At 59.5% G+C, this 57039-nt stretch carries 50 protein-coding genes (2 of these 50 only partly in view); 33 read left to right on the forward strand and 17 right to left on the reverse strand.

Annotated elements, in window-relative coordinates; all coding sequences use genetic code 11:
- The 5 genes in view from ACIY1O_RS00545 to ACIY1O_RS00565 are tightly spaced (at most 30 nt apart) and all read left to right on the forward strand, a layout consistent with a single transcriptional unit that may run on beyond the window.
- Positions 1-122, forward strand: partial view of a branched-chain amino acid ABC transporter permease gene (locus tag ACIY1O_RS00545; RefSeq protein ID WP_397473107.1) — the 3' portion only. 733 nt of this gene lie to the left of the window's left edge; the window shows 122 of its 855 coding nt (coding positions 734-855); its start codon lies beyond the left edge, outside the window; the stop codon is at positions 120-122.
- A gap of 2 nt (positions 123-124) precedes the next feature.
- Positions 125-1048: a branched-chain amino acid ABC transporter permease gene (locus tag ACIY1O_RS00550; protein ID WP_397473108.1), complete on the forward strand. Its 924-nt coding sequence runs from the start codon at positions 125-127 to the stop codon at positions 1046-1048.
- Between the two features lie 30 nt (positions 1049-1078).
- Positions 1079-2338 carry an ABC transporter substrate-binding protein gene (locus ACIY1O_RS00555; protein WP_397473109.1) on the forward strand — a complete coding sequence of 420 codons (1260 nt, stop codon included), beginning with the start codon at positions 1079-1081 and terminating at the stop codon, positions 2336-2338.
- Between the two features lie 11 nt (positions 2339-2349).
- Entirely contained in the window at positions 2350-3111 is a 762-nt protein-coding gene (locus tag ACIY1O_RS00560; protein ID WP_397473110.1) for an ABC transporter ATP-binding protein, read from the forward strand.
- Entirely contained in the window at positions 3104-3814 is a 711-nt protein-coding gene (locus ACIY1O_RS00565) for an ABC transporter ATP-binding protein (protein ID WP_397473111.1), read from the forward strand. Before ACIY1O_RS00560 ends, ACIY1O_RS00565 begins: the two co-directional genes overlap by 8 nt.
- Before the next feature lie 102 nt (positions 3815-3916).
- On the opposite strand, the gene ACIY1O_RS00570 is transcribed toward ACIY1O_RS00565, so the two are convergent.
- Complete coding sequence (locus ACIY1O_RS00570; RefSeq protein WP_397473112.1) at positions 3917-4729, reverse strand: outer membrane protein; 813 nt, start codon at positions 4727-4729, stop codon at positions 3917-3919.
- Positions 4730-4914: 185 nt separating this feature from the next.
- Between ACIY1O_RS00570 and ACIY1O_RS00575 the strand changes: the two genes are divergently transcribed.
- A complete protein-coding gene (locus ACIY1O_RS00575) occupies positions 4915-6321 on the forward strand; it encodes a GntP family permease (protein ID WP_397473113.1) in 1407 nt (468 codons plus the stop codon).
- 39 nt (positions 6322-6360) lie between these two features.
- Here ACIY1O_RS00575 and ACIY1O_RS00580 read toward each other — a convergent pair whose 3' ends face one another.
- The 5 genes from ACIY1O_RS00580 to ACIY1O_RS00600 form a co-directional block, all read right to left on the reverse strand.
- Positions 6361-7653, reverse strand: a complete 1293-nt coding sequence (locus ACIY1O_RS00580; RefSeq protein WP_397473114.1) for a TRAP transporter large permease — start codon at positions 7651-7653, stop codon at positions 6361-6363.
- Complete coding sequence (locus ACIY1O_RS00585; RefSeq protein WP_397473115.1) at positions 7650-8153, reverse strand: TRAP transporter small permease; 504 nt, start codon at positions 8151-8153, stop codon at positions 7650-7652. Before ACIY1O_RS00585 ends, ACIY1O_RS00580 begins: the two co-directional genes overlap by 4 nt.
- A gap of 17 nt (positions 8154-8170) precedes the next feature.
- Positions 8171-9190 (reverse strand): TRAP transporter substrate-binding protein DctP, encoded by a 1020-nt coding sequence (gene dctP, locus ACIY1O_RS00590; RefSeq protein ID WP_397473116.1) that lies wholly within the window; start codon positions 9188-9190, stop codon positions 8171-8173.
- 91 nt (positions 9191-9281) lie between these two features.
- Positions 9282-9779 carry a cupin domain-containing protein gene (locus tag ACIY1O_RS00595; RefSeq protein ID WP_397473117.1) on the reverse strand — a complete coding sequence of 166 codons (498 nt, stop codon included), beginning with the start codon at positions 9777-9779 and terminating at the stop codon, positions 9282-9284.
- On the reverse strand, positions 9772-11481 hold the full coding sequence (locus ACIY1O_RS00600; RefSeq protein WP_397473118.1) for an alkaline phosphatase family protein: 1710 nt from the start codon (positions 11479-11481) through the stop codon (positions 9772-9774). The genes ACIY1O_RS00595 and ACIY1O_RS00600 overlap by 8 nt, the downstream gene beginning before the upstream one ends.
- A gap of 127 nt (positions 11482-11608) precedes the next feature.
- On the opposite strand from ACIY1O_RS00600, the gene ACIY1O_RS00605 reads away from it, so the two are divergent.
- From ACIY1O_RS00605 to ACIY1O_RS00615, 3 genes are all read left to right on the forward strand, one after another.
- A complete protein-coding gene (locus tag ACIY1O_RS00605; RefSeq protein WP_397473119.1) occupies positions 11609-12538 on the forward strand; it encodes a LysR family transcriptional regulator in 930 nt (309 codons plus the stop codon).
- Between the two features lie 138 nt (positions 12539-12676).
- Complete coding sequence (locus tag ACIY1O_RS00610; RefSeq protein ID WP_397473120.1) at positions 12677-13582, forward strand: alpha/beta fold hydrolase; 906 nt, start codon at positions 12677-12679, stop codon at positions 13580-13582.
- 112 nt (positions 13583-13694) lie between these two features.
- Positions 13695-13994, forward strand: a complete 300-nt coding sequence (locus tag ACIY1O_RS00615) for an I78 family peptidase inhibitor (RefSeq protein ID WP_397473121.1) — start codon at positions 13695-13697, stop codon at positions 13992-13994.
- Positions 13995-14000: 6 nt separating this feature from the next.
- Here ACIY1O_RS00615 and ACIY1O_RS00620 read toward each other — a convergent pair whose 3' ends face one another.
- Positions 14001-15191, reverse strand: coding sequence for an MFS transporter (locus ACIY1O_RS00620; protein ID WP_397473122.1), 1191 nt, complete (start codon positions 15189-15191; stop codon positions 14001-14003).
- A 140-nt stretch (positions 15192-15331) separates the two neighbouring features.
- Here ACIY1O_RS00620 and ACIY1O_RS00625 point away from each other — a divergent pair, with 140 nt between their 5' ends.
- Positions 15332-15814, forward strand: coding sequence for a YajQ family cyclic di-GMP-binding protein (locus ACIY1O_RS00625; RefSeq protein WP_397473123.1), 483 nt, complete (start codon positions 15332-15334; stop codon positions 15812-15814).
- A 72-nt stretch (positions 15815-15886) separates the two neighbouring features.
- On the opposite strand, the gene ACIY1O_RS00630 is transcribed toward ACIY1O_RS00625, so the two are convergent.
- Entirely contained in the window at positions 15887-16648 is a 762-nt protein-coding gene (locus ACIY1O_RS00630; protein WP_397473124.1) for an ABC transporter permease, read from the reverse strand.
- On the reverse strand, positions 16645-17571 hold the full coding sequence (locus tag ACIY1O_RS00635; protein ID WP_397473125.1) for an ABC transporter ATP-binding protein: 927 nt from the start codon (positions 17569-17571) through the stop codon (positions 16645-16647). Before ACIY1O_RS00635 ends, ACIY1O_RS00630 begins: the two co-directional genes overlap by 4 nt.
- Positions 17572-17656: 85 nt before the next feature.
- Here ACIY1O_RS00635 and ACIY1O_RS00640 point away from each other — a divergent pair, with 85 nt between their 5' ends.
- The 7 genes from ACIY1O_RS00640 (at position 17657) to ACIY1O_RS00670 (ending at position 26441) form a co-directional block, all read left to right on the forward strand.
- Positions 17657-19171, forward strand: a complete 1515-nt coding sequence (locus ACIY1O_RS00640; RefSeq protein ID WP_397473126.1) for an NAD(P)H-hydrate dehydratase — start codon at positions 17657-17659, stop codon at positions 19169-19171.
- A gap of 39 nt (positions 19172-19210) precedes the next feature.
- Positions 19211-20059, forward strand: coding sequence for an HAD family hydrolase (locus ACIY1O_RS00645; protein ID WP_397473127.1), 849 nt, complete (start codon positions 19211-19213; stop codon positions 20057-20059).
- A 76-nt stretch (positions 20060-20135) separates the two neighbouring features.
- Positions 20136-20645, forward strand: coding sequence for a tRNA adenosine(34) deaminase TadA (gene tadA, locus ACIY1O_RS00650; protein ID WP_397473250.1), 510 nt, complete (start codon positions 20136-20138; stop codon positions 20643-20645).
- A gap of 54 nt (positions 20646-20699) precedes the next feature.
- Positions 20700-21611 (forward strand): LD-carboxypeptidase, encoded by a 912-nt coding sequence (locus ACIY1O_RS00655; RefSeq protein WP_397473128.1) that lies wholly within the window; start codon positions 20700-20702, stop codon positions 21609-21611.
- 173 nt (positions 21612-21784) lie between these two features.
- The gene (locus ACIY1O_RS00660) at positions 21785-24070 is read left to right on the forward strand and encodes a prolyl oligopeptidase family serine peptidase (protein WP_397473129.1); all 2286 of its coding nucleotides are present in this window, start codon (positions 21785-21787) and stop codon (positions 24068-24070) included.
- 143 nt (positions 24071-24213) lie between these two features.
- Positions 24214-25815: an ABC-F family ATPase gene (locus tag ACIY1O_RS00665; protein WP_397473130.1), complete on the forward strand. Its 1602-nt coding sequence runs from the start codon at positions 24214-24216 to the stop codon at positions 25813-25815.
- Between the two features lie 23 nt (positions 25816-25838).
- A complete protein-coding gene (locus ACIY1O_RS00670) occupies positions 25839-26441 on the forward strand; it encodes an IMPACT family protein (protein WP_397473131.1) in 603 nt (200 codons plus the stop codon).
- 78 nt (positions 26442-26519) lie between these two features.
- On the opposite strand, the gene trxA is transcribed toward ACIY1O_RS00670, so the two are convergent.
- Positions 26520-26900: a thioredoxin gene (gene trxA, locus ACIY1O_RS00675; protein WP_397473132.1), complete on the reverse strand. Its 381-nt coding sequence runs from the start codon at positions 26898-26900 to the stop codon at positions 26520-26522.
- A 158-nt stretch (positions 26901-27058) separates the two neighbouring features.
- Positions 27059-28357 (reverse strand): NCS2 family permease, encoded by a 1299-nt coding sequence (locus ACIY1O_RS00680; RefSeq protein WP_397473133.1) that lies wholly within the window; start codon positions 28355-28357, stop codon positions 27059-27061.
- A 103-nt stretch (positions 28358-28460) separates the two neighbouring features.
- Between ACIY1O_RS00680 and tsaD the strand changes: the two genes are divergently transcribed.
- Positions 28461-29510 carry a tRNA (adenosine(37)-N6)-threonylcarbamoyltransferase complex transferase subunit TsaD gene (tsaD, locus tag ACIY1O_RS00685; protein ID WP_397473134.1) on the forward strand — a complete coding sequence of 350 codons (1050 nt, stop codon included), beginning with the start codon at positions 28461-28463 and terminating at the stop codon, positions 29508-29510.
- 21 nt (positions 29511-29531) lie between these two features.
- Here the strand turns inward: tsaD and plsY are convergent, their stop codons facing one another.
- Positions 29532-30218, reverse strand: a complete 687-nt coding sequence (gene plsY, locus ACIY1O_RS00690; protein ID WP_397473135.1) for a glycerol-3-phosphate 1-O-acyltransferase PlsY — start codon at positions 30216-30218, stop codon at positions 29532-29534.
- Between the two features lie 141 nt (positions 30219-30359).
- Between plsY and surE the strand changes: the two genes are divergently transcribed.
- The 6 genes from surE to rlmD all read left to right on the forward strand — a co-directional run bounded on the left by surE (position 30360) and on the right by rlmD (position 35857).
- A complete protein-coding gene (gene surE / locus ACIY1O_RS00695; protein ID WP_397473136.1) occupies positions 30360-31106 on the forward strand; it encodes a 5'/3'-nucleotidase SurE in 747 nt (248 codons plus the stop codon).
- A complete protein-coding gene (locus tag ACIY1O_RS00700; RefSeq protein WP_397473251.1) occupies positions 31103-31924 on the forward strand; it encodes a protein-L-isoaspartate(D-aspartate) O-methyltransferase in 822 nt (273 codons plus the stop codon). The genes surE and ACIY1O_RS00700 overlap by 4 nt, the downstream gene beginning before the upstream one ends.
- A gap of 24 nt (positions 31925-31948) precedes the next feature.
- Positions 31949-32737, forward strand: a complete 789-nt coding sequence (locus ACIY1O_RS00705; RefSeq protein WP_397473137.1) for a peptidoglycan DD-metalloendopeptidase family protein — start codon at positions 31949-31951, stop codon at positions 32735-32737.
- Positions 32734-33510, forward strand: a complete 777-nt coding sequence (locus tag ACIY1O_RS00710; RefSeq protein WP_397473138.1) for a 3'-5' exonuclease — start codon at positions 32734-32736, stop codon at positions 33508-33510. Before ACIY1O_RS00705 ends, ACIY1O_RS00710 begins: the two co-directional genes overlap by 4 nt.
- 90 nt (positions 33511-33600) lie before the next feature.
- A complete protein-coding gene (locus tag ACIY1O_RS00715) occupies positions 33601-34233 on the forward strand; it encodes a Spy/CpxP family protein refolding chaperone (RefSeq protein ID WP_397473139.1) in 633 nt (210 codons plus the stop codon).
- 277 nt (positions 34234-34510) lie between these two features.
- Positions 34511-35857 (forward strand): 23S rRNA (uracil(1939)-C(5))-methyltransferase RlmD, encoded by a 1347-nt coding sequence (gene rlmD / locus ACIY1O_RS00720; protein ID WP_397473140.1) that lies wholly within the window; start codon positions 34511-34513, stop codon positions 35855-35857.
- On the opposite strand, the gene ACIY1O_RS00725 is transcribed toward rlmD, so the two are convergent.
- Positions 35799-39431: an AfsR/SARP family transcriptional regulator gene (locus ACIY1O_RS00725; protein ID WP_397473141.1), complete on the reverse strand. Its 3633-nt coding sequence runs from the start codon at positions 39429-39431 to the stop codon at positions 35799-35801. The two genes, rlmD and ACIY1O_RS00725, sit on opposite strands and share 59 nt — an antisense overlap.
- Before the next feature lie 163 nt (positions 39432-39594).
- Between ACIY1O_RS00725 and ACIY1O_RS00730 the strand changes: the two genes are divergently transcribed.
- The 3 genes from ACIY1O_RS00730 to ACIY1O_RS00740 all read left to right on the forward strand — a co-directional run bounded on the left by ACIY1O_RS00730 (position 39595) and on the right by ACIY1O_RS00740 (position 45879).
- Positions 39595-39801, forward strand: a complete 207-nt coding sequence (locus tag ACIY1O_RS00730) for a hypothetical protein (protein WP_397473142.1) — start codon at positions 39595-39597, stop codon at positions 39799-39801.
- A 260-nt stretch (positions 39802-40061) separates the two neighbouring features.
- On the forward strand, positions 40062-44159 hold the full coding sequence (locus tag ACIY1O_RS00735; RefSeq protein ID WP_397473143.1) for a two-partner secretion domain-containing protein: 4098 nt from the start codon (positions 40062-40064) through the stop codon (positions 44157-44159).
- Position 44160: 1 nt separating this feature from the next.
- Positions 44161-45879 carry a ShlB/FhaC/HecB family hemolysin secretion/activation protein gene (locus tag ACIY1O_RS00740; protein ID WP_397473144.1) on the forward strand — a complete coding sequence of 573 codons (1719 nt, stop codon included), beginning with the start codon at positions 44161-44163 and terminating at the stop codon, positions 45877-45879.
- Here the strand turns inward: ACIY1O_RS00740 and argH are convergent.
- Positions 45876-47294: an argininosuccinate lyase gene (argH, locus tag ACIY1O_RS00745; RefSeq protein ID WP_397473145.1), complete on the reverse strand. Its 1419-nt coding sequence runs from the start codon at positions 47292-47294 to the stop codon at positions 45876-45878. The genes ACIY1O_RS00740 and argH overlap by 4 nt on opposite strands.
- Positions 47295-47438: 144 nt before the next feature.
- On the opposite strand from argH, the gene ACIY1O_RS00750 reads away from it, so the two are divergent.
- The 5 genes from ACIY1O_RS00750 to ACIY1O_RS00770 all read left to right on the forward strand — a co-directional run bounded on the left by ACIY1O_RS00750 (position 47439) and on the right by ACIY1O_RS00770 (position 52977).
- Entirely contained in the window at positions 47439-48734 is a 1296-nt protein-coding gene (locus tag ACIY1O_RS00750) for a mechanosensitive ion channel family protein (RefSeq protein WP_397473146.1), read from the forward strand.
- Between the two features lie 495 nt (positions 48735-49229).
- Positions 49230-50879 (forward strand): NAD+ synthase, encoded by a 1650-nt coding sequence (locus tag ACIY1O_RS00755; protein WP_397473147.1) that lies wholly within the window; start codon positions 49230-49232, stop codon positions 50877-50879.
- Between the two features lie 76 nt (positions 50880-50955).
- Positions 50956-51294: a P-II family nitrogen regulator gene (locus ACIY1O_RS00760; RefSeq protein ID WP_397473148.1), complete on the forward strand. Its 339-nt coding sequence runs from the start codon at positions 50956-50958 to the stop codon at positions 51292-51294.
- A 33-nt stretch (positions 51295-51327) separates the two neighbouring features.
- Positions 51328-52221 carry an amino acid ABC transporter substrate-binding protein gene (locus ACIY1O_RS00765; protein WP_397473149.1) on the forward strand — a complete coding sequence of 298 codons (894 nt, stop codon included), beginning with the start codon at positions 51328-51330 and terminating at the stop codon, positions 52219-52221.
- A 21-nt stretch (positions 52222-52242) separates the two neighbouring features.
- The gene (locus ACIY1O_RS00770; protein ID WP_397473150.1) at positions 52243-52977 is read left to right on the forward strand and encodes a pseudouridine synthase; all 735 of its coding nucleotides are present in this window, start codon (positions 52243-52245) and stop codon (positions 52975-52977) included.
- A gap of 91 nt (positions 52978-53068) precedes the next feature.
- Here ACIY1O_RS00770 and ACIY1O_RS00775 read toward each other — a convergent pair whose 3' ends face one another.
- Both ACIY1O_RS00775 and ugpQ read right to left on the reverse strand, forming a co-directional pair.
- A complete protein-coding gene (locus tag ACIY1O_RS00775) occupies positions 53069-53920 on the reverse strand; it encodes a 23S rRNA (adenine(2030)-N(6))-methyltransferase RlmJ (protein WP_397473151.1) in 852 nt (283 codons plus the stop codon).
- Positions 53921-53928: 8 nt separating this feature from the next.
- Entirely contained in the window at positions 53929-54672 is a 744-nt protein-coding gene (ugpQ, locus tag ACIY1O_RS00780; RefSeq protein ID WP_397473152.1) for a glycerophosphodiester phosphodiesterase, read from the reverse strand.
- A 152-nt stretch (positions 54673-54824) separates the two neighbouring features.
- Here ugpQ and ACIY1O_RS00785 point away from each other — a divergent pair, with 152 nt between their 5' ends.
- Positions 54825-56792: a SurA N-terminal domain-containing protein gene (locus ACIY1O_RS00785; protein ID WP_397473153.1), complete on the forward strand. Its 1968-nt coding sequence runs from the start codon at positions 54825-54827 to the stop codon at positions 56790-56792.
- A 48-nt stretch (positions 56793-56840) separates the two neighbouring features.
- Here ACIY1O_RS00785 and ACIY1O_RS00790 read toward each other — a convergent pair whose 3' ends face one another.
- A protein-coding gene (locus ACIY1O_RS00790) for an arylesterase (RefSeq protein ID WP_397473154.1) crosses the window boundary here: on the reverse strand, positions 56841-57039 show its end. Its footprint extends 440 nt past the window's final position; 199 of the gene's 639 nt are visible here — the last part of the coding sequence; its start codon lies beyond the right edge, outside the window — the gene reads right to left on this strand; its stop codon occupies positions 56841-56843.

A 57039-nucleotide genomic window follows, 5' to 3' on the forward strand; every position in this document is an offset into this window, starting at 1 on the left:
TTGTGGGTTTTCTGGCTACGTTCGGCCAAGTGTGGTTTCCCGAACTTGCTTACTTCATCATCTTCGGGCCTATGGCCTTGTTGCTGGCGTTTCGGCCATATGGCCTTTTTGGAAGGGCTTGACCATGCATGCAAACTTGAGAATCGGGCTTTGGCTGGTCATGGCAATCGTGCTTATCGTTGCTCCCTTGCTGCTGCCCACTTATCCGAAAATACTGCTCACCGAAATTCTGATTTACGGGCTGTTCGCCGCCTCGATCGACTTGCTCGCCGGCATGGTTGGCCGCACATCGCTCGGTCACGGTGCGATTTTCGGAATGGCGGCCTATGTGGTGGCTTGGTGCCAGCTTAGCGCGGGCATGGATATTTGGCTGGCCTCGGCGGCCGGCGTGGTGGGCGCCAGCCTGTTGGCTTTGCTGTTCGGCGTGTTGGCCGTGCGCACGACTGGGGTGTATTTTTTGTTGCTGACTCTGGCGTTGGGCATGGTCGTGTGGGGGGTTGCCTATCGCTGGGTCTCCGTCACCGGCGCCGAAAGCGGGTTGCGCGGCATCGCCAGGCCGGAAATTCTTGTCGACCACAACATGTTCTATTGGTTCGTGCTGGTGGTGGTCGGGGTAGTGTTCTGGATGTTGCGCCTGATGGTGCATTCCCAGTTCGGGCTTGCCTTGCGGGCTATTCGTGAAAGTCCGCATCGCATGGCGACCTTGGGCTACAAGGTGCCCCATGCCCTGACGCTGGTTTTTCTTGTGTCGGGCTTTGCCGCAGGCGTGGCGGGCGTGCTGGGCGTGTTGCTTAATAGTTTCGTCAGTCCCACCAGCGTGGCACTGACTCAATCTGTGAAAGGCTTGCTGATGGCTATTCTGGGTGGCATCGGCACGCTTTGGGGAGGCTTCGTCGGGGCCGCCGTCATTATCACTCTCGAGAACGTGGTCAGCTTCTATACCGAGCGATGGGCATCCGTACTGGGCGCTCTATTCGTGCTCACCATGCTTTTTGCACCCAACGGCATCATAGGCCTGTGGAGCAGAGGCAAGAAAACCCGTGGGTAGCAATACCCCGTATAAAACCAGGAGACAACAATGAATCGTAGAAACTTCGTGATTCGCAGTGCACAAATGGGGGCTTTATTGGCCGTTCCCGGCCTGACCATGCGTGCGTTCGCCAACGACGGTCCCATCAAGATCGGTTTCATGTCGCCACTTACCGGAACCGCGGCTGCGCCGGGCCGTGAAATGCTCGATGGCTGGAACCTGTTCTGGCAACAGCACGGGCTTACCATTGCAGGGCGGCCAGTCGAAATTTTCGTCGAAGACGACGGTTCCAACCCCGACACCTCGCTGCAAAAAGCGCGCCGCCTGGTCCAGCAGCAAGGCGTTCATCTGCTGGTGGGCAATATTCTTGCCAACACGGGCTTGGCTGTGGCCGAACTGGCCAAGACAACCGGCGTGCCTTACCTGATGCCCGCCGTGGCGGCCGACGAACTCACGCAGCGCAGCCGCATCCCCAACGTATTGCGCACGGGCGGCTTTTCCGCCAGCCAGATCACGCGTCCCCTGGCCGACTGGGCGGTGAAGCAGGGCTATAAGAAGGTGGCTACGCTTGGCCAGGATTACGCTTTCGGCCATGAACAAGTCGGGGGGTTCGTGCAAACCTTTACCGAAGGCGGCGGCACGGTGGCGGGTCAGTTCTGGCATCCCCTGGGCACGGCCGATCTCAGCCCCTATCTGGGACAGATCCAGGCCTTGCAACCCGACGTGGTGTTCTCGGTGCAGACCGGGGCCGACTCCGCGCGGATGCTCCAGCAATGGTGGAACTTCGGCTTCAAAGACCAGATTCCCCTGCTGTCGTCGCAAAACGTCACCGATCAATCCGTCATCCGCCATCTTGAAGCTGAAGAGTGTGAAGGCATTATGTCCAGCTCTCACTTCGCCGAGGGCCTCGACAACCAAAAGACGCGCGATTTCGTCGAAACCTATAAAGCAGCCTACAAGCTGCTTCCGGGCATCTTCGCGGCCGAAGGCTTTACCGGAGGCCTTTGGCTGGCCGACGCACTTGAAAAGATACAAGGCAAGGCACAAGACACAGACGCCCTGATAGAAACCTTGATCTCTGAAAAGGTTTCCGGCAGTCCTTTGGGCGAAACCTTGTCCCTCGATAGCTACGGCAATCCTATCTTCGATGTGTATGTGCGCAAGGTGGTCAAGCAGGCAGACGGCACCCTCGTCAACGAGGTCGTCGAAACCTATCCGCAGGTATCGCAATTCTGGACGTACGACCCTGAAGAGTTCATGAAGTCGCCGCCGTACAGCCGCGATTATCAAGGCATTAAGAAATCATAAGGATGCTGGGTTTGGAAACTGAAAACGCTCTTGAGTTGACCGGGATCAGCAAGAACTTTGGTGGCCTGAAAGCGGTCGACAATGTGTCGATGGCCGTCAGGAAGGGCACTACCCATGTCGTTATCGGCCCCAACGGGGCCGGCAAGACCACCTTGTTTGCGCTGATATCCGGTGAGCTCGAAGCCAGCACGGGGCGGGTCAAGCTGTTCGGCCACGACGTAACGTCGTGGTCGGCAACGCGCCGGGCGCGCCACGGCATGAGCCGCACCTACCAAATTACCAATATTTTCGCCGATCTTACGGTCGAGCAAAATATCTTGCTGGCCATACGTGGCCGGCATAAAGGGCGTCTTAGCTTGCTTAAGAAAGACCGGCCTTCGGCCGATATGGACGACACAATAGACGAACTGCTTTTTCGTTGCGGCTTGAAAACCCGCCGCCATTCACGGGCCGGTGACATGTCGTACGGAGAGCAGCGCTTGCTGGAGCTTGCCATTGCCATCGGCAACGATCCGCGGGTTTTGCTGCTGGACGAGCCGGCGGCAGGTCTTTCACCCGCCGAGCGCGGTCCCATGGCGGACACCATCCGGCGGCTATCCGAGAGTCTTACCGTGGTGCTGATAGAGCACGACATGGAACTGGCGCTTGGGTTGGCCGACCGTGTTACGTGCTTGCATTACGGCGCCTTGCTGGCCGAAGGCACGCCCGCCGAAATCCGGGCCAACGAGAAGGTGCAAGCGGTGTATTTCGGGGGAGCCGGCGGTAATGCTTGAAGTCAAATCCATATCCAGTGGCTATAAAGACGCCCAAGTCCTCAGAGACGTAAGCCTGGTCGTGCCCGAAGGCAAGATCGTCGGGTTGCTCGGGCGAAACGGAATGGGCAAGACCACGCTCATCCGTTCGATCATGCAGGTTACTCCGCCAAACGTTATCTCGGGTTCAGCGCTGTGGCGAGGCGTCGAACTGATGGGCATGCCCATCGACGAGGTCGCAATGCTTGGAATTGGCTTCGTGCCCCAAGGACGACGGCTCTTTCCATCGCTAACCGTGCAAGAGCATCTCGATATCGTGCCCACCCGCCAGCCTGACGCCGGCCACGTCAACTGGACTGCGGCTCGTATTTACGAGCTTTTCCCGCGCCTGGCTGAACGTAAAAAGCACAGGGGCAACCAGTTGTCCGGCGGTGAACGGCAAATGCTGGCCATAGCGCGTGCGCTTAGGCTTAACCCCAGCCTGTTGTTGATGGACGAGCCTACAGAAGGCCTGGCCCCGGTCATGGTCCAGCATGTCGAGCGTGCGGTGCTCGAACTGAAAAAAGACGGCATCACCACGTTGCTGGTAGAACAGAACCTGCGCAGTGCGCTTACGGTTACCGACGATGTCTATATATTGGAAACCGGCCAGGTGGTTCATCAGTGTTCTGCGAAAGAACTGGCGGGTGATACCGCGACCCTGCACCGTTACCTGGGGGTGTAGGGCCGGCCGGCGCCGACAGACGGAAACGATATTCGGCGTCGGCGTTTTAAGTTGCGGGCTGCTCGCACAGAGCGCGGTGCATGCTTCGGGAATGCGCTTGCTTCAGAACTTGTATTGCAGGCCCGCGACGAACAAGTTGTAATTTTGGCGGCCCATATCCACCTTCCAGGTATGGGTTGGCAAGTGCACGCCGGGATAATCGGTGGCGCCGAACTTATAGCTGGTGGCGTTGATGGAAAGGCGCCTGTATTCGGCGAACAGGGTCAGGTTTCTTGAGATTTCGCCCTTGAGACCGGCCTTGATCTGCATGGCGAAGGCTGAGTCCGACGCATTGGGGCCGGAATTGAAATGGTTGATGCCCGGTTCGCTGGGGTTGGCCGAGTCGGCCCCTTTGATGGAAACGAAAGCCATGCCGGCGCCCACGCCCAGATAGGGAAGTATCCGTTTCGAGTACGGGGTTTCGAACGTAAAGATGGCGTTGGCCAGAAACACGCCGGCAGTGGTGGGAACTGTAACGTACTGCATGCCCAGGAAACGCGGCATCACGGGCATTTCGCCGGTGGGCGAGTGCTTGCCGATATAGATGCCCTCGATCTCGGCGGCGGGCCGCAGGCCCCAGTTCGGCCCCAGCTTCAGGCGGTTCCATTCGTAGCCCAGGTGGGCGCCTCCCAGGGCAACGTTGGTGCTGCTGGAAGTCGACCCCTGGGCGTTGATGGGTAGTAATGGTATGGGCGAGTCGGGCGGCAGGATGACCGCACCGCGCTGCTGCAAGCTGGTCGCCGTTGCGGCGCCAAGCCCGCCGAATATGCCTATATACATGCCTTGGTTGTCGGGGGCTTGCTGGGCGAAAGCGCCGGCGGGGGCCATTGCCGCCAAAGCCAAGGCAGCGGCTGAAAGTGAAGGGATACGAACCATGAGGTCTCCTACCGGGCGGATATGTTTTTTATTGAATGGTCATACATAGTTGCCTCGTTATGGTAGACGTTTCACGGAAGCGGCGCCATAAGGCGGTACCATCTAGGCGATCCCACCTAGGCGACCCTACCTAGGCGGCCCCACCCCTCGTCATATACACCCCTGTCATATACAAGGCTTGATGCATGACCAGTACGCTTGCAATCGTCGTTTCGCTTCTTTTGCTGATGTTTCTTGCCTATCGGGGCATTACCGTGCTGTTGCTGGCCCCCTTGATGGCCGCATTGGCGGTGATGCTGTCGGGTGAGATTTCGTATTTCCTGCCGATCTATACTGAAACCTTCATGACGGCGCTCAGCGGTTATGTGCTGCAGTTCCTGCCCATTTTTCTGCTTGGCGCGCTGTTCGGACAGCTCATGGCCGACTCCGGCGCGGCCAATACCATTTCGCGATGGATTGTCGAGCGCCTGGGCCACAAGCACGCGATTCTGACCGTGGTGCTGGCCTGCGCCGTACTCACCTATGGCGGAGTGTCGTTGTTCGTGGTGGCATTTGCGATCTATCCCATCGCGCGTAGCCTGTTTCGCGCCGCGAATATTCCGAAGCGGCTGATTCCGGCTTCCATCGCCCTGGGCTCGTTCACTTTTACCATGACGGCCATGCCTGGAACGCCGGCCATCCAGAACGCCATTCCCATTCCATACTACGGCACCAACGTATTCGCGGCGCCGGGCCTGGGCATCATAGGCAGCATCATCATGCTGGCGGGCGGAATGTGGTGGCTGCTGACGCGTCAGGCCAAGGCGCAGCTGAAAAATGAAGGCTACGGTGAGCATTCCGATGACGACGTCGGTGCGGACATTCAAGAAGCAGAGCGGGGTCCCATGTCGCGCATGCCGCTCACACTTGCAATACTGCCATTGCTTCTGGTGGTGGGCGTCAATGCTTTGTTCACCTATGTGGTGTTCCCCAACATGGACATGAGTTTCGTCACGGAACGCTTTCCGGACGTGGCGCCGGACAAGATGACGGGCCTGTGGGCCCTGATCGTGGCGCTGGTAGCCGCCTGCGCAACCTTGGTTGTCGTGCGGCTGGGCCGATGGATCGATTTGCGCGAAACCGTCAACAAAGGCGTCTTCGGCTTCATGCTGCCGTTGTTCAACACTGCTTCTGAAGTGGGCTATGGCGCTGTCATTGCCGGCTTGGCGGGTTTTGCCATTATTCGCGATGCGGTGCTTAATGTGGCGCCGGGCAACCCGCTGGTTTCCGAGGCCGTCGCCATGAACGTGCTGGCGGGCATCACCGGCTCGTCTTCAGGGGGCCTTAGCATCGCCTTGCAGACCCTGGGCGCCGACTACCTGCGCATGGCCAACGCGGCCGGGATCAGCCCTGAACTTCTGCACAGGGTCGCGGTGATGGCGGCCGGAGGGTTCGACACCTTGCCCCATTGCGGCGCCATCATCACCTTGCTGTCCATTTGCAAGCTTACCCACCGGCAGTCGTACCTGAATATTGCCGCTGTCACGATGGGCGCGCCGTTTATCGCCCTGGTTACCGTTATTGTGCTTGGCACTGCTTTTGGAAGCTTCTGAGCCGCGAGCGGTGCATCGCGGCCCGGCCCGGCCGCCGCGCTAAAGCCATCTTAGCGGGTACAGAGCGAGCATGGGGAACGCGATCAACAAGGCTACAGCGATGACGTTCGCTATGACGAAGGGTAGGCTTCCCGCAAAAATAACCCGGATGGGAACATCTTGATTCATCGACTTGACTGTGAACACGTTGATTCCGACGGGCGGAGTCAACATGCCTATTTCGATCAGCATCACGACGAAGACACCGAACCATATTGGGTGGATGCCTATCGACGTTGCAATCGCGTGGAAAATGGGCGCGGTCAGAATCATCAGGCTCAGGCTTTCCATCATCGCGCCCAGCACCAGGTAGATCGCCACCATGGTCAGCAATACGCTGAGAGTGCCCGTGCCTTGCTGTCTGAGCAATTCGATTAGTGCGCCCGTAAGACCGGACAATGTAATGAAGTTTGCGAACACAAAGGCGCCGAAAACGATGGTGAAGATCATCGCGGTGGTCTTGGCTGTGTCGATCAGGCATTCAAGAAAAATGGCCCACGACATTTTTTTTCGCAGTATGCCGATCAGCAATGCGCCCGAAGCGCCGATACCCGCTGATTCAGTGGCGGTAAATATGCCTGCGTAGAGTCCGCCGATAATGCCGATGAATAGCAATAGCACGATCCAGACGTTCTTCAACGACGCGAAGCGTGCCCGCCATTGCGTGCGTTCTCCGGTGGGCCCCCACGCCGGACGTACGACGATGATCGTAAAAACAGCAATGATGAATAGCACGGCCAGAAGCAAGCCGGGTACGATCGTGGCGATGAACAACTGGCGGATATCTGTATTGGTGAGTAGCCCGTATATGACCAAAGGTACCGATGGGGGTATAAGCACGCCCAGCACGCCGGCGGAAGCCACCGAGCCGCAAGACAGCGCGTCGTTGTAGCCCAGGCGGCGCATGGGCGGGATGGCCACTTTGCTCATGGTCGCCGCTGTGGCAATAGAGCTTCCCGAAATTGCGGAAAACACGGCGCAAGCCGCCACGGTGGCGTGGGCGAGGCCCCCCCGCAAATGGCCCAGCCAGGCATTGGCCGCCTTGTACAAGTCTTCCGATAGATCGGCCTTGTGTACGAATAGCCCCATAAGAATGAACATGGGCAGCACTGACATGCCGTCGTTGACGGAGGCATCCATGACTTGCTGGGCCACCATCGAGAAGGCCGCATCGAATCCGCCACGCAGCAATGCAAAACCCACAGCGCCCACGAGCAGCATGGCAAAGGCCAACGGAACGCCCGCGAACGCCAGCAGGAACAGAACGACGAAACCAAGCAGTGAGATCATCATGGCGTTGTCTCCGGTGGGGCGAACGCGGTTCTCAGTGTGGCGATGAAGCGCAGGCCCACAGCCACGACGGCCAACGCCGCGAAGCCCGCCATGAGGTAGGCCAGAGGAGCCATTGGAAGACGCAGCACGAGGGTCATGGTGTTGTTTTGTGCATGCTCGACCGCCTGGGTCCAGAGCCGCCACGAAATAAGGGCCAGTGCAATGCCGCTGATCAATTCGCAGGGAAGCTGCAAGTACACCCGCTTATTCGGGCTTAGGGCGTAAGAGAAAAAGTCGACGGTGATGTGTCCGCCCGCCCTGGTTACCAGAGGCAATGCGGCGAAGATCGTTATGGCCATCGAAAACTGGATCATTTCGGCCGCGCCCGGAATGGGGCTGGCGAAGAAATAACGGGCAAAGACATCCGAGAAGGTCAGGGCGACGATCAGCGCCAGGGGTATGGCGCTGACGAAACCCAGGGCACGATCCAGGTGATCGGCGCCAGGAATGTTTAATGTCATGGTCGAGATCCGGCTGTTCAGTTGGCGTTGGCTCGAGCTTCTTTCTCATACATCATCAGGGCCGCCTCGCCGTCGACACCGGCTTGCTTGGCCGAGGCCAGCCAATCTTGCTTCAGTTTGTCACCGTATTGATGAAACGAACCCATCAAATCGTCGCCGGCTGTCAGGAATTTCTTGCTTTCCGCAGTGGCGTCGCTACGCAGCTTGGATTCAAGTTCGTCGATGGCGGCCAAGCGAGCAGAGAACGCCTCGCCCGACAGCTTCATGATGATTTCCTGGTCGGCTTTTGGAATGGAGTTCCAACGTTTCTTGTTCATGAACAAGGCGAAGCTGGGAGCGGATAGCTGGCCGGGGATGTCGGTAATGGTTTTGGCGTACTGAATCGTGTGAAATGCCGTCGAGCTGTAAAGCGGGTAGCCGGCGAAGGCATCGACAGTGCCGCCGGATATGATCTCGTAGCTGCGTGCGGCTGGCGCCACCACCACGCCCGCGCCTGCCGACTCGAGCATCTGGGCGATGTTGCCCGCCACCGAGTAGACCTTGATGCCTTCCAGATCGGCTTTTGATTCGATGGCATTGTGCATGCCGTAAATAGGGCCCCCGGGGAAGGTGAACAGGGAGAGCAGCTTCACGTCCTTGTATTCGTCCGCCTCGGCGAAGAATTTCTCGTAGGTTCGCCATAGAGCGATGGAACTGCCTTTGGCATTCACGTTTATGAACGGCAAGTGGGCGATCTGGGAAAGCTTTACACGCCCTTGCAGAAAGCCGTGATACATATAGGCGCCGTCAAACACGCCTTTTGTGACTCCGTCCATCTGGGCTTGGGGCGCGGCCAGGCTGGCGGGGGCGAATTCAATCTTGACACGCCCTTCGGTCGCCTTCGCGACGTCTTTGGCCCAGGGCTCCATGACAAGGGTATTGAACGGGTCCTGTGGGACCATGAACATATTGAAGAGCAGCTTTGTATCCGCTTGGGCGGTTGTCCCCACGGCCAGCAGCGTAAGCAAGCCGGCACAGAACCAGGTTTTGATTTTCATGTGTGTCTCCTTTGATAGGTATGAGGCAAGGCTGAAACAGCCTCTTGGCAAGAGTGTCATTCCTCTTGCTCTTGTTTCCAAACTTGTTTTTTTATTTACTTGTTTCAGTCACTTCTTTCGTGGCGGCCGAAGACACGGGCGGACCGAACAGCACATCATAGTCGCGAGCTATTTTGACCGCTTCGGCCGGATTGGTGACATTGTGCAGCCGGCGATACAGCTCTAATAATTTGCCGGCAGGTGCAGCCCAGAACAAGGCCGTTGCGGGCTCGCCCGAGTTGTTGAAAAAGGCATGCGGCAGACCTCGGGGCATGCGGACCAGGTCTCCGCTGCTTGCCGAGCGTTTCTTCCCGTCAAGCAGCAGGTCGATGCGGCCGTCAATGACGAAGATGTATTCGTCTTGATACGGATGCGTATGAGGCGGAACGAAGGTTTCGATGGGAAACGTCGCATGCCAGGCGAAGCTGTCGTCGCTGGACTGTTTGGGAACGTAGATTTGCCCCATGACGTTCCATGCGACGCCGTCCAGCCCCACATGGGAGGGCGTGATGTCTGGCGTTTCAGAAGTGTGGTCGGTGGCATCAAACATGGTGTGTGTCTCCGTGTTGTGAGGTCAACCTATCCAAAGTGGGTTTGACCAATGGATTAGTGGAGGCGAAGCGGGGCTTGAATCCCTGGCGAGCCTGTGCCAATGATTCTTCGTCCCAGTAGCCGATCAGAATGCCGCCTTCAGAGATGCGAGGCTGAACCTCTACAGACTCGATGGCCGCATCGCTGACCGTTACGCGTTGGCGGGGTTGCCTGGCCCATTGGAACAAGGCCTCATGCAGGCGGGCTCGGGCTTGCACGTGCTCAGCTTGCTGCGAAGCGCCCAGGTCGTGAAATTCGTTGGGGTCGTTTTCCAGGTCGTACAACATGGGCCGATAGTCTTCGAACAACACGTACTTCCAGCGCCCGTCAAATATCATGCGCATCCACGCTTGGCGCGGAGGCGTTTGCAGGTCGATGCGGGCGTCTTGAAAAGCGTAGTCGTATTCGCAAATGACGGCATCCCGCCAGTCTTCGGGTTGCTCTCCGAACAGCAAGGGTCGCAGCGAACGTCCGTCGATCACGTGGGGTACGGCCTGGCCGCCATACACATCGAGAAAAGTCGGCGCCAGATCGACGGCCTCGACGAGGGAGCGGTTGCGGGTGCCCCGGGTGCTGTCTGCTCGCGAGTCTGGGTCGTAGATGATTAAGGGAACGCGAATTACGGGTTCGTGGAACAGGTCTTTTTCGCCCATCCAATGGTCGCCCATGTAATCACCATGGTCGGCCGTGAAGACGATCATGGTGTTGTCCAGCAGCCCGCGCTCTTCCATGAACGAGAACAACACCCCGAGCTGATCGTCGATCTGCTTGATCAAGCCCATGTAGCCGCACATTACTGTGTCTCGTACCTCGTCGCGAGAGAAGGTTTGCGAGACGCGATGCTGCATCATGGCTTCGTACACGGGGTGCGGGTCTTCGCGCTCTTGTTCAGATCGCACCACAGGCAGTGCATCTGACGGCTTGTACATGCTTGCGTATGGTTCGGGCGCGATATATGGCCAGTGCGGCTTGATGTAGGACAGGTGCATGCACCAGGGCTGGTCGCCGGCCTCTTGGATGAAATCCATGGCGCGGCGCGTTATGTAGGGTGTTTCAGAGTGCTCTTCGGGGATGCGCGCAGCCCGATTCGAATACTTCAGGAACCAACCCGAGCGAAGCGTGCCGTCGGGGTCTTCCGTGGAGTTGGCCCATTCCTCCCAGGGGTTGTCGCCGTCGAAGCCATGGTCGCGCAAGTACTGATTGTAGGCGGGGTCGGGGTCGTGTCCCGAGTAGGGGTGTATGCCGTCGTCTCGTTCGTACGGATCGAATCCGCACTCGGAAATGCGTACGCCGATTTTCGAGTCGGGATCGATTCCCAGCCGGGCCATTCCGGAAAGATCGGCCCGCATATGGGTTTTACCGACCAGTACCGACTGCACGCCCAAGGGGCGCAGATGATCACCTATTGTCATTTCTCCCACCTTGAGCGGGACGAAGTTCCAGCTGGCCCCGTGGGAATGCACATACCGGCCGGTGTAGTAGCTCATTCGGGACGGGCCGCATACCGGGGACTGCACATAGGCGCGTTCGAATATCACGCCCTTTGCGGCGAGCGCGTCAAGGTTCGGGGTCTTCAGGTGAGGGTGGCCAAAGCAGGACAGGTGATCTGCACGCAATTGATCGCACATAATGAAGAGAATATTCTTCACTTTACGTGTCATTGTCTCCTCCAGGGTGATGTGTCGTTGAGGTTATGGTTTTGATTTTGATTGTAGGGAAGGGATCAAGACTCCAGTAGTGTTTTGTTTTCACGTCTATTACCATTGGTTATCACAAAGTGGAGGCGGCATGCGACTGGAACAGCTCGAATTATTGATCGCTCTGGCAGAAAAAGGCAGCCTTCGGGCTGCCGCGGAAACCATGAATGTCACCCAGCCAGCGCTGAGCAAATCGTTACGGCAGTTGGAGGAGGAATTCGGTGTCACCATGGTGCATCGCAGCGCGCGAGGCGCGCGGCTTGCGCCCGCCGGTGAGATTCTGGCGGCTCGGGCGGTAACGGCCTTGCGCGAGCTGGATCGGGCCCGCGAAGATATAGCGCGCCATTTGGGCAACGCTGCCGGCCAGGTGACCTTGGGCATGTCGCCGGCTGTGTCCATTCTTTTTTTGCCGGGGGCGGCGGCACGCTTCGGGGTGCGCTGGCCGGGTGTAAAGCTGTGCATGCGTGATGTGCTGTATCCGAATGCACTGCGCCAGTTGCGTAGCGGCGAACTCGATTTTCTGTTGGGCCCGCTGCCGGCGGCGGGTGTGGGCGATGACCTTCTTCGCCAGCCTCTGTTTCATAGCCAGGAGGTTATCGCAGCACGGCGGGGCCACCCTTTGGCGCGCGCCAGGCGTCTAAGCGACCTGGCCGAGGCGAGCTGGGTGCTTACCGGACCGGCGCACGGGCCCGGCGACCCGGCTCACCTTCGATTCGAGACACGGGGTCTGAAGCCGCCGCGGGTAGAGCTTGAGTGTGAGTCGTTTTCCACATTGCTGGGGTTGATGTCGGGTCTGGACGTTGTCGGCATCATGCCCAGCGCATTTCTAGAACGATACGGGCGAAGGGCGGGGCTAGTCGCTCTGCCTATTGAAGATCCGCTGCCCGTTACCACCATCCATGTTGTACTGCGCGCAGACACGCCGTTGACACTTCCCGCACAAGATCTGCTCGAGGCGTTTTTGCAGGAAGCCAGGGAATTCAGCCGCAGATCCGATCTTGCGGGCGACCAAGTCGAGTAATCGCCCCGCATGGGCCGCATACCAACGCGACGAATGGTTCGGGGTATTATCGTGAAAGAAAGAAGCGACGGCCGCAGACAGCCAGCAGGCAGTGCGAGCTTTGAACCGTCGCAGCCACCCAGAACGAGGAATAGTTTCATGCAGTCAGCAGCAGCAACACCGCTCAGGCAATCGCTTGAGGTCGCAACCGACGACGAGGTGCTTATCCGGGCGCGGGTTTACGGCCCCGAATCGGCCACACGCTTGATCGTCAGTCATGGAAACGGCTTGGCCGCCGACGGCTATGCCTCGTTCTGGAAGCCGCTTACCGCCGACTACCAAGTGGTTGTGCTCGACTTTCGCGGACACGGTCGCAGCGATCGCGGATCGTTGGAAAACCACTCTTGGACGCAGCTCCTGCTTGATTTTGATCTTGTGATGCGTTCCATCCGCGACGAGCTGGGCGAACGCAAGACCTACGGCGCCTTCCATTCTTTATCGTCGGTGATCTCCTTGCAGCATGCCAGGCAATTCGGGCCGGTACTTGACGGCCTTGTGCTGTTCGATCCGCCCATCATTCCGCCCGACGGCCATCCCTTGCAGTCTGCACACGTGGAAGAAATGCTGAATTTGGGGCGTCGTGTGCGCAGGCGCCGTACCCATTTTGACAGCTGGCAAGAGTTGGCCGAGCAGATCAGGCGCAATGGCATGTACGCCCGCTGCCTGCCCGAGGCCTGCGATGAGCTGGCGCGTGCCTTGGTGCGTCCGGTGTCCGACGATGAAAAAGATGGATGGGTGCTTTCATGCGACCCCGAACACGAAGCGAAAATTTTCGAGACCAACGACGACACCAGCTTGTGGCCCTGGCTGGCGCAGATCGACTTCCCTGTCAGGTTTCTTTGTGCCGACCCCGCTGTGCCGGGTGTCCAGCCTTCGGCGCCCATCGGGCGCGAGCTTGCAGCTGAGTTCAACCTGGATTATGTCTGCGTGCCCGAAACGACCCATTTCCTTCAAATGGAGCGTCCCGATCTATGCACTGAACTGGCGCGCGATTTCTGTCGCTGATCAGCGTTTGGATACTTTTGGTGTCGACCAGGGCATGGGGATTGCTAAGCGTCGACAGTATCCATGAAGGCGTTTGCCGTTCAGGTGTCTGTCACAAAACCTAGGAGACGATATGTTCACACGAGCGTTGTTGATATCTGCCGCGACCCTGGCCCTGGTGGCTTGTTCGTCGGTTGATTTGAATGAACCGGCTGATGATTCCTTGCCGCGTATCTGCAATGCGGACACGGCCTCTCACGTTACAGGCAAGCGCATATCACCCGAGCTGGAACAGGAAGCCAAGCGAAGCAGTGGCGCCGGAATGCTTCGGGTAATACGCCCCGGCCAGATGGTGACCAAGGATTACCGTTCCGAACGCCTGAACCTGCAACTGAATGATCACGACGTAGTGACAAGGGCTTATTGCGGCTAGCCTGGGTTATGGCTCCACCCGCCTGGGCAGCCAGCGCCAGAACAGGGCGGCGGCGATAAAACCCATCGACCCGACCGCTACAATGCCGGCGCCCAGCGACAGCACGGCCATGATGCCCGACAGCAGCAGGGGGCCGCCGCCTGCGCCGCAGTCGGTGATCAGGCGCCAGATTCCCAGAAATTGCGTGCGGCCCACAGGGGGTGAAGCATCGGCGCCCACCGTCATGTTCAAGCCCGAGCTTATCCCGTTTCCCAGCCCCATCAGCATGCATACCGCGACGAACGCCGCCAAGCCTGTGGTCAGCGGCATCAGTACGAGCGCGACGCCCATCAGCACCATCGAGGGCAGAGCGATCCACTGTCTTCCGTACCGATCCATGATTTTGCCGGCGGGGTAGAACAGCAACATGTCTATGGACCCCATGAATCCGTACACCAGGGCGGTGGTGGGCGCATCCAGGCCGATGTGGCTGGCCCACAGCGGCACGATGATCTGACGGCACGAGCGTGTGGCGGCGACGAAGGCGCTGGCCAGCCCCAGGGTCAAGAAAGAGGACGCATGAGCTTTCAAGATGCCGCCCATGCGGGGCGTTACGAAGCCGGGTTCATTTTTGCGCTGTTTGGCGTGCTCAAGTTCGGGAACCGTAAACGACAGGAGCCCGGCGCCGGCCATGGCCGCGATGGCGGCCCAGTAGGCGCCGGGTAGATCGATGAAGTGCATGCACGCGGCGCCGGCGAAAGGGCCTATGAACAGACCTACCCGCATGACGCCGCCCAGCGTGGACAATGCTCGGGCGCGCATCGCCAGTGGAACCGCTTCAATCAAAAAGGTTTGTCTGGCCAGCAGGAATACTGAACTGGCCATTCCGATGATCAGCACGCCCAGCCCAAGCATCCATGTGGTTGTCGCCGCCAGGCACAGGACGAGAGCCAGCACGGTCAGCATGGCGGCGCCGATCATCGAGCGACGCTCGCCATAACGAGCGGCGATGAGGGCGGCTGGAATATTGTTTAATAAGGCTCCGATGCCAAAAAGCGACACGATGAAGCCCGACATTGCCAGCGAGGCGCCCAGATCTTTGGCGCTAAGGGCGATCACCGGAAAAATAGCACCTTCTCCGACACCGAAAAGCAGCGAAGGACCGAAGGCGGCGACGGCGATGCCGCGCATGGAAAAAGACGAATTGCCGGATGTCACGGTGATAGGTGGGGTAAATCCGCTTATTTTGACAGTGCCGCCGCTGCTTGTCGACTTAAGAGCACGGCGCGGCTCGGGGGCCATCGTTTAAACTAGGGCGATGATGTTCACACTTCATTCAATATAACGGGGATAAAAACATGCCATCTTTTGACGTCGTCTCAGAAGTGGACAAGCACGAGCTTGCGAATGCGGTTGACCAAGCCAACCGTGAACTGGCCACACGTTTCGATTTCAAGGGGGTCGACGCCAAGTTCGAACTCGACGAGTTCGTCATCACTTCAACGGCGCCCAGTGCCTTTCAGTTAAAGCAGATGCTCGATATTTTGCGTGGTCGTCTCTCGGCGCGCGAAATCGATGTACGCTGCCTCGAGGTGGGCGACCCCAACGAGAACTTGGGCGGTGCGCGCCAGAAGTTGACAGTACGCCAGGGGCTGGAACAAGCTGTCGCCAAAAAGCTGATCGCTGCGATCAAGCAGGCCAAGCTCAAGGTCGAGGCGCAAATCAATAAAGACAAGCTGCGCATCAGCGGTAAAAAACGCGACGACCTGCAAGAGGCGATTGCCTTGCTGCGCAAGACCGACGTCGATCTGCCCTTGCAGTTCAACAACTTCCGCGATTGATATCACGAAAGCGGTACATGGCCCGCATCCGGTGGCGTGCCGGCGGGCCTGGGCTTGCCGGCTGCGGCCGGTTCAGGTTTTCAGCCGGTATCCGGTCTTGAACATCCAGGCCACGACAGCCAGGCAGACTGCCAGGAAGAATATGGTCATGCCCAGGCTTACCCCCACGTGCACGTCGGCGATGCTGTAGAAGCTCCAGCGAAAGCCGCTGACCAGATACACCACGGGGTTGAGCAGCGTTACCGTCTGCCAGAAAGGCGGCAGCATGTCGATGGAGTAGAAGCTGCCGCCCAGAAAGGTAAGCGGCGTGATGATCAGCAACGGCACGAGCTGCAGTTTTTCGAAGCCGTCGGCCCAAATGCCGATAATGAAGCCCAACAGGCTGAAGGTGAGGGCGGTAAGCACCAGGAAAAACATCATCCACCATGGATGGTCGATTTGCAGCGGCACGAACAGTGTGGCCGTGGCAAGAATGATCAACCCCAGGATGATCGATTTTGTGGCCGCCGCCCCGACGTATGCCAGGGTGATTTCCATATACGACAACGGCGCCGACAATATTTCGTAGATGGTGCCTGTGAAGCGTGGAAAATAAATTCCGAACGAAGCGTTGGTGACGCTTTGCATCAGCAGCGACAGCATGATCAGGCCGGGCACGATGAAGGCGCCGTAGCTGACGCCCTGCACCTCGGTGATTCGGTTGCCGATGGCGGCGCCGAACACCACGAAATACAGCGTCGTTGAAATGACGGGCGCCAGCAGGCTTTGCGACAAGGTACGCAAGCTTCGGGCCATCTCGAACTTGTAGATGGCGCGTATGCCGTGCAGATTCATGCGGCCTCCTTCACGAGGCTGACGAAAATGTCTTCCAGAGAGCTTTGCCGGGTATGCAGATCGGTAAAGCGTATGCCGGCCTGCTGCAGATCGTTCAGCAAGGTGGTGATGTCATGTTCCTGGCGGGCGGAATCGTAGGTATAGGTGAGCTCGATTCCGTCATCAGACAACCGCAGGCTGTAGGGCACCAGCGCATCGGGGACTTGGCGCAGCGGCTGCGGCAGTTGCAAGATAAGCTGCTTTTGTCCCAGTTGTCGCATCAACAAATGTTTATCCTGCACAAGAATGATTTGCCCATTTCGTATGACTCCGACCCGATCGGCCATTTCTTCGGCCTCTTCGATGTAATGGGTGGTGAGTATGATGGTGACGCCGGTGTCGCGCAGCGAGCGCACCAGCTCCCACATGTCTTTGCGCAATTCCACGTCGACGCCGGCTGTGGGTTCGTCCAGAAATAGAATATCGGGTTCGTGAGACAGCGCCTTGGCGATGAGCACGCGGCGCTTCATGCCGCCGGAAAGCGTCATGAGCTTATTGTCTTTTTTGTCCCATAAAGAAAGCGAGCGCAACACTTTTTCAATATGGGCGGGGTTGGGCGGCTTGCCAAACAGGCCTCGGCTGAAACTGACGGTGTCCCACACGGTTTCGAAAGCGTCTGTGGTGAGCTCTTGCGGCACGAGGCCGATGTGCGATCTGGCCTGGCGGTATTGTTCCGTGATGTCGTAGCCCGCTGCCCAGACGCTGCCGGCCGTGGGCTTGACCAGCCCGCAGATGATGCTGATGAGGGTGGTCTTGCCCGCGCCGTTTGGCCCAAGCAAAGCGAAGATTTCGCCTTTTTGTATCTCGAGACTGACGTCTTTTAGCGCCTGGAAGCCCGAGGCATAAGATTTGGAAAGCTGCGATATAGAGATAACTGCCGACATGGTGGTGACGTCCGTTTACGATGTTTCACTCCCTGGAGCAGCTTATCATTTAAGCTTGAATCTTGTGTAATGGAAGGAAAAGTCCATGAGTAGCGGGGCGAACGCCAATCACTCGGTTTTATTGTCTCCCGAGCAGATGTCCGCGGCCGACCAGGCCACTATCGCTTCGGGCGTCCGCGGTATCGACCTGATGGAGGCCGCCGGCCTGGCGGTGGCGGAAACGGTGCGGCGTCATTGGCCGTTGGGCTCCGTGGCAGTGTTGTGCGGGCCGGGCAACAACGGAGGCGATGGTTTCGTGGCGGCGCGCCATTTACGCAAATGGGGCTGGCCGGTGCGGTTGGGTCTGCTGGGCGACGCCGATAAGCTGACCGCCGACGCGGCTCACCATGCGGCTTTGTGGGGTGATGCGGTTGAGCCCTTGGACGCGGGGCTGCTGAAGGGCGCAAGCGTCATCGTGGACGCACTGTTCGGCGCGGGTTTGTCACGGCCCATCGAGGGCGAGGCGCTTGACGTGCTGAATGCGGTCGAACGCAGCGGGACGCCCGTGTGCGCCATCGACGTGCCTAGCGGGGTGGACGGAGCCACCGGCCAGGTATTGGGAGCGGCCGTACCCGCCAGGCACACTGTCACTTTCTTTCGCAAGAAGCCAGGGCATGTCTTGTTGCCCGGACGGCAGCTTTGCGGGCAAGTAACTCTGGCTGACATTGGCATTCGGCCCGAGGTGATCGAAGGCATGGACGAGATCACCTTCGAGAACGAGCCTGCTCTTTGGCATGGCATGTTCCCTTGGCCGCGCGTGGATGACCATAAATATTCAAGAGGGCATGTGCTGGTGGTCGGCGGAGAGATCATGACCGGCGCGGCGCGGCTGTCAGCCATGGGAGCGGCCCGCGTGGGCGCGGGCCTGGTTACCGTGGCTGCACCGGCGCCGGCCTGGCCGGTGTATGCGGCGGCGCTGACCAGCGTCATGGTGCAACCGTTGGACGACGCCAGCAATCTCACTGATATTTTGGCCGATGTGCGCAAGAATGTGCTTGTGGCAGGGCCGGGGGCCGGAGTGTCGGAAGCTACGCGCCAACACGTGCTGGCCGCCTTGGCCACGGGCAGGAGCATGGTGCTGGACGCCGACGCCATCACGTCATTCGGGCCCTCGCCGCAAGCTTTGTTCTCGGCGATCAAAGGGCCTTGCGTGCTCACACCGCACGAGGGCGAATTCAGTCGGATTTTCGCCGGACAAGGCAGTAAGCTGCAGCGAGCACGGCAGGCGGCGCGCGAAAGCGGGGCAGTGGTGTTATTGAAGGGCGCCGATACCGTCATTGCCGCGCCCGACGGTCGGGCCGTTATCAACAGCAATGCGCCGCCCACGCTGGCCACGGGCGGCACGGGCGATGTCCTGACAGGTTTCATCGCGGGCCTCATGGCCCAGGGCATGGCGCCTTTTTTGGCCGCCTCGGCGGGCGCCTGGCTGCACGGCGAGGCGGCTCGCCAGTTCGGCCCTGGTCTTATTTCCGACGATCTTCTCGACATGCTGCCGCGCGTGTTGCGCCGGCTTAAGGCGTATTCTCCGTCGCCAGGCGTTACACTTGCGGTTCCAACCTAGTGCGGGCCGGCGGGCGGCTCGCGCCGTCCGAGGTCTGACATGTCTGATGTAATCGCGCTTATCTTTGACTTTGACGACACCCTGGCGCCTGACAGCACGTCGGGCTTGCTGGCTGATATCGGCGTCGATGCCGCGCACTTCTGGTCCCAAGAGGTTGGTCCACTGCTCAACGAGCACGATTGGGATCCTGTTCCCGCCTACTTGTACAAGCTGATAGAGCTTTCGCGCAGCGGTCGATACGGGGCCATCACACGAGATCGCCTCGAAGAGTGGGGTGAGCGCCTGCCGCTGCACGATGGCGTGCAAAGCCTGTTCAGCCGCCTGCGCGAGGTGGTGCGCAAAAGCCACCCTCAAGTGCAACTGGAGTTCTACCTGATTTCCAGCGGCATAGGCGATGTGGTGCGCCGTACTCCAATCGCGCACGAATTCACCGATATCTGGGCCTCGGAATTCATTTACGATGAGCACGGAGCCATCCAGTTTCCCAAGCGCATTGTCAGTTTCACCGACAAGACCCGTTACCTGTTTCATATCCAGAAGGGCATTGTGGGCACGGCCTCGCGCAACAAGCCGTTCGAGGTCAATAAGAAAGTCGACCAGGACAAGTTGCGCGTACCGTTCCAGCAGATGATCTTCGTGGGCGACGGCTATACCGACATTCCCTGTTTTTCGCTCATACGCCGCTCGGGTGGTGTGGCCTTCGGCGTCTGGGACCCGCGCCACCGGGATAAACGCAGCCGTGCCTGGGGTTTCATACAGGAAGGCCGTGTTTCCAACCTGAATCAGGCTCGCTACGACGAAGAGGCCGAGCTGTATCAGTGGCTGGAAGAGGCCGTCGAAAGCCTTGCGGGCCGAATTTCGCTCAACGCGCGCATTTATGGCGGCTGATAAAAGCCAAGGCGACAAGGCGGCGCTGGTCGCCCGGCAAGCTCGGGCTGCTGCCACGTCTTCAGGTGGCGCACAGGTGGCGGCACTCGGCAGTGAAGCGGCCGTTTTCACCGACCGCGACATACAGGCGATGAGGCTGGCCATGGAGCATGCGCGACAGGCCGAAGCATTGGGCGAAGTGCCCGTTGGCGCTGTGGTGCTTGACGGCGCCGGCAAGATCATCGGCACGGGCTTTAATCGCACCATCACCAGCCATGACCCCACCGGCCACGCTGAAATCGTGGCGCTGCGGCAAGCCGCCCAGGCCGTGGGCAACCACCGTTTGCCAGAAGCCAGCCTGTACGTGACGCTTGAGCCTTGCGCCATGTGTGTGGGCGCCATGTTGCATGCGCGCCTTGCCCGTGTGGTGTATGCGGCGTCCGACCCCAAGACCGGCGCCTGCCACAGCGTGCTCAACGTGCCCGCTGTGGCTCAATTGAACCATCAGACAAGGGTCGAGGGCGGCTTGCTGGCGCGAGAGTGCGGCGAATTGTTGCGCGAGTTTTTCCGGGCGCGACGCCTGGCGGCCAAGCAGGCCCGCGACTGACCGCCTCCACTATACTTACGCCTGCGATTCAACCCACAACAAGACAGGCTCATCATGGCACATGCACACCATGCCTCCCCAAAGGGTATTTATTTGATTTCGCCCTCCGGCGCGGTGGCGGATCCGGCCGCTGTAGAGCTGGCGCGAGAGCGCCTTGCGAAGCTGGGGTTCAAAACGACTGTGGATCGCACTGCGCTTGCCGTGCACGAACGCTTCGCGGGCACCGACGAGCAGCGCCTGGCCGGCATAACCCGCGCCCTCAAGCAGAAGCATCCGGTGGTCATGGCAACTCGGGGTGGTTATGGCTTGAGCCGCATCTTGCACCGCATCGACTGGAACGCGGTGGCGGAAAGCGGCAAGCTTTTCATTGGACAAAGTGATTTCACCGCTTTCAACCTGGCGCTGTTGGCGCGCGCCGGGGCCGAAAGCTTGGCGGGGCCCACGGCGGTATTCGATTTTGGCTCGGCCAAGATGGATGACCTGACGGCCGCCCTGTTCGCCGAGGTGTTGCGGGGCGAACTGGAAATCCTCAGTTTCGAAGCGCCCGGTTCCGACCCGGTCGATGCCCGGGGGGTTTTGTGGGGCGGCAATCTGGCTATGGTCACCTCACTGTTGGGCACGCCTTTCCTGCCTCGCATGCGGGGCGGCATCTTGTTCCTGGAAGACGTTAACGAGCACCCGTTTCGCATCGAACGCATGCTGACGCAGTTGCTGCATGCCGGCGTGCTGGCCAAGCAGAAGGCCATCGTGCTGGGACGTTTCACCGAATACCGTCTAAGCCGGAACGACAACGGATACGACCTGGATTCGGTTGTGGCCTGGTTGCGCAAAAATGTGAATGTGCCCGTGGTAACCGGGTTGCCTTACGGCCATGTGAAGGTCAAGGCCACACTGCCTGTAGGGCGCCGGGTGGGCATCGCCACCGAAGATGGGATGGCTTACCTGCTGCTGCACGAGCACGATTAGCTTTATCCGGATGCGAACTTGCCGTACGCGCGTTGAGGCTTTTCCTTCGCTGCAGGCGCCAAAGAGGCCGGCCCGCATCCGCCAAAAAATTGTTTGCTGAGCAACACGAATAAATACAATTTGTATCAAAGTGATATAACATGGGCGATTACTCAACGCCCCTGGAAATATCCATGCTCAGAACCTCTTCGACCTTGGCATTATTTGCGGTATTGGCATTGGCAGGCTGCGATGGAGGCTCGGGCAGTACGAAACAGCCTCCGTCTCCAGAGCTGGCTTATCCTGAGTCAGTTGCCGGCTCTGAAAGCGATACATATTTTGGCCGTCAGGTCGTAGATCCGTACCGGTGGCTCGAAGATATACGCAGCCAAGACACAGAAAATTGGATCCAGGCGCAAAATCGGTTTGCGGCCGAATACATTACCGCACTGCCCGATTACGGGGCCATTTCCAAGCGCATCGCGCCTTGGTTCGCGCCCGCACAGACAACCCGGGCCCAGCGCGCACGCGATACATTGCGCACCAAGCAGGACGAGGTGCTGCATATAGAAGGTGAGCGTGGTACCGATGGCCGGCTGTATTATCAACGTCAGGTTCAGCAAGAACGGCACCTGATGCGGCAAGATCGTCATCATCGGCGTGCGCCGCAAACTCAGCCCCAGCTCCTTTCGGTGGATAACGTCATTTACGTTGCCTCCGGACAGACTGCATCAGAGCGGGACGAAGCCTTGGTGGACGTTGACGATTTCCGTGTCGACCCGGATGACAAGATCCAACTGCTGGGCCATCAGGTATCTGAAGACGGCAGATATTTGGTATATCGGATGCAGCGCAACTTTGCCGATCTGGTTGAGCTCCATGTTGTCGACCTGCAAAATCCGTCCGTGCTCTTGATGCGTATCCCGCATGTGTTCTCGCAGGAGATCGCGTTGTACAACGACGGTGTGATCTATTCGTCGCCACGGGGTGTCGAGGACGACCATGTCTCGCCTCACACCTTTCAGTCGTTGTACTACCAACCCTTCGATGGGGCCCGGCCCCAGGCCTGGTTCGAAGGCCAAGAGTTCGACATGCTTTCAGGGTCTTTTTTGCACGAGGACCAGCTTTACATCATCGTCGGAACAAACATGCAGTCCGGCTACCTGCGCCTGGACCCGGCTCATCCCGAATTGGGCGTTCAGCCGTTCATCGACCGGCGAACCGACCAGGAAACGTTCACATATCTCGGGCCAAGCCCCGAAGATTCCGCCAATATGCTTTTTCTTACGTCACAGGGCGCCGATCTATATCGCTTGATCGAGGTTGACCCCGCCGACCCCGCAGCAGCCAATTGGCGTGAAATTCTCCCCTTGGCCCCGCAAGGTGAAACCGTGTATGTGAATGAAGTTCTCGTTTGCGGGTCGGACTATTATGCTGAGCATCTTGATCTTGGAAGCAGCAGGCTGTTTCTGTACAGCGCCGGCGGCGCTCGCGAAATACCGCTGCCGGGCTTGGGCGCTGTGTCGCAGATGGATTGCTCGCAACACGAGGGCCAGGACATCCTCCTTTACAGTTATTCGTCACTTTCCCAGCCACACATCGATTACAGCTACAACCCAGCCACCCACACTGCCACGCCGGGGCCTGTTCTTGAGTACGAAGGCTATAGCCCCGACCCTTACGAGATGAGCCGCAGCATCGTCACCAGTACGGGCGGCGCGCAAATACCTGTATACATTGCGCACAAGAAAGGGCTCGAGCCATCAGGCGATGTGCCTGTTCTGATCTATAGCTATGGCGGCTTCATGACAGAGATCAAGCCGCAGTTCGACATGAGAGTCATCCCCTTGCTGGAAAACGGAGGAATCTATGCCGTGGCGCAAGTTCGCGGCGGCGCCGAATTCGGCTTCGGCTGGTACGAGGCCGGCCGTTTGCTGACCAAGCAGAACACATACAATGACGTGATCGCTGTGGCCGAACACCTTGTCGAGGAAGGTTGGACCAGCCCGGGCAAAATAGCGCTGCTGGGCGAGTCGAACGGCGGCACTACAACGGCTGCGGTGGCGCTGCAGAGGCCGGACCTGTTTGGCGTGGTGTTTCCCTGGGTTGGAGTACACGACCTGGTGCGCTACGATAAATTCGCAGTGGGGTTCTCGTGGCATGGAGATTACGGACGCAACACCGACCAGGCCGAATTCAACAACCTGATGATGTTTTCTCCCTTGCACAATGTCAAGCCTATCAACTATCCACCCATATACATTTTTACCAGCAAGACAGACGGGCGTGTCATGCCGGCCCACAGCTACAAACTTGCGGCCACCTTGCAAAATACGGCTACGGGTACCAGCCCTTATCTTTTGTATGCTTTTCCCAAGGACGATCATGGCTTGAGCGAGCATTTACAGGCGGCTCTTGCCTTCCAGTGGACAGCGTTTTTTCATCATGTCGGCTCGCCGTATGTGGGCTCCGCGAACTAACCGGCGGCGGTTGGGCCGCCGCCACGGTCAAAATTGATACACTAGCTCTTTTGCACCTAAACGATGGGCCATCCCGGCCCGTCTTTCATTGCGCGCGACCATTCGGTCTTCAAGCGCAATTCCTCACACGTACTAGATCCCAATTGATTTCCACCGCAAACCTCACCATTCAGTTCGGCCCCAAGCCTCTTTTTGAAAACGTCAACGCCAAGTTCGGCGATGGCAACCGCTATGGTCTGATCGGAGCCAACGGCTCCGGCAAATCAACCTTCATGAAAATCGTCGGCGGCGACCTCGAGCCCTCCTCGGGGAATGTATCGCTTGATCCGGGCGTGCGCCTGGGAAAGTTGCGTCAGGACCAGTTCGCCTATGAAGATGTGCGAGTGCTTGACGTCGTGCTGATGGGTCACGAAGAAATGTGGCAGGCCATGACCGAGCGCGACGCCATCTATGCCAATCCGGATGCGTCCGAAGAAGACTACATGAAGGCCGCGGACCTTGAGGCCAAGTTCGCCGAATACGATGGCTACACCGCCGAGGCGCGCGCCGGCGAGTTGCTGCTGGGCCTGGATATTCCCACCGAGCAGCACGAGCTTCCCATGCGGGAAATCGCGCCCGGCTGGAAACTGCGGGTACTGTTGGCGCAAGCTTTATTTTCGAACCCCGACGTGCTGCTGCTGGACGAGCCCACCAATAACCTGGATATCAACACCATACGTTGGCTCGAAGATGTGCTGAACGGCTACGACAGTACCATGATCATCATCAGCCACGACCGCCATTTTCTGAACCAGGTGTGCACCCATATGGCCGACCTGGACTATCGCGAGCTTCGTGTATACCCGGGCAACTACGACGACTACATGCTGGCCGCCGCGCAGGCGCGCGAGCGCGTTTCGGCAGTCAACGCCAAAGCCAAAGAGCGTGTGGCCGAACTGCAAGACTTCGTGCGACGTTTTTCGGCCAACAAGTCCAAGTCGCGCCAGGCCACGTCGCGCTTGAAACAGATAGACCGCATCAAGGCGGGGGCCATCGAGGTCAAGCCTTCTTCCAGGCAGAACCCATACATACGCTTCGAGCAGAACAAAGTCATGCACCGCCTGGCGGTAACGGTCGACAAGATCAGCAAGGCTTACGACCATCCAGTCATCAATTCGTTTTCGGCCATGGTCGAGGCGGGTGAGAAAGTGGCCATCATCGGCGCCAACGGGGTGGGAAAGACGACCTTGTTGCGCATGCTGGCCGGCAAGTTGCAGCCCGACACAGGCAGCGTGAAGTGGTCCGAGGCGGCCGATCTGGGCTATATGGCGCAAGACGTTTCCGACCAATTTCTGTCGGACGTCAAAGTATTTGACTGGATGGACGATTACCGCCAGCCGGGTGACGATGACCAAGCCATACGCGCGGTTCTTGGCCGTTTGCTATTTTCGGCCGACGATATTGTCAAGGCGGTCAAGGTGCTGTCGGGGGGCGAGAAAAATCGCATGACCTTCGGGCGACTGATGCTTGGCCGGCACAACGTAATGCTGCTGGACGAGCCCACCAACCACCTGGACATGGAATCGATCGAGTCGCTTCAGTATGCGCTCGAAAAATACGAGGGAACCCTGTTTTTTGTGTCGCACGACCGAGAGTTCGTGTCGTGTCTGGCAACCCGCGTGATCGAGATTCTGCCCACAGGTGAAATCATCGACTATAAGGGCAACTATGACGATTACCTCGAGTCGCGCGGCCTTGCCGGCTGACCCCGGGGCAGGCGTTGCCGCCTATGCTCTACACCCTTGAATCTCTTCACACCTACGAAGAAGAAATCAAAAAGAGTCGCTTCATCGCTTTGGCCGGTCCGGCCGATTCGCCTGAGCAAGCGTTGGATTTTATCGCTTCGCACAGTGTTGCCTCGGCCACGCACAATTGCTGGGCCTATCGCATGGGCGACACCTATCGGTTCAACGATGCCGGCGAACCTGGCGGCACCGCCGGCCGTCCCATGTTGCAGGCCATCGATGGGCAACAGTGCGATCGGGTAGTGGTGCTGGTCGTAAGGTGGTTCGGCGGAGTCAAGCTGGGGGCGGGCGGATTGATGCGTGCATACGGCGGCGTGGCTGCGCAATGCCTGCGTCTTGCCCCCAAAAAGCCCATCGTTCAGCGCACGATGCTGGCTTGCCATTGCCCGTTCACCGACATGGCGCTGGTTCAATCAAAGTTCGCGACGTTTGACGTTGGCGTGGTCGACGAAGCTTTCGACGCCGAAGGCGTCGCCTGGCGCCTTGCGCTGCCCAGCGATCAGGCCGAAGCCTTCAGCCGGCTTTTTATCGACCTGACCCGAGGCAAGGGCCATGTCAGGATCGAGAATCAAAGCTGCGGGCATTAAAGGGAATCGGCGCAAGCCGCATATACCAGCCGCAAATCGCAAGCGCCCGCCGTTTGGTTCAGATTCGTCGCGGGCGGCTTACTGTTGCGGCTTGCCTTCGTTTTGCTGCTGGGCGATTTCTGCGTGTACCTGCGCCATATCCAGATCTTTGACCTGGGTGACCAGCTCGTCGAGCTGGCCTGCCGACAGGGCTCCGGCTTGATTAAAAAGCATGACGCGTTCGCGAAACACCATAAGGGTGGGAATCGAGCGAATTTGCAGGGCCGTGGCCAGCTCTTCCTCTACTTCGGTGTTGATCTTGGCGAAAGTCACGCCATCGTGCTGCTCGGCCGCTTTTTCGAAGACAGGGCCGAATGTGCGGCAGGGCCCGCACCAAGGCGCCCAAAAATCAATGATCAGGGGCTGGTCGCTTTCGATGGCTTCCTGGAAGGTTTCTTTGGTCAGTTCTATGGTGCTCATGAGTGTCCAGAATAAAAAAGCGGCCTATCAGAACGAGAGGCCGCCAGTTTTAAAAATATGCTGCGTTGGACACCAGTGTACATTTTTTCCGGCCGCGGGGCCGTCCGATCTTGCTGGACAGGCCCGATTCCAGTTGTGCTGTTAAACGCTTCAGGTTTTTAATCCGGATAAAAAGCGTACTTGATCACGAACAGAATGGCCACGATGAGGGTTGCCGGATGAATCTGGCGGAAGCGGCCGGTGATCCCCTTGATCACAACATAGCTGATGAAGCCAAAGGCCAGGCCGTTGGCGATGGAATAAGTGAACGGCATGATCAACGCAGCGATGGCGGCCGGCGTGGCTTCGGTAACGTCCGCCCAGTCGATTTCGGCGACTTCACGCAGCATCAGGCCGGCCACGTACAGCAGAGCTGGTGCAGTGGCATAGCCGGGCACGGATCCGGCCAACGGCGAGAACATCAGCGCCAGCAGGAACAGCACTGCAATGGTCAGGGCTGTAAGGCCGGTGCGGCCGCCCGCTTGCACGCCAGAGGCGCTTTCGATGTAGGCCGTGGTGCTGCTGGTGCCCAGCAGCGAACCGCCCACGATGGCGGTACTGTCGGCGAACAGCGCGCGGCCCAGGCGGTTGGGCTTGCCCTCGGGCAACAGATTGGCGCGCTTGGCCACCCCGATGAGGGTGCCTGTGGCGTCGAACACCTCGACCAGCACCAGAACCAGGATCACGTTCACGATGCCCACATGCAGGGCGCCCATGATGTCCAGTTGCAAAAAGGTGGGCGCCAGGCTGGGGGGCGCCGAGAACACGCCTTGAAATTCGCTGTGGCCGGTGATCATTGACAGCACGGTGATTCCGACGATGCCGATCAAGATGGCGCCCCGGACCTTGAGGGCGTCGAGCGCGGCAATAAGGAAGAAGCCCAGGATGGCGAACACGGTGGCGGGCGCGGTAAGGTCGCCGAGCCCGACGATGGTTGCTTCATTGGCGACCACTACGCCTGCGCCATTAGGCCCCAAGGCGATGATGGCCAGGAACAGCCCGATACCTGCGGCGATGGCCGAGCGCAGCGACTTTGGAATGCCGTCGATCAGCCACGAACGCACGCCGGTAACGGTTAGAATGACAAAGATGACTCCGGAGATGAACACCGCCCCCAGAGCTTGTTGCCAGGTAAAGCCCATGGCGCCAACCACGGTGAAGGCAAAGAAGGCGTTGAGGCCCATGCCCGGCGCCATGCCGATGGGCCAGTTGGCTACGAAGGCCATGATCAGCGTGCCCAGGGCGGCCGCCAAGCAGGTGGCTACGAATACAGCGCTGTGGTCCATGCCCGTCGTCGACAAGATGGCAGGGTTGACGAAGATGATGTACGACATTGTCAGGAAGGTCGTAATCCCTGCGAGTATTTCTGTTCGAGCGTTTGTATTGTGCTCGTTTAATTTAAACAATTTCTCTAGCATTTGGCTCATCCCCAAAAAGCGGTTTGGTTTTATACCTTATTGATTCTGGTCCAACAGCCCGCATTCTACGGCCCTTTTGCGTTTAGTTGTACATTTGCACAATATGATTATTCTTGGTTACGAGAGTTCTTGCGACGAAACCGGTGTGGCCGTGGTCTGTACCGAGCGCGGGCTGCTGGCCCATAGTCTACATAGCCAAGTGGCCATGCATCGGGATTATGGCGGGGTCGTGCCCGAGCTGGCTTCGCGCGATCACATCCAGCGCGTGCTTCCGCTTACCCAAGAAGCGCTGCGGGGGGCTGGCCTTGAACTGAGCCAGGTCGACGCCGTTGCCTATACGGCGGGGCCGGGTCTGGCCGGCGCGCTGCTGGTTGGCGCCAGCGTGGCCCAATCCATCGCTTGGGCGCTAGAGCTGCCCGCCATACCGGTGCATCACCTTGAAGGTCATTTGCTGTCGCCGCTGCTGGCCCAGCCCGCGCCGGCGTTTCCTTTCGTCGCGCTGCTCGTCTCTGGCGGGCATACCCAGTTGATGAAGGTTGAAGAGGTGGGCCGTTACGAACTGTTGGGCGAAACGCTTGACGATGCAGCTGGTGAGGCCTTCGATAAATCGGCGAAGTTGCTGGGCCTGGGTTACCCGGGCGGGCCGGCGCTTTCCAATCTTGCGCGGCTGGGCGATCCGACCGCTTTTGAGCTGCCCCGGCCCATGATGCACAGCCCCGATCTGGATTTCAGTTTCAGTGGCTTGAAAACCGCGGTGCTGACCCGCCTTAGGTCGCTCGAAAAGCAAGAGGGGGGTATTACCGAAACGCAACGTGCCGACTTGGCCGCTTCCACCGAGGCGGCCATTGTCGATGTACTGGGTGGCAAGGCCATCAAAGCCATGAAGCGCAGTGGCCTCAAGCGGCTGGTGGTTGCGGGCGGCGTTGGGGCCAATGGCCCTTTGCGAAAAAAGCTGCTCGACGAAATGCAGAAGTTGGGAGGCGAGGTGTTTTTTCCTCCGCTCGAGCTATGCACCGATAACGGCGCCATGATCGCCTTCGCCGCCGCCTTGCGCGTACAGGCAGGCCTGGTTGATCTAAATGAGCGCAGTCATGCTTTTACGGTGCGTCCCAGATGGGACCTTGCCGAGCAGTCGATAGCCACGGCGGTCTGAAGCCGGCGCATCAAGCTGAATTCATCGGCGGCCCTTCCTGCGGCGAGGCGTTCCAGAAGGAGGGGGTTGGTCATTTGCTCCGCCGATGCGACCTTCCTTGCCCGCCATCAACCTTGCGATGTTGGCCTGATGCCGGAAGCACAGCAACACGCTGATCACTATGATGCACAGGCACAAGAGGCCGCTGAAGCGCCAGGCGATGCCGCCGCCGAATAAATAGTAAACCGGGGCGAATATGGCGGCGACGATGGCGGCCAACGAAGAATAGCGCGTGGCGAATGCCACGATGACCCAGGTGGCCACGCTGGCCACGGCCAGCCAGGGCTGGAAGGCCAGCAACACGCCCAGAGCAGTGGCCACGCCCTTGCCGCCCTTGAATTTCAGGAATAGGGAATACAGATGGCCCAGAAACACGGCGACGCCCGCCAGCCCGATCACCCCGGCGGGAAGCCCCCATTCGCGCGCGGCCGCAGTGGCGAGCCAGACCGCGAACCAGCCCTTGGCCGCGTCTCCTGCTAATGTCAGTGCTGCTGCGGCCTTGTTGCCGGTGCGCAACACATTGGTCGCGCCGGGATTTTTTGATCCGTAGCTGCGAGGGTCTTTGAGACCCATTACGCGGCTGACCACGACAGCAAAGGAAATGGATCCAATCAGATAGGCCAGTACGATCAAGGCGAAACTGGCTAAGGCCAGAAAGGTCGGCGACATGAAAATAGAGCTCCGTATAGACTGCCGGCGGGCCGGCACGGCTTTCTGCAAGGGCAGGGCTGATTCTACCTCGCCTGGGCATAACCATAAAACGAGCGGGTACAATTGGCTACGTTCGGTTGAGTTTTTCTGGAAGTAACGATGCGCATATTGGTGTCTAACGACGATGGGTATAACGCCGAGGGCATCGAAGCCCTGGTGGCGGCTTTAAAGGGACTGGGCGAGCTAACCATCGTCGCGCCTGAAACCAATTGCAGCGGAGCCTCGAACTCACTGACGCTGAATCGGCCCTTATCGGTGCGCCAGGCCCCCAACGGCTACTATTTCATCAATGGCACGCCCTCGGATTGCGTCCACATAGCGCTTACCGGCCTGCTCGATTTCCGCCCCGACCTTGTCGTTTCCGGCATCAACAACGGCGCCAACATGGGCGACGACACTCTGTATTCCGGTACCGTGGCCGCCGCCACCGAGGGATATCTGTTCGGAATCCCGGCCATCGCGTTTTCGCTGGTGAAAAAGGGTTGGGAACATCTGGATGCGGCCGCGCGGGTGGCGCGCCAGGTGGTCGAGCGCCAGATCGCCGAGCCGCTGGCGGGCAACACCCTGCTCAACGTCAACATCCCGGCGGTGCCCTACGAGGCCCTTCAGGGCTTTACCGTAACCAGGCTTGGCAAGCGGCATCCCTCAGAGCCGGTGGTGAAAAGCAGCACGCCTTACGGCGACCCGGTGTACTGGATAGGGCCGGTCGGCCTGGTTTCAGACTCTGCCGCCGATACCGATTTTGGCGCCATAGAACAGCATGCGGTGTCTATTACTCCGCTGCGGCTCGACCTGACTAATTACGATCAGATGTCCGGCATAAAGACGTGGGCCTCTCCATTATGAACAAGCCTGTCAATCGCTTTCCCTTCGCCTCGGGCACCGTCAACAGATTCGGCCGTTCCAGCCTGGGTGGCGGGCCGTCCACCAGCAACAGCAACGCGCGCATCGCGACCAAGCCAGGGCGTCTTTCCACGCCCGCAACGCCGGTGCGCCCCGTGGCGGCGGCAACTGCCAACCTGGGGCTTAATTCCGACCGCCAACGGGCTGTCATGGTGCAGAGGTTGCGTAACCAAGGCATACAAGATGAAAGAGTCCTTGGGGCCATGTTAAGTGTTCCGCGCCACATATTCGTCGACGAGGGGCTGGCCAGCCGGGCCTATGAAGACGCCGCTTTGCCCATTGGCTATGGGCAGACTATTTCTCAACCTTGGGTCGTGGCTCGCATGATCGCCGCCCTGTGTGAAGAACGCATGCCTGCCAAGGTGCTGGAAGTGGGCGCCGGCTGCGGCTACCAGGCCGCCGTGCTGGCCCAACTCGTCAAGGAAGTCCATGCGATCGAACGCATTCGCGGTTTGTTCGACATGGCGCGATTTCATTTGCGTACGCTTCGCCTGGTGAGCCGAGTGCGGCTATCATTTGGCGATGGCATGGCGGGTTTGCCCGGCAGCGGTCCTTTCGACGGTATTATTGTGGCTGCCGCAGGGATTAAAATCCCCGAAGCATTGCTCGAGCAATTGTCGATCGGCGGGCGGCTCATAGCCCCCGAGGGCGAGTCTTCACAGCGCCTGGTTCTGATAGAACGCACTGGGCCCGCCACCTGGAAACGCCAAGAGCTCGAGGCTGTCCGGTTCGTTCCATTAAGGCCGGGCACTCAGTCATAAAGATTCTGGTTTTAGGAGAACCCTATGCATTCAGCGACGTCCTCGTCAGTCGTCACCACTTCGATACAGTCCCGGCACGGTCGGCAAGCCGTGTTGATTGCATCGCTGCTGGCTGTGGCGATTTTGGCGGGTTGCGCGTCCAGAACGTCCCGTGCGCCGGTTACCGACATGTCGGGCCAACCTTCGGGCACAGCGCCCGCTACGGGTACGTATGTGGTCAGGCCCGGCGATACGCTGTACCAGATCGCCCAGCGCCACGGCATGGACGTCTCCACGCTGGTCAGTCTTAATAATATTTCCGACCCCAGCCAATTGCGCGTGGGCCAGACACTGCGGTTGTCCAGCTCGACACCGGCGCCCTCGACGCCGCCCACCACCGCCACGCCCATCCCCGTCACGCCGGTGACGCCCTCCGAGCCGCCCACCCCCACGCGGGCATCCGATGCCAACCTTGTCTCCTGGGGCTGGCCGGCGGGTGGCAAGATTATCCAGGGCTTCAATTCGAACACCAAGGGCATCGACATCGAGGGCAAGGTGGGTGATCCGGTTGTCGCGGCCGCCTCGGGCAAGGTTATGTATGCCGGCAATGGCGTGCGTGGCTTGGGGAACCTCATCCTGCTGGGTCACAGCAACGGCTTCATTACGGCCTATGCCCATAACGACAAACTGTTGGTCAAGTCGGGCGACTCGGTTTCGAAGGGCGACAAAATAGCCCAGTTGGGCCAAAGCGACACCAGCTCTCCGCGGCTGCACTTTGAAATTCGCCGCAGCGGCACACCGGTCAACCCGCTTTCGTATTTGCCTTCGCGATGACGCCAACCCTGGTCTTCGACCTTGAAACCATTCCCGATGCACAGGGGTTGCGCACCCTCGGCGAATACGATCCGGCCCTGACCGACGAGCAAGTCATCGAGGCGGCGCTGCAGGCGCGCCTCGAAAGCCATGGCAACGACTTTCTGCCCTTGCATTTACATAAAATCGCCGTAATCGGCTGCGTTTTTCGCGATGACAATGGCTTTCGCGTCAGAACGATAGGGCAAGCCGACGACCCCGAGTCGGTGCTGATAAACGGCTTTTTCAAGACCATCGAGCGCTACACGCCCCGGCTGGTAAGCTGGAACGGTTCGGGCTTCGACCTTCCGGTGTTGCATTACCGCGGCCTCATTCATGGGGTTCAGGCGCCGCGCTACTGGGACATGGGCGAAGACGATCGCGATTTCAAGTACAACAACTACATCAGCCGCTATCACAACCGGCACATCGACCTGATGGACCTGCTCGCCAAATACAACGGCCGCGCCAACGCGCCACTTGACGATCTTGCCAAGCTGTGCGGGTTTCCGGGCAAGCTGGGCATGGACGGCAGCCAAGTGTGGCGGGCCTGGGCGGCCGGCAAGGCAGACGAGGTGCGCGCTTACTGCGAAACCGACGTCGTCAACACCTGGCTGGTGTATTGCCGTTTTCGCTTTATGCGCGGCGAGCTGGATCAAACTGCATACGAGGCCGAAGTCGAATTGGTGCGCGAGACGCTGTCGGCAAGCGAAGCGACACACTGGAAGGAATATATGGCGGTCTGGAACGCCTGAAATCACCTGAAAACAAATTCCCGGCGGTGAAACATTTGCGAAATCGCTTCCCTCCGACAATGGCTGTTCCTATCCAAGAAGGAAGCCAACATGCAAAAACCCAACTCCACCCTGATCTTCAAGCTCGCAGCCATCGCTGCTGCCGTTTCCGTGCAGGGCGTCGCCCTGGCCCAGCCGGCGCCGGCTTCCCCAGCGGCGCCTGCCACCGAACAATCCAGCGCCACGCCTGACGCGAAGCGCGGCCATTCACATAAATTCCACAAGCACCATAGGCATATGCGCGGCCACCATCATCATCGCGCGACCATGCTCGTGCCTGGATATGGTCCACTAGGTGAGAAGTCGGTCGAAGCTCTGAAGCTTAACGACGACCAGAAGAAGTTGCTGCAAGAGGCGCGTGACGCACAGAAAGCCCAGCGCGAAAACCGTTCCACGGCGTTCAAAGAACAACGCAAAGAACGCCTTGATGCGCTTAAGGACGGCAAGCTCGACCCGCGCGCCGCACTAGAGCAGGCACAGCAACAGCGCAAGGCGGCGGCCGAGCGTCATGACGAAATCGCCGACAAATGGCTGGCGGTTTGGGATTCCCTGGACGACGAGCAGCATAAGCTTGTCGCCCAACAGTTCGCCGAACGTGCTGAAAAACGCGCCGAGCATCGGAAGAAGCACGCCGAGAGACGGTCCCAGAACAAGCCTGCCCAAACGGCTTCACCACAATCCTGATTTTTAGACGCAATGTTTCGTGAGGCGTAAGGCATTCCTTTCGTCCCCACGTCATTTCGAAAGCGCCCGAGGCTTATTCAAAGCGGGCGCTTTTTTTCGTTGTGGGCGGGTTGTTCAAACCGAAATTCTTCCCGGCTGTCCTTGATTGCTGGGCCGACGATCAGGCGAATGGAGCAGATGATGAGCTCGCAGGCGGGGGTGGCCCCGGGGCGAAGCGCGGCGGGCCGGCGTCATCTACAATTCACTGCTGAGTTTCCGCCCAATTGCCAATTGTTTTATGTCCGAAATCTTTAATGTTGAATCCATGGACCTCGAGGCCCGGGGCGTCGCACACCATGATGGCAAAGTCGTATTTGTCGATGGCGCGCTGCCGGGCGAGAAGGTGGTCGCCCGTATTGCGCGGCGCAAGCCTTCGTTCGACGTGGCGCGAACAGAGCGCGTGCTGCGGCCCTCCGCCCAGCGGGTCGAGCCGGCTTGTCCTTACTTCGGAGTGTGCGGCGGTTGCGTCATGCAGCATCTGGCGCCCGAGGCGCAAGTTGCCGTAAAGCAGCGAGTGCTTGAGGACGCGCTGGAGCATATCGGCAAAGTGAAGGTCGAGCAGATGCTCGCGCCGATGCACGGGCCCACCTGGGGTTACCGCTATCGCGCCCGCCTTTCGGTGAGACTGGTCATCAAGAAGGGCGGCGTGCTGGTTGGTTTCCGAGAGAAGCGTGGCAGCTACGTTGCCGACATGGACAAATGCCTGGTGCTGCCGCCCCATGTTTCCGACCTGCTGCTGCCTTTGCGCGAGCTGGTGGGCGCGCTGAGCATGCCCAAGAGCATCCCGCAAATCGAGGTTGCGGCGGGGGATGAAGGCACAGCGTTATTGTTGCGGCACATGGAGCCGTTGGACGCCCATGACATGGAGCTGCTGCGCGCGTTCGCCTTGCGACACGATGTGATGTGGTGGCTGCAACCCAAGGGACCAGACACTGTTCATCCCCTCGAGCGTTCAGATTCTGAAGGCCTGGCCTATCTTTTGCCGGAGTTTGGGTTGCGAATGGGCTATCGCCCCACCGATTTCACCCAGGTCAACAGCCAGGTCAATCGGGCTTTGATATCGCGGGCGCTTTGCCTGTTGGATGTCCAGCCAGATGATCGGGTGGCAGATTTATTTTGCGGCCTGGGCAACTTTACCTTGCCGATGGCCACCCGCGCAGGCGAGGTTGTGGGCGTGGAGGGCAGTCAGGCTTTGGTGGATAGGGCGGCGGCTGCCGCCGAACAGAACGGTTTGGCGGGCCGGGCGGAGTTTTCGGTTTTGAACCTGTTTGAGGTGGATGGGCGGTGGCTGCGTGGTCTGGGTCGCTTCGACCGCATGTTGATCGACCCGCCACGGGAGGGCGCCGAAGCCGTTTCGCGTGCCCTGGCCGAGTTGGCGCCCGGCGACCGGCCTGTCCGATTACTGTATGTATCGTGCAACCCGGCCACCCTGGCCCGCGACGCCGGTATCCTGGTGCGCGAAGCAAATTACAGCCTGAGCGCCGCGGGGGTTGTCAATATGTTTCCCCATACGGGCCACGTTGAATCTATTGCAGTGTTTGACGCTCCAGGCATTCGCGGCGCATGTCAAGCAGCAGCGAACTGAAAAAACCTTCCTGAACCTCGCCGGCGGCGCGCAGGCCCTCATCGATAATACGCAATTGCTGGGTACGACGGCCCAGCAGGCCGTAGGCATCGGCCAACGCATGGAAGAACATGGCGGCAACGCCCGGCATCACCATCTGGATATCCCGCAGCCTGGCGTTCAGGCGCGCCAGGCCGGCAGGGTTGCCGTCGTAGGCCTGTTTCCATGCCAGCAGCATGTCTCCAACTCCTATCCACAGCACCATGGCATGCAGCCCGGCCTCGCGGCGAAGCTCGTGTGCATACTGGACGCACGAGCCGGCATTGCCCAAGAAGCGGTGCAGCAAGGCCGCGAACGCCAGTGCAAAGCAAAGCGTATCGGGATTTTTGTGCGTGCGTGCGATTTTGACGGATTCGTTGCTGGCGGCCAGCGCCTCGTCGATGCGCTCGAGCCGCCAAAGCGCCCAGGACAAGTGGGCCAGGCTCGTAACATGCGGGTCCAGGCCTTCGGAGGCATCGCGAAAGGCGCCGCCCGGAAGTTCCATGGCCGCTTTGGCAAAATGGCAGGCCTTTTCAAGCCGATTGCTCCACACGCTGATGTTTGCGGCGGCCGAATACGCCTGCGCCAGCAGGTTGGCGTTCCCGCTTTCGTGAGCCAGCCTCAAAAGCCGCTGGGTCAATTCCCACGATTTCAGAAAGCTGGAGCCCTTGCGTGAGCTGGAGACCATCCATTGGCCCCAAAAGATGTCGAAGCGCAGTTCTATGGGTACCGTGGAATCGTCCAGCGCCAGGGCCTGGTCGTAGACCTTGGCGGCTTCTTCGGAACCGTAGCCGCGCAGCAGCAGCAAGGCCTGGCCTAAAGCCAGCAGAAGCTTTAATTCGAGAGCATTGCGTTGAGCGTCGCTTGGCAGGCTTGGGATCAAATTCAGGCCCAGCTGCAGTTCATCCGCCGCCTCGGCACAGGCCGAGACGCGTAGCGCCTGGCGTCCCGAAAGCAGCCACCATGGTATGGCTGCACGCGCATCTCCGGCCGCGGTGTAGTGACGGGCCAGTTCGCCCGGCCGCTGAACTGCGCGCCGCGCCGAGTGGAACTCGAGCGCCTTGGCCGCCTTGAGATGCGCAGCACGCTTGTCGGGCAATATCTGCGACCCGTAAGCGGCTTCCTGAATCAGTGCATGATGAAATTGATAGACATTGTCTCGTGAAAGGGGAGTGATCAGGCGCGCCTCGACCAATTCGCCAAGTATGGCTTCTAGTTTGTCTTCGCTAAGAGTGCTGATGCGTTGGAGCAGCTCTTTTTCGAATGTGCGCCCCAGGGTTGCGGCTAGTTGCAGCAAGCGACGTGCGTGCGGCACCGTATCGAGACGTGTCAGCAGCATGTAGTGCAAGGTAGTCGGTATGGCGTCTTCCTGGTCGCCGACGCCGATTCGGGCCATTTCTTCAGCATAAAGGGGAATGCCGTCGGCGCGTTGAACGATGCGCTCGACCGTGTGGCGTGGCAGGGTGTTTGAAACCGCGCGCGCCAACTTTGCAATATGTTCTTCCTTCAAGGGCGTAAGCTGCATCACCGAGTCGTCGTGCAGCCAGGACGGACGAAACTCGGGGCGGGCTGTAAGCAGCGTGAACAACCTGTGCCTGTCTCGCCTGTGAACCAGTCGCTCGAGCAGATCGCGGCTGGTAACGTCCAGCCATTGGGCGTCTTCAATAAGCAGCAGCATCGGTTGGCGCAAGGTCATGCTGTCGAGCAGCGTCAGGAGCATGTCCAGGGTTTGCAGCTTGCGCTGGCGCGGCGATAGCACCGGTGTGTCGGCAGCGGCGATCGCCAGCATCGACAGCAATAAAGGTGTGGCTTGGCGTGCGATGGCCGGGTGATGAAGCTTGAGGTAGCGCGTGAGCTTCTCTTGCTGTTGCAATGTGGTGTCGTCCACCGAGAAACCCATAATGGATTCGAGCAGCCCAATTACAGGATAGAGCGGCGTATGTTGGCGCTCGGGATAGCAGTGCAGGTGTCGGACGATGGCGGTACCCGCATCGATCAGCTGATGCAGGGCGGCTGCCAAGTGTGTTTTCCCCATGCCCGGCTCGCCACTTATAACCAGGAACTGAGGGTCGCCGGAGCAGGCTCCATCCCAAAGATCTTTGAGACGGCGCAGCTCGGCCTTGCGGCCGATCAGTGCCGTTTCCGATGTTGCGGCGGCGACATTTGGTGCGGCGATGGGCGACGGGCCGATAAGTTTGTGGGCCGGCATTCGCACGTATGTGTTCGGGGCATCTTCAGTGGTAATCAGCAAGGGACTGAGCTCATCGAGCTTGAAGCGGCCATGCAACAAGAGACGAGTGGGTTCGCTGACGGCGATACCGCTTTTTTGCAGGCGCTTGCAAAGCCGCCAGGCAATGGCCGATACGTTCCCGACGATATCGGGCAGGGCGGGGTCAAAACCCGCCAGGATGATGCCGGTGTGGATGCCCACGCGAAAGCGATAACGATCGCTGAAATGTGATTGCAGCTCGAGAGAGGCCTGCACCGCCAGCTCTCCGGCATGTTCCGAAGCCTGGGGATAGCCGATATATGCGTACAGGTGGCCGCCTTGCCCCAAGGTGATATGGCCGGCGTGGCGCCGCAATATCGTTGCGCACAGCGAACGTGCTTGCGCCAGTTGCTCGATGGATTCCCGAGGCGCGGCCGATGACTGGTCGAGATGGCAGCAAAGTATGGTGGCTTGCCGGCGGCCTGTGGGCGTCTCCGGCGCAAACGGCAGCGGTTCTACCGGATGGGTGTCTTGTTGCGGTTCGAGCTCGCCTTTGTGAATGGTTTCAAAAAGCGTATGGGTGCTTTGTTCGGGCTCGACGTTCAGGTCTCGTGCCAAGGTGTCGCGGAAAGCATCGTACATGGCTTCGGCCGTGCCATGTTGCCCGGCCATGGCCAACAGGCGCATGTGTTCCCGGTGGCCTGCCTCGTTCCAAGGCTCGAGTTGCACGCAGCGTTGCGCATAAGCAATGGCGGGCCCGGGCCGCGCCAGCGTCTCGTAGGCGTTGCGAAGCCGTTCGGCGCAGGAGAACGCGCGTCCGCGCAAGCTTTGTCGTTGCGCATCCAGCCATACGTCGAAGTCAGGGGCATCGGCAAGCGTGAGGCCGGCCAGGAACTCTCCTTGGTAAGAATCTGCCCGGGACTTGAGGCGGCTCAGACAGTGCTCGCAAGGTGGGGACATGGGCGCTGTGGGGCACTTATGACAGGTGGGCGCCTGCTCGGTGAGAGTCTTGACGTCTATCCAGCAATGCGACGGCGAGTAGTTGAAGCGAACCGATTCCCTGTCGGCCAGCAGCAGAGTGTCGGCATCGGCCCCAAAAAGCTGGCGCAGATAATACAAGCTTTGACGCAAGTTGGTGCGCGCGGCGTCGGCAGGCAGGGTGTGCCAAAGCAAAGAGGCCAAATGCTCGCGGGAATGACTTCGGTCGGCTTCGACTGCCAGATAGGCCAGTAGCGCGGTAACTTTATCGTAGTGCTTTCCTTTCCATGGGGCGCCGTCTCTAAGAAAGCGGGTTTCTCCGAGCAGTTGAATGGAAAGCCTGGGCCGATAGGGGATGGTATGGCTCATGACTGCTTCTAGCTTACGCGCGGCTTACGCTGCTTTGATCAAATCACTCAAACTGTAAGTTTTCTGTGAACTGTTTATCCAAGCATAACGTGCCGGCGGGGCCAAGCCAATTCAAAACTTCCGCGCGTTGATCATCCGTTATTCACTTGAGGTAGAGACACTCATGAACATTTCGCCCAATACCATTGAAGCCTTGCATCACCTTACGAACCACGATGCTTCTTTGCTGGATGATCTTTACGCCGTTCGATCGCTTGATCAGGCAGTAGAGGTGGTGGTCGATTCAGCCCGTCGACTGCGCGTAGTCATTGATCGAGGCGAGGTCGTCTCTTATTTCCAACGTTCGCTGGGTTCCCCCACCAACGACTAAATCGCTTGCTTGCGAATCACCCCTGAAAGGGCGCCCCGCCGGCTCCGGTCGGGCGCTTTTTTGATGTATTTGTATCTTTAACGTGCAAAAAATAATAAGATAAAACAAACGCATTAAAAAGTTTCTGAAACTTTTTATTTCGCGAAGCGTTGTTTAGCGGCGACGTTGAAGGCGCCAAACGGAGACAAAACCTGGTTAATTGGGGCAACGCCTCACACCGGTGGCCGTCTGTTGCGATATCCAATTCTCCAGAGAAAAATATGAATCGCATATTCAACCTTGTGTGGAGCCGGGCGCGCGACCCGCAGGTCGTTACGGACGAACAGGCACAGCGCCGCGGCAAAGCCGGTGGCGGCGCGGCAAAAACGGAGCCGGCTCGTGCGGGTCGCCACGCGATGTTTTGCCAAAGCATGCGAACTGCCGTCTTGACGCCGGCGCTGCTGACGCTGACGCTGGCCGCACCGGCGACGGCATTGGCCCAGGCCCTGCCAACCGGCGGGCAGGTGGTGGCTGGTTCAGGCGTCATCGGTTCCCCGGGTGGCGGCACGCTGGCCATCGACCAGGCCAGCCAGCGCATGTCCATCGATTGGCAGCAATTCAACATCGGCGCAGCCAATACAGTGCGCTTCAACCAGCCCGGCGCCGACGCGGTGGCGCTTAACCGGGTGCTTGGCCCGGATGCCTCCCAGATCATGGGCCGGTTGCAGGCCAACGGCCGGGTCTTCCTGGTCAACCCCAACGGCGTGCTGTTCGGCCAGGGCGCGCAGGTTGACGTGGGCGCCCTGGTGGCATCAACACTCAACATCAGCAACACCGATTTCATGGCGGGCAACTACCGCTTCCTGGCCGACAGCGCTTCGACTGAAGGGGCGCTTGACGCCGCTCAAGACCAACCCGCCTCGGTCGTCAACCGGGGCCGCATTACAGCGGCCGACGGCGGGGCTGTGGCCTTGCTGGGCGGGCAAGTGCACAACCACGGCGTCATCCAGGCGCGTATGGGCACGGTGGCCTTGGCGGCCGGCAACGCCTTCACCCTCGATTTCGCCGGCGACGGCTTGCTGAACGTGCAGATCGACCAGGCCGCCAAGAACGCCCTGGTCGACAACGGTCACCTCATCCAGGCCGACGGCGGCCAGGTCCTCATGACCGCCCACGCCTCCGACGCCTTGCTGCAAACCGTGGTCAACAACACCGGCGTCATCGAAGCCCGCACGCTTGAAAACCGCGAAGGCAAGATCGTGCTGCTGGGCGATTTCTCCGGCGGCACGGTGAAGGTGGACGGCAAGCTGGACGCCAGCGCGCCTGATGGCGGCGATGGGGGTTTCATCGATACATCGGGGGCTTATGTGCAGGTGGCCGATGACGTCATGGTCACCACTTTTGCCCCGCAGGGCAAGACGGGAACTTGGCTGATCGATCCGACGGATTTTACGATTTGGGAGGGCAACGATTCACAGACGGAAAGCGGTATCGGGGCAGCTACATTGTCCGGCATATTAAATGATAGTAGCGGCGGTAGCACCAACGTAGAACTAGTAACCGTTGAATCAGGTGATGACGCCGGCGACATCTACGTGGAGGCAGCGGTCAGTTGGACTTCAAGTAATACCCTGACCCTCATCGCACATAACGATATCAACATTAACGCCGAAATTACCGCCTCTGGTAGCGATGCAGGTTTGAGCTTGTTCGCGGGACGGAACATTAATATAGGCGCCGCGCTTTCGATGATTGGAGATGATGGCTTCATCTTCGCATCGGCGGCGGGTGCCTTGACGGTTGAGAATTTGGCCCGTCTGACGACAAATGGCTCCATCAGTTTGCAGGGCGACGATGCTGTTGTTGTAAACGCTGATCTTTTGGTGAACGAAGGCGGGACGATTTCATTGTTTGGCGGCGACATCGCGGTAAACGCCGACGTAACGGCCAATGGCGACGGCGGCTACATCACTATGTCGGCATGCGGCGGGTGCGGTAATGGCGATATCGATATAGACGGCGCGGTTTCGGTGGATGGCAATGGCGGCATTATTGCGATGATGGCCGATGGCACCATTTCAGTTAGGGATGCTGTATCGGTACACGGAAACAACGGACAAATTCTTATGTTCGGTGGCGATGTCTCCATTCAATCAGGGGGATCGCTGGATGTTCAAGGCAGCGATGGCGAGATCATGCTTGCTGCTTGCGGCGACCCAAGTTGCGGCGCCGGCTCTATTGAAATAGATGGCGCGGTATCGGTGAATGGGGATGACGGCACCGTCATGATGATGGCCGACGGCGCCATCTCCATTCGCGATTCCGTATTGGTTACCGGCGAAGGCGCACGGATCGGCCTATTGGGTCAGGACATCACTGTTCAAACGGACGGGTCACTGCGCGTGGAAGGCGGCGAGGGGGTGATCGCGCTTGCAGCCTGCGGAGACTGCGGAGCCCTTGACATCGCCGACGTCACGCCGGACAGCCACCTGGACCCGAGCTTCGGCCTGTCGATGGACGGAGTTGTTTTGATCGACGGCGATGTATCCATTGATGGCGACAAGGGCATCATCGCAATATCCGGCGGCTTCATTCAAGTTGACTCGCAGCTTGCGATCAAGGGCGATGAAGGGGTGATCGCACTGGCCGCGTGCACCGACGATGGCTGCGGCGACATTCTGATCAACGATGAAGTATCGATAAAAGGTGACGACAGCACGATCTTCATGATGGCGGACGACGGGCTCTGGGTGAGCGGTGACGTATCGATTAAGGGAAATAACGGCAACATCGCGCTTTTGGGCGGCGAGCTGACGATAGGTGATGGGTCCGCTGTCAACATAACGGGAGACGGGGGCAAAATCGGCGCCTCTGTCGCTGAAGACCTTGTCTCCAACGGGGCTTTGTCCGTAACCGGCAACCACGGCAATATTTCTCTTAGCGGTTCGACCGTGCTGGTCAACAATACGGTCACCGTAACCGGCGACGCGGGCAGCATTGAAATCGGCGCATGCGGTTGCGATGCCGAAGGCTATCTTGCGATCAGTGGCGATGTTGCCGTAAATGGCAAGGACGGCACAATCGATCTAAGTTCAGAGGGCAGCCTGCTTCTGGATGCCAATCTTACGGCTACGGCGGTCTTCATGCAGGCAGGCGACGACATTGCCGCTGTCGAAGGCAGCGTCATCACGGCCGACCAACTCGACGTGCGTAGCGACGACGGAGCAATCGCCCTGGACCAAGGTGCGCATCGCGTTGGAATGATGCAGGCCTCGGCCCGCACAGGTTTATGGTTTGCCAATGCCACCGATCTGGCGCTTGGCCAGGCCCGGGTAACCGGCAACGGCGACATCGCGATTCGCACTGCCGGCGACCTTACCCTGGTCGAAGCCTTCGATCCGCTCGGCGCTCCTCTGCCCACCTCAGGCACCGTGCGCGTTCATGGAAGCGGCGACATCGATCTGGTGGCGGGGCAGGCGTTCACCAATACGCTGGGCGCCGATGCCTTGCAGGTCGGCCAGGGCGACTGGCGCATCTGGTCGAGCACCCCGGCCGGCGATACCTTGGCTGGTCTGGCCTACGATTTCAAACAATACAACGCGCACTACGGCTCAAGCGCCATAATGGGCCAGGGCAACGGCGTGTTGTATACCCTGGCGCCGGTGCTTGATATCGGATTGAAGGGTGCAACTTCCAAAACTTATGACGGCACCGACTTGGCTGTGCTGACCGATTCAAACTACGAGTTGAAAGGCGGTCTGCAGGCCGGCGATGGGGTCGAGTTTTCCAAGCCTTCGGAAGGACGCTATAGCGACTCGAACGCCGGCGAAGGTAAAACCGTCACGGTCGATGGTTTGCAGTTGGTGAACGCCTACGAAATCGTTGGCGGAGCCAAGGTCTACGGCTACCGAGTCAACGGCGACACGGCTTCCGGCGACATCGGCCGCATCGACCGGCGTTCCATCACGGTGGCGGCAGACGACCAACGCAAGCGTCTCGGTCAGGCCGACCCGGCGCTGACCTGGCGCATCGTTGACGGCAGCCTGGCGTTCGACGATGCGCTGAACGGCGCTCTGGTTCGCGATTCCGGCGAATTGCCGGGCAGCTACACCATCTGGCAAGGCAGCCTCGATGCCGGGGGCAACTACACGATGAACTTCATCGGCGGCGAGCTGGTCATTGCGATGGCCGACATTGACGATGATCTGGGCGACTTGGCCGAAGCCTATCGCGCGGCGGTCTTTTCGGCCAAGAATACGCCGCAGGGGCCCATGGCATTCGACCGCGAGACCGAAGGGGGGCCGGCCCCAGGCGGTTCGCAGCCCTCATCCCTTTACAACATAGAAAACGAAGGGCTTCGCATGCCCGATGGAATCTGACATGGCGTCTGCGGTTCGTATTGTCCCGGGTGTTTCTCGTATAGTTCAAAGCATGTCAAGCGCGCGTGCGTTCGGTACTTTTTTGGCCGTGGCCTTGACGCTGCCGACCGCGCCCGTTGCAGCGCAGTCCATCCTGGGCACGCCCGATGCGGGGCAGTCCATGCGCGAGATGGAAGCCGCGCCGCTTACCCTGCCTTCCGAATCCGGCTTGCGGCTGGATGTTCCCGTTACCGAGGAATCCGGCGTGGCCGCCGACGGCGCCACGCTGCGGGTTCAAGGCTTTGCGCTTAGCGGCAATCAGGCAGTGTCCGATGCACAGCTTCTGCCATTGCTTGAAGATCTTAAAGGCCGCGAGGTAAGCCTGGCCGACTTGCAGGCGGGCGTGGCGCGCATCACTGCCTACTATCGCAAACAGGGCCATGTGCTGGCGCGTGCCTATCTGCCCGCGCAAGAGATCAACGACGGCCAGGTGCGCATCGCCATTCTCGAAGGCCGCTACGGCGAGGTTGCGGTTGATAATCAAACGCGAGCCGGCGGCTGGGCGCTGGCTCCGTTGCAAGACCTGGAAACCGGCGATTCCGTGCGGGGAGAGGCCCTTGAGCGCAGCCTGCTGCTGGTTTCCGACGTGCCGGGCGTGTCGGTGGACGCCACCTTGCGCCCGGGCGCCAGCGTGGGGGCCTCCGACCTGCTGGTCAATGTCAAGCCCGGCCCGCTGGTAAGCGGGTCCATCGACCTGGACAATTACGGCAGCCGCTATACGGGTCAGTGGCGCTTGGGCGGTACGTTGAACCTGAACAACCCATTGGGCCTGGGCGACGTGGCCACGCTAAGGCTGATGGGCACCGACGAGCACCAAACCTATTACAGGCTGGCGTATCAGTTGCCGGTTGGGCCATGGGCCACGCGGGTGGGCGCCTCGTTCTCGAACATGCGCTACGAACTGGCACGCGATTTTGATGTGCTGGACGCCCATGGCCGGGCCAGCATCGCCAGCGGCTATATGATCCAGCCCCTGGTGCGCAGCCGCAGCTTCAACCTGTATGGACAACTTCAATACGACTACAAGCGCCTGCACGACAAGATCGATCTGCTGGGCTTCGACACCCTGAAGCATTCCCGGGTGTGGACGGCCTCGGTCACCGGCGACATGCGCGACAGTTTCGGCGGCGGAGGGGTGACCAGTTTCGCGCTGTCGTACAGCAGCGGCCGCCTTGCCCTGAACGGGGCTTTGGACCAGGCCATCGACGACCTTACCGCCCAAACGGCGGGCAATTTCCAGAAGCTGACGGCCTCGGCGCTGCGCCTGCAGCGCCTGAACGACAAATTCAGCTTGTACACGCGCCTGCAGGCGCAGTGGGCCAACAAAAATCTGGATTCGTCCGAGAAGCTGGGCCTGGGCGGCGCCTATGGCGTGCGCGGCTATCCCCAGGGCGAGGCCAGCGGCGACCAGGGCTGGATGGGCAGCATGGAACTGCGCTACGCCTTCGCGCCCGCCTGGCATGTGGGCGCCTTTGTGGACTACGGCCGCGTCACCCTCAACAAGAAGCCATGGGCGGCGGGCGACAACCACCGCAGCCTGAGCGCCACCGGCCTGAGCCTGGGCTGGGCTCAATACGGGTGGCAGCTTAGCGCCGTTGCCGCCTGGCGGCTGAACTCGGAACCGCGCAGCGATTCAGACCGCAAGCCAAGGGTGTGGATGCAGTTGCTGAAATATTTTTAGCGGGTTTCGTCCAGCACCCGCCGGGCTTCGATTCGCACGCGTTCGGGGGCGGTGCCGCCGATATGGCTGCGAGCAGCCACAGAGCCTTCCAGGGTCAGCACATCGAACACGTCTGATTCGATCGAGGCGTGGAACGCCTGCAATTGCTCCAGCGACAGGTCGGCCAGATCGCAGCCTTGTTCTTCGCAAGAGCGTACGGCGTGGGCCACGGTTTCATGGGCGTCGCGGAAGGGAATGCCTTTTTTGACAAGGTAATCGGCCAGGTCGGTGGCGGTGGCAAAGCCTTGCAACGCTGCGGCGCGCATGGCCTCGGGCTTGACGCGAATGCCGCTGACCATGTCAACAAAGATGGTAAGTGTGTCGCGGATGGTGTCGGCCGAATCGAACAGGCCTTCTTTGTCTTCCTGGTTGTCTTTGTTGTAGGCCAGGGGCTGGCCCTTCATGAGGGTAAGCAGGGCGACCAGGTGGCCGTTGACACGGCCCGTTTTACCGCGCGCCAGCTCGGGCACGTCGGGGTTCTTCTTTTGCGGCATGATCGAGCTGCCGGTGCAGAAACGGTCGGCCAGGTCGATGAAACCGATGCGCGGGCTCATCCACAGCACCAGCTCTTCTGACAGCCGCGAGATGTGGGTCATGATGAGGGCGGCGGCGGCGCAGAACTCGATGGCGAAATCTCGGTCGGAAACGGCATCGAGCGAATTGCGGCAAAGGCCTTCGAAACCCAGGCTTTGCGCCACGCGCTCGCGATCAATGGGGTACGAAGTGCCTGCCAATGCGGCCGCGCCCAGCGGCAAGCGGTTGACTCGCTTGCGGCAATCGGCCAGACGCTGCGCGTCGCGGTCGAACATTTCGGCGTAGGCCAGCAAGTGATGGCCGAAGGTGACCGGCTGGGCGACCTGCAAGTGGGTAAAGCCGGGCAAAATGGTGTCTGCGTGCTGTTGCGCCAGTTCGGCCAGGTTGCGGCGCAACTGACGCAATAGCTCAATGCTGGTGTCGATTTCCGCGCGCAGCCAGAGGCGGATGTCGGTGGCCACCTGATCATTGCGCGAACGGCCGGTGTGTAGGCGCTTGCCCGCATCGCCGATAAGCTCGACCAGGCGTTTTTCGATATTGAGGTGTACATCTTCAAGGTCGATCGACCATTCAAATGCGTCTTGCTCGATTTCTTGCAGAATCTGCGCCATGCCGCGCTGTATGTCGGCGTTGTCTTGCGGGGTGATCAAGCCGATTGAGGCCAGCATGTCGGCATGCGCCAGAGAGCCCTGGATGTCCACGGCGGCCAGGCGGCGATCGAAGCCGACCGAGGCTGTATAGCGCTTGACGAGTTCGGAAACAGGCTCGGAAAAACGCGCAGACCAGGCTTGAGCTTTATTGGAAAATTGGTCTTGGCCGGCGGAGGGGGTATTTTTGGACATAGGGGCGGATTATAAAACAGGTGCGTAAGAGCTTTGCGCGAATAGAGTATTGTATTAGGCTTTTGATCGCACGAATCGCCGGCCGTCCGGCCAAGGGCGTTTATCGCGCGAGCATAGGGCGCTTTACGGGCGCGACAAGTGAATATGGAACTGGCAATAGAAAAAAATAATCTCATGGCGGCGTGGCTGGGCAACAACTGGCTTGGCAACCATATTCCGGACTCGATCTGGGCCCAAGTGGTGATCGGGCTGATAGTGCTGGTTGTTCTGGTATTGGTGGCCAGTTGGATCACGCGCAAAGTCGTCGTGGCGGTGGCGCGGCGCATGCTCAAAGCGGTGGGCCGCGAAGACTGGTCAGATGCACTGCAACGGCGTCGCGTGTTTCGTCACGTCGGCTATCTGGTTCCGATATTGGTGGTGACGATCAATGTCACGCTGTTGCCGATCACTGAAAAATACGTGGGTCCTGTATCGCGCTTTTTGCAGGCGGTGTGCCTGGTTTACTTTTTCATTGTGATCAATGGCCTGCTCAAGGCCTGGCTGGACACTTACTCGGCCACGACGCGGGCTCAGACGCGGTCAATCAAGGGTTATCTGGAACTGGCGAAGATAATTCTTTGGGGCATTTGCGTCATTTTGGTCTTCTCGCTGCTGATAGACCGCTCGCCGCTGTTGATGCTCTCTGGTCTGGGTGCGCTGTCGGCAGTGCTGTTGTTGGTGTTCAAGGATACCTTGCTATCACTTGTCGCCAGCACGCAGATGACCACCAACGACATGCTGCGCATCGGCGACTGGATCGAGATGCCGCAGGCCAACGCCGATGGTTTCGTCATCGACATTGCGCTGCACACGGTCAAGGTGCAGAACTGGGACAAGACTGTCACCACGGTTCCCACCTACAAGCTGTTCTCGGAAAGCTACCGCAACTGGCGCCATATGTTCGAGTCGGGCGGGCGGCGCATCAAGCGCACTTTGCGCATCAATGCGGCGACCGTGCGCTTTCTTACCGAAGACGAAATCCGCAATCTGTGTCGCTTTCATTTGTTAAGGGATTATCTGGAAGGCAAGGAAGAGGATCTCAGCAAAAGCAATCGCGCCTTGGGTGAACTAGCCGCCGAAGAGGTTAATCGCAGGCGCCTGACCAACTTGGGCACGTTTCGAGCTTATGCGTTGGCGTATCTGAAGCAACACAACGAATTGCGGCAGGATATGTTGATGATTGTTCGCATGATGGAGCCGGAATCCGAAGGGATACCGGTTGAGGTGTACTGTTTCTCGGCGAATACGGCCTGGGTGGAGTACGAACGTATCCAGGGCGATGTGTTCGATCACTTGCTGGCCATTTTGCCAGAGCTTTCGCTGCAACTTTATCAGGCGCCTTCGGGGGCTGATTTTGTCTATGGTTTGAGAGGGGGCGGCTCGGCTCGGCCGGAGGATTGAAGGGCGTTGTTGGGTCTTTAAGCGATTATTGGGCTCTTAAAGCGCCGTCGGGTGCAGGGTCCTTTAGAACGGGCGGTCGGGCGGTTTGCGGCAGCGCCCTCCAACGCCCGTTCTAAAGGACCCTGCACCCGACGGCTTGCGTTTGTGTGGACTCGAAGATTTTCGCTTTGGCCAGAATTGTTTCCTTCCCGCGAAGCGTTGACCTCGTCGCATTGGCCGCCAGCTTCAAGCTGCCCGCAGGTACCGTGTCCTTGCGTATACCGACGAAGTGTCGGCCTCGCATTGGCCGCCAACTCCAGCCTCTGATGCAGGGGATGTTTTTGCCGGGCGTTGGAGGGCGCTGCCGCAAACCGCCCGACCGCCCGGCAGAAACATCCCCTGCATCAGAGGCGTTTAAGAACCCAAAAAAGATGCGCCCTTAGCATAACGTAGGCGCACAATACGCCGCATGCGATAATTTTGTTTTCCATGGTTTCAAAATACAGGCCACTGTCCATGACGGCTGTAAAAGTCGGTCTTGCCCAGATCAATTCCCGCGTGGGCGACCTGAAGGCGAACGCGGGCAAGATTCTTGAGGTTGCGCGTTGGGCGCGGCAGCATGCCGTCGATCTGCTGCTGACGCCAGAGCTGACCCTTACCGGCTACCCCGCCGAAGACCTGTTCCTGCGCGACGAGTTCATCCATAGGCACGATCGGGTCTTCGAGACCCTGTGCGCCGATTTGAACGCCGTCGACGCCGACCTGCGGGTCGTCGTGGGACATGTGCGACGCATTGACGGCAAACTGTACAACGTCGCCTCTGTCGTGGCCCAGGGCCGCGTATTGGCTTGCTATTGCAAACACGAATTGCCCGATTACGGCGTATTTGACGAACAGCGCTATTTCTCGCCGGGGCGTGAACCCGTCGTATTCGATGTCAAGGGTCTGCGATTCGGGCTTAATATCTGCGAAGACGCGTGGCTGCCTGAAAGCCCAGCCATGGCACAGCAGCATGGCGCCCAGGTATTGCTCGTGCTTAATGCCTCTCCGTATTCCGTCGACAAGCAGCAATTGCGACACGCGCAGGTGGGCGCCAACGTGCACGGCATCACCGCTGTCTATGTCAACAAAGTCGGTGGTCAAGACGAACTTGTATTCGACGGCGCTTCTTTTGTGCTTGATCCCCAGGGCGCCGTACGCGGCCGGCTGCCGGTGTTTCAGGAAGCCTTCGGCATCATCGAACTTGACGGGCAGGGCCTGCCTGTAAACGGCCAAGTCTGCACGCAGGGCGGACCGTTGCAAGCCATGCCCGAGCAATGGCCGCCTATGCTCGAACAGGTCTATAAGGCGCTTACGCTTTCCTTGTCCGACTATATGGCCAAATCCGGTTTCAGCAAGGTGGTGCTGGGCCTGTCGGGCGGCATGGATTCGGCCCTGGTGTTGGCCGTGGCGGTGGACGCCCTGGGCGCCGACAAGGTCTACTCCGTGATGATGCCGTCACGCTACACAGCCGATATATCGCTGTCCGATGCGCGCGACATGGCGCGGGGCCTGGGCGTTGCCTACGACGAAATCTTGATTGGCCCTTTGGCCGACGGTTTTGACGAGGCGCTTGCGCCGCTTTTTGCAGGCTTGCAGCCTGATGCCACAGAAGAAAACATCCAGGCCCGGATTCGCGGCACATTGCTGATGGCGCTATCCAATAAGTTCGGCAGCCTGGTCGTGACCACCGGCAATAAATCCGAGCTGGCCACGGGCTATTGCACGCTGTACGGCGACATGGCGGGCGGGTTTGCCTTGCTTAAAGACGTGCCCAAGACCATGGTTTACGCCCTTGCGCGCTGGCGCAATGAGCTCTCGCCGGTTATTCCAGAGCGTATCATCACCCGACCGCCTTCGGCCGAGCTGCGGCCCGACCAGACCGACCAGGACAGTCTGCCTCCGTACGAGGTGCTCGATGCCATTATTGAGCGTTATGTCGAGCAGAACCAGTCAGTCGAACAGATTGTGCAGTCGGGTTACGATCATGAAACCGTGACCCAGGTGGCTCGCCTGATCCGCATCAGCGAGTACAAGCGCAGGCAGGGCGCGGTGGGGCCCAAGATTACATCGCGTGCCTTCGGCAAAGACTGGCGCATGCCCATCGCCAATGGCTACCGCGACTGATGATCGCGATCAGTACTGCACACAGATTAGATCCGACCCCCGGTCGAACCGGACACATACTTATGGAGCACGACACATGAAGCTGATCGCGGCAATTATCAAACCCTTCAAGCTCGATGAGGTGCGCGAAGCCCTGGCCGAGATCGGCGTCAGCGGTCTCACCGTCGCTGAAGTAAAGGGCTTCGGCCGCCAAAAAGGCCATACCGAGCTTTACCGGGGCGCCGAATATGTGGTCGATTTTTTGCCTAAGATACGTGTGGAAGTGGTCGTGCCCGCCGATATGGTGGAATCCGCCATCGAGGCCATAGTCAAAGCCGCGCGCACCGGCAAGATCGGCGACGGCAAGATTTTTGTACTGCCCGTCGAGCAGGCGATACGCATACGCACTGGCGAGTGCGGCGTCGAGGCGCTGTAGCAACACCGTAAATTGCAATAACCAGGAGGCACAATGAAATTTCTGACCCTGACGCTGGCGGCGCTGATGGCCTTGCCCATGGCCGCACAAGCCCAGAGCCGGCTCGACAAAATTCGCGACACAGCACAAATTACGTTGGGCGTGCGAGAGTCGTCTATTCCGTTCTCATACCTGGACGATGCGCAAAAGCCCGTGGGATATTCCATCGACATCTGCCACGGCATTGTCGAGGCGCTTAAGGCGAAGCTGGGGCTGGAGCAGCTTCAGGTACGCGAGGTGTCTGTTACCTCGTCGACGCGAATTCCGCTGGTGGCCAACGGCACAGTCGACATCAGTTGCGGCTCGGCCACCAACAACGAGCAGCGCCAGCAACAGGTCAGCTTTGCGCCCACCACTTTTGTCACCTCCACCCGTTTTGCATCGCTCAAGAAATCCAACTTGAACGATTTGTCCGACTTCAAGGGCGCTACGGTTATATCCACCGCGGGAACGAGCAATTTGCGCTGGCTGACGCAAGTAAACGCCCAGGAAAAGCTGGGCATGCGCATCATGAACGCCAAAGACCATTCTGAAGCGTTTCTTACCGTGAACAGCGGAAGAGCGCTCGCATTCTTCATGGACGATATTTTATTGGCGGGCCTGGTGGCCAATTCGCGTAACGCCGACGAATGGGCGATCAGCGAAAAAGCCTATACGGTCGAGCCGTATGGCATGATTCTTCCCAAGGACGACCCGCAATTCAAAGAAGCGGTCGACGAGGCCGTCCAGGCAATGATGAAAGACGGCCGCCTTGAAAAGATGTATGAAAAGTGGTTCACGCAGCCAATTCCCCCCCGTAATATCAACCTGAACTGGCCGATGTCGGCCGAGCTGAAACGGGTCATTGCCAACCCGACTGACTCGCCCGACCCTGCCAGCTATCAATAAAGCAAGACACATCTTCCACTCATGGAAAAAACAAGAATTTCGAAGTTGATGGCCGAGCGCGGCATGTGCTCGCGGCGCGAGGCCGATGCGTATATCGAACGCGGCTGGGTGCGTGTCGATGGCGTAGTGGTTTCCGAACTGGGCAGCAAGGCTTATCCGACCCAGAAAATAACGCTCGAAAAGCAGGCGCAACGACGCCAGGGTTCGCGCGTCACCATCCTGCTCAATAAGCCGGTGGGGTATGTGTCGGCTCAGGCCGAGCGCGGCTACCGGCCCGCTGTGTCGCTGATTTCGGCCCGCACCCTGCATAATCCCTCGCGTTCGCCCTTTCCCTTCGATCCTGCGCATTTGCGCGGGCTGGCGCCGGCCGGCCGACTGGATATTGATTCCCAGGGCCTGCTGGTGCTTACCCAAGACGGCCGCATCGCGCGCCAACTGATAGACGAGCATTCCGACATCGACAAAGAATATCTCGTCCGGGTGGAAGGCCGAATCGGGGCCAACGGCCTCAAGCTGCTTAACCATGGGCTTAGCCTGGACGGCCAGCCGCTCAAGCCGGCCCAGGTCGAATGGCAAAACGATGACCAGTTGCGTTTTGTATTGTGCGAAGGAAAAAAGCGCCAGATACGCCGTATGTGCGAGATGGTGGGCCTGAAGGTAATCGGTCTGAAGCGGGTACGAATGGGCCGCATCGTGTTGGGCGATCTGCCTCCGGGAAAATGGCGCTATCTGCGCGAGGGCGAGCAGTTCCTGTAGCGGGGCCCGGCGCCGGTATCCGCCGGGCGGCGGACACAGGCAGGGTTTTGGAGGGCGGGCATGTTTGCGGTCATGCCTTGTGGCATCAGCATCAGCGCGACCGGGTCAATGTATGCGAGGCTCTATTGTCTTGAGCCAACACCTTGCTCAGCCACGGCAGGGCCTGCTGCAGGCGTTCATACAAGGTGTAGGGCGGGTTGATAACGAACATGCCGCTGCCATGCAGCCCGAACCCTTCCTTGGCGGGCTTGCGAACGGTCAAAGAGGCGTGGGTCCATTGCACCTTGAGCCTTTCCAGCGCGCGCGCCATTTCCTGGGCCTCGCGGCGCTGGACCAAGGGGTACCAGACCGCGTAGCAGCCGGTGGCAAACCGCTTCAGGCCTTCGTCCAGCGTTTGCATTACTTTACGGTAGTCGTTCTTGTCTTCGTACGAGGGGTCGATCAGCACGACGCCGCGCCGTGTCGGTGGGGGCAGCAGAGCCTTCAGGTCGGCAAAGCCGTCTGTTTCATAGACGGCGGTTTGGCGGGCCGCCTGCTTATCCTGCTGCGCCAGATTGTGCTTGAGTATCTCGATTTCAGAGGGGTGCATCTCGAAAAGGCGCAGCCTGTCCTTGTCGCGCAACGCCCGCAAAGCCAGCCAGGGCGAGCCCGGATAGTAATTGGCGACGCCATCCGGATTGAACTGCAGAACCTCTTCAAGGTAGCGTTCGATCAAGGCTGGCTTTTCTTCGGGCCCCATCAGGCGGTCTAGGCCGTCGACGACCTCGCCGTTCTTCTGGGCCCACTCGCTGGTCAAGTCGTAGATGCCGGCGCCGGCGTGTGTGTCGATGACCCAGTAAGGGCCGTCCTTGAGATTGAAATGGTCGAGGATGTGCACCAGGATGGCGTGCTTGAGCACGTCGGCATGATTGCCGGCATGGAAAGCGTGTCGGTAGCTGAACAAGAAATGGCCTATATGGTTTGAAGGGCGGGGGGCAGCGTATCGACCGCATCAGTAAACAGCGCGTCGCAGCCCCATTGCAGCAGGTCTTGTGCCCGCTGTGCGTCGTTGACGGTCCAGGCGGCTATTTTATAGCCTTTGCCGTGCACGGCCAGTATGGCGTGGCGATCAATATGCTCTTGCTGCAAATGCAGCGCCACACAGCCAAGCCGTGCCGCTCGCTTGTGCCAGTCGCCGGGCAACGGCCCCTCGAGTAATAGGGCTCGCGGCAACTGTGGTGCAGTCTGGCGGGCCGATAGCAAGGCCGCCTCTGAAAATGAAGACAGCAGGGGAGGCCGGGCTGCATCGCCCCAAAGCTCTGCCGCAGCGCGTGCCACCACTTTACCTGTCAGGGTCTCGCGGCCCGGTTGGGGTTTTATCTCGATGTTGCTGCGAATTTGATTAGCCAACGTGAAAGCGGCAATGGAATACAAGGTGGCAAGCGGTTCGCCCGCGTACTCGGGACCATGCCAGCCACCGAAATCGAACCGGGCCAGTTCGGCAAGTGTCAGTTCATCGGCATTGCCTTCCCCATTCGACGTGCGCCGTATATTTCGGTCGTGCAATACGATGGGTATTTCGTCGCGGCTAAGGGTCACGTCGTACTCCACCATCGAAAGCTTGTGGCGGGCGGCCACTCGCATGGCGGCCAATGTGTTTTCCGGCGCCAGCCGACCCGCGCCGCGATGAGCGATAATGTGTGCATAAAGCTGCATGGCATGGTGTCCAGTGGTGTTAAACTGCAAAGCTTCGGCTTTGGCCGGTATCGCAAGCGGGTTGGCCGTGACCGACTCGCCGGGCAATCATATAAACATCAATATAAGCCGCTGCGGTGTAAATGCCCGCGGCAAGGTCTGCGAGTCCTTTCATGTTTGAGTTTATCCGCACGCATCAGCGTTTGATGCAACTGATATTGCTGGTCCTGATTTTTCCATCGTTCGCCCTAATCGGCGTCAGTGGCTATAACACCTATGTCTCCGGCGACCATGACCTGGTCGAAATCGGTGATACGGCGATTACCCAACAGGAATTCGACGAGGCCCGCCGCAACCAGCTGCAGCGCCTGCAGGCGAATGCCGGCGGCGCGTTTGATCCGGCGGTACTGGATACGGCCGAAGCGCGTTCGGCGCTGCTCGAATCCCTGATCGAGCGCAGGCTGATCATCAATGAAGCCACCCAAGAGCGCTTCAGCGTATCTGACGCCATGCTGCGGGAAGCCGTCGCCTCCATTCCAGAACTACAGGTTGACGGCCGTTTCTCGCCCGAGCGCTATAGCGAAGTACTGGCCTCCATGGGCGTCAGCAGCCGCGACTTCGAACAGGGACAGCGCGCCGAACTGGCCCTGCAGCGCGTTCTGGGCCCCATCGGCGCAACCGCCAGCGTGCCCGCAACGGTTAATCAGACCATCGCCCAGGCCCTGACCGCCCAGCGTACCGTTCGGTTGCGCGCATTTGATGCCGCCGACTATCAGGACGAAATCCAGATCAGCGATGCGGACGTCAAGGCTTGGTACGATGCCAACCATGACCAATTGCAGGTGCCCGAATACGTTTCAGCCGGCTACCTGTTGCTGGACGAGGCCGCTGCTATGCAGGGCGTGCCCGACGTTACCGAATCTGAAATGCGCGCCTACTACGAGCAGAACAAATCGCGCTACGTAATGCCTGCCCGCGTGCAGGTCAGCCACATTTTCATTGATGCCCCCTCCGGTGCGTCCGACACCCAGCGCAACGAAGCGCAGGCCAAGGCCGAAGCCATTGCCGCCAAAGTTGCCGCCGACCCTGGCCAGTTCGCGGAAATTGCCAAGAACGAATCCGACGACCCCGGAACGGCCAATGACGGCGGCCGCCTGGGCTGGATCACGCAGGGTTCGTGGCCAGAGGCGTTGGAGCAGGCCGCCTTCGCGCTCAAGAAGGGTGAAACCTCGGGCGCGGTCGAAGGCCCAGACGGCTTTCACGTCTTTGTGGCTGAAGACGTGCAGCCCGAAAGCGGAGAAACCTTCGAACAGGCTCAGGCCAAGGTCGAAAGCGAAATCCGCCGCCAGCTTGCCGCAGACCGCTATGCCGAGATGGCCACAAACCTTACTGATCTCGTGTACGAAGATCAAAGCAGCCTGCAACCGGCCGCGCAAGCGCTGGGCTTGCAAGTGCGAAGCGCCGACGGCATCGCCCGCGACGGCCTGCTTGATGCCACCGATGTACAAGGAGAAAACGCAGCTGCCGCTAGCGAAGACGCACAGATTTTGAATGATCCCCGTGTGCGGCGAGCCTTGTTCTCAAGCCAAACCTATACCGATAAGCATAACTCGGGTGTGATCGAAATCTCTCCCGGCGTCCTGGTGGTCGTTCGTGTGAACGAAATCACGCCCTCGCATCTGCTGCCGCTTGAAAAAGCCGATGAATTCATCCGTGAAAGGCTGCTGGCCGAACGTTCGCGCGATGCGGCCCGCCAGGCAGGCGAAGAGGTCTTGACCGCACTCAAAGGCCAAGCCGGCAGCGAAGTGCCCGAAGGCTTTGGCACAGCGCAAACCGTCAGCCGTGTCGATCCTCAAGACCTGGGCAAGCTCGCGCTGGATGCAGCATTCGCTGCCAATGCGCAGGCCTTGCCCGCCTATGTGGGTGTGGAAGGAGGCCAGGGCTACGTCTTGGTGCGCGTCGAAGGCGCCGAATCCGGCACGACCGATCCGGCATTGCAAGCCTCGCTTGCCGGCCAGATCAGCCAGGCCCTGGGGGCCGCCGAACAAGATGCCGTGCTGCGAGCCATGCGCGAAGCCGCCAAGGTACGCTTGCTTCCCGACGCCCAAGCGGCCTTACAGCCCGACGGCCAACAAGGTTGACCCACACGGCAAGAGCGCCAGCCAGAATGGTTCGAAGCTGGTCGCTCATCATTCCGCCAAAATCATACGCCGCAATTCAGCCCACACGTTATCGGCTATAAGCGGTTGAGCAGCTTCATTCGGATGCAAGCCATCGTCCAGGAACATCGTCTTTTGCAGGGCCACCCCCTCAAGCAGGAAAGGCACAAGTCCCGTCTCGTATTCTTCCGCAAGCCCGACAAACATCGTTCGAAACTGTTCCGAATAA

The organism is Pusillimonas sp. (genome assembly GCF_044464525.1).
In the GTDB taxonomy this organism is placed as follows: domain Bacteria; phylum Pseudomonadota; class Gammaproteobacteria; order Burkholderiales; family Burkholderiaceae_B; genus Pusillimonas.

Bases quoted from the DNA above. Each gene is read 5' to 3' on its own strand.
- ACIY1O_RS00740 (WP_397473144.1), top strand. From the start codon at position 44,161: ATGGCGTCTGCGGTTCGTATTGTCCCGGGTGTTTCTCGTATAGTTCAA.
- ACIY1O_RS00575 (WP_397473113.1), top strand. From the start codon at position 4,915: ATGACCAGTACGCTTGCAATCGTCGTTTCGCTTCTTTTGCTGATGTTT.
- ACIY1O_RS00725 (WP_397473141.1), bottom strand. From the start codon at position 39,431: ATGAGCCATACCATCCCCTATCGGCCCAGGCTTTCCATTCAACTGCTC.
- ACIY1O_RS00555 (WP_397473109.1), top strand. From the start codon at position 1,079: ATGAATCGTAGAAACTTCGTGATTCGCAGTGCACAAATGGGGGCTTTA.
- ACIY1O_RS00565 (WP_397473111.1), top strand. From the start codon at position 3,104: ATGCTTGAAGTCAAATCCATATCCAGTGGCTATAAAGACGCCCAAGTC.
- plsY (WP_397473135.1), bottom strand. From the start codon at position 30,218: ATGTCGCCGACCTTTCTGGCCTTAGCCAGTTTCGCCTTGATCGTACTG.
- ACIY1O_RS00770 (WP_397473150.1), top strand. From the start codon at position 52,243: ATGGAAAAAACAAGAATTTCGAAGTTGATGGCCGAGCGCGGCATGTGC.
- ACIY1O_RS00750 (WP_397473146.1), top strand. From the start codon at position 47,439: ATGGAACTGGCAATAGAAAAAAATAATCTCATGGCGGCGTGGCTGGGC.
- ACIY1O_RS00710 (WP_397473138.1), top strand. From the start codon at position 32,734: ATGACGCCAACCCTGGTCTTCGACCTTGAAACCATTCCCGATGCACAG.
- ACIY1O_RS00760 (WP_397473148.1), top strand. From the start codon at position 50,956: ATGAAGCTGATCGCGGCAATTATCAAACCCTTCAAGCTCGATGAGGTG.
- ACIY1O_RS00640 (WP_397473126.1), top strand. From the start codon at position 17,657: ATGAGTAGCGGGGCGAACGCCAATCACTCGGTTTTATTGTCTCCCGAG.
- argH (WP_397473145.1), bottom strand. From the start codon at position 47,294: ATGTCCAAAAATACCCCCTCCGCCGGCCAAGACCAATTTTCCAATAAA.
- ACIY1O_RS00615 (WP_397473121.1), top strand. From the start codon at position 13,695: ATGTTCACACGAGCGTTGTTGATATCTGCCGCGACCCTGGCCCTGGTG.
- dctP (WP_397473116.1), bottom strand. From the start codon at position 9,190: ATGAAAATCAAAACCTGGTTCTGTGCCGGCTTGCTTACGCTGCTGGCC.
- surE (WP_397473136.1), top strand. From the start codon at position 30,360: ATGCGCATATTGGTGTCTAACGACGATGGGTATAACGCCGAGGGCATC.
- ACIY1O_RS00735 (WP_397473143.1), top strand. From the start codon at position 40,062: ATGAATCGCATATTCAACCTTGTGTGGAGCCGGGCGCGCGACCCGCAG.
- ACIY1O_RS00585 (WP_397473115.1), bottom strand. From the start codon at position 8,153: ATGACATTAAACATTCCTGGCGCCGATCACCTGGATCGTGCCCTGGGT.
- ACIY1O_RS00570 (WP_397473112.1), bottom strand. From the start codon at position 4,729: ATGGTTCGTATCCCTTCACTTTCAGCCGCTGCCTTGGCTTTGGCGGCA.
- rlmD (WP_397473140.1), top strand. From the start codon at position 34,511: ATGTCCGAAATCTTTAATGTTGAATCCATGGACCTCGAGGCCCGGGGC.
- ugpQ (WP_397473152.1), bottom strand. From the start codon at position 54,672: ATGCAGCTTTATGCACACATTATCGCTCATCGCGGCGCGGGTCGGCTG.
- ACIY1O_RS00670 (WP_397473131.1), top strand. From the start codon at position 25,839: ATGCTCTACACCCTTGAATCTCTTCACACCTACGAAGAAGAAATCAAA.
- ACIY1O_RS00595 (WP_397473117.1), bottom strand. From the start codon at position 9,779: ATGTTTGATGCCACCGACCACACTTCTGAAACGCCAGACATCACGCCC.
- ACIY1O_RS00625 (WP_397473123.1), top strand. From the start codon at position 15,332: ATGCCATCTTTTGACGTCGTCTCAGAAGTGGACAAGCACGAGCTTGCG.
- ACIY1O_RS00765 (WP_397473149.1), top strand. From the start codon at position 51,328: ATGAAATTTCTGACCCTGACGCTGGCGGCGCTGATGGCCTTGCCCATG.
- trxA (WP_397473132.1), bottom strand. From the start codon at position 26,900: ATGAGCACCATAGAACTGACCAAAGAAACCTTCCAGGAAGCCATCGAA.
- ACIY1O_RS00645 (WP_397473127.1), top strand. From the start codon at position 19,211: ATGTCTGATGTAATCGCGCTTATCTTTGACTTTGACGACACCCTGGCG.
- ACIY1O_RS00630 (WP_397473124.1), bottom strand. From the start codon at position 16,648: ATGAATCTGCACGGCATACGCGCCATCTACAAGTTCGAGATGGCCCGA.
- ACIY1O_RS00600 (WP_397473118.1), bottom strand. From the start codon at position 11,481: ATGACACGTAAAGTGAAGAATATTCTCTTCATTATGTGCGATCAATTG.
- ACIY1O_RS00700 (WP_397473251.1), top strand. From the start codon at position 31,103: ATGAACAAGCCTGTCAATCGCTTTCCCTTCGCCTCGGGCACCGTCAAC.
- ACIY1O_RS00660 (WP_397473129.1), top strand. From the start codon at position 21,785: ATGCTCAGAACCTCTTCGACCTTGGCATTATTTGCGGTATTGGCATTG.
- ACIY1O_RS00715 (WP_397473139.1), top strand. From the start codon at position 33,601: ATGCAAAAACCCAACTCCACCCTGATCTTCAAGCTCGCAGCCATCGCT.
- ACIY1O_RS00785 (WP_397473153.1), top strand. From the start codon at position 54,825: ATGTTTGAGTTTATCCGCACGCATCAGCGTTTGATGCAACTGATATTG.
- ACIY1O_RS00605 (WP_397473119.1), top strand. From the start codon at position 11,609: ATGCGACTGGAACAGCTCGAATTATTGATCGCTCTGGCAGAAAAAGGC.
- tsaD (WP_397473134.1), top strand. From the start codon at position 28,461: ATGATTATTCTTGGTTACGAGAGTTCTTGCGACGAAACCGGTGTGGCC.
- ACIY1O_RS00705 (WP_397473137.1), top strand. From the start codon at position 31,949: ATGCATTCAGCGACGTCCTCGTCAGTCGTCACCACTTCGATACAGTCC.
- ACIY1O_RS00550 (WP_397473108.1), top strand. From the start codon at position 125: ATGCATGCAAACTTGAGAATCGGGCTTTGGCTGGTCATGGCAATCGTG.
- ACIY1O_RS00755 (WP_397473147.1), top strand. From the start codon at position 49,230: ATGACGGCTGTAAAAGTCGGTCTTGCCCAGATCAATTCCCGCGTGGGC.
- ACIY1O_RS00655 (WP_397473128.1), top strand. From the start codon at position 20,700: ATGGCACATGCACACCATGCCTCCCCAAAGGGTATTTATTTGATTTCG.
- ACIY1O_RS00730 (WP_397473142.1), top strand. From the start codon at position 39,595: ATGAACATTTCGCCCAATACCATTGAAGCCTTGCATCACCTTACGAAC.
- ACIY1O_RS00635 (WP_397473125.1), bottom strand. From the start codon at position 17,571: ATGTCGGCAGTTATCTCTATATCGCAGCTTTCCAAATCTTATGCCTCG.
- ACIY1O_RS00580 (WP_397473114.1), bottom strand. From the start codon at position 7,653: ATGATGATCTCACTGCTTGGTTTCGTCGTTCTGTTCCTGCTGGCGTTC.
- ACIY1O_RS00680 (WP_397473133.1), bottom strand. From the start codon at position 28,357: ATGCTAGAGAAATTGTTTAAATTAAACGAGCACAATACAAACGCTCGA.
- ACIY1O_RS00610 (WP_397473120.1), top strand. From the start codon at position 12,677: ATGCAGTCAGCAGCAGCAACACCGCTCAGGCAATCGCTTGAGGTCGCA.